We start from the raw sequence: 48166 nt of genomic DNA, 5'->3' as shown, positions 1-48166 counted from the left end.
CATAACCTGAAGGTCGCAGGTTCAAATCCTGCCCCCGCAACCAAATAAAAAAGGCGGTCCCTTACGGGGCCGCTTTTTTTATTTGATCACGTGAAGAGCCTTTAAACCTCTGATCTTCCTTGGCTTATGAGCCTCCTCATAACTTGAAGGCTGAAGACGTATAGAAAACGTGCCGGTGGCACGTTTTTAGTCTGAAGGTTGAGCGCGGGCTACCTGCCCTCAGTGGCACGGGCGGACGGATCAGGCCTTTATGCCGAACAGTTTTTCCGCATTTCGGAACGCAATTTTTTCCTTGGCTTCACGGGGCAGATCGACTGCGCGAAACCAGTCGGTGCCCTGTTTCATGTCTGCAAACGGATAATCGGTTCCAAACATCACGCGGTCCACGCTGATGTATCTCAGCAAAAGATGAAGCAGTTCATCCTGGAAAAATGCGCTGGTCGTGTACCAGAAATTGTCATTGAAATACTGCCCGATAGGCTTGTTTAGCGAGCGCTCGGTCACATCGCCCAAATCCCCGACGATACGCTCGTAGTAGAACGGAAGGCCTTCTCCCATGTGGCCGATGATCATCTGCAGTTTGGGGAATCTGTCGAACACCCCGGTCATGATCAGTCGAAGGCATTGCGTAAGCACCTCCTGATGCCAGCCATATCCTGAACCACTGAGAATGTAGTCCTGATATTCGTCATTATATCCCGGCCGCATGATACGGTAGTAAATATCGAAGACTTCCTTGGGCGGGAAACCCGGATGCAGGTATATCGGCACGCCAAGTGCCTCGGCACGGGCCAGAAGGGGCTCGAAATCGGGATGGTCGAGAAACTTTTTGCCAATGAAGCCATTGGTCATGGCGCCGACAAAGCCATCCCTGCTAACGGCGCGTTCCAGCTCGTCCGCTGATGCCGCCGGGTCCTGCAGCGGCAGGGTTGCATAGGCCCGGAACCGCCCCGGATAGGTGACCATCGGGCCCGTGGCAATCATCCTGTTGAGGCGATAGGCAAAATCGATGCCTTCCTGACCCGCGAGATCCTGCACGCCCGGCGTATGTGCGGAGAGGATCTGAACATTGATCCCCGCCTGATCCATGGCCCCGATGCGGCCTGGGCCGAGTTCGGCAAGACCGGTTTCCTTAAGGTATTCCACGTGATCATCGTTAATCGCGTTCAGCGCGATCAGTTCGTCGGTGGTATAGGTTTCTTCGGTGGCGATAAAGGGCAGGTCGTGGTCTCGCAACGCGATGATCGAAGACGTCTCTGTCGCGGCCGCGCGGGAGATAATGGCGGGGGCTGCCAATCCGGCACCAACACCAAGTGCCGCCGCGCCACCCAGAAAACTGCGTCGTCCGATTGTCAGGCTATGTTGGGATTTTTCGGTCGGTTTCATGTCAGTTTCTAATCCGCTATTGTTGTGGTGAGCCGTTCGGGTATTGCTTTCGTCATCATGTTGGCGTGAAGGGGTTATGCCCGACCGTGTGCACCCAGACATCGGATCAGCGGGGAAAAGAGATGCTCCTTCGGGGGATTGGCATAGCCCGCAAGACCGCAAGGTGGATACAGGGCGGGATAAAAGACAGCGCATCTATCCGCCGCTATCAACCACTCCGGCGCCCAGCCGCTTCTCGGGCTAAAACGGGACACCCTGTTGAGGTTCGACAGCTAGGGCAGATAGATCAGCGGTGTCAGCCATCCCTCATCCTGCATCAGCTTGATGCCTTCAAATATCGGTCCGGCGACCAGAAACCACATCGCATCGCGTGTTGTGGATAAAAACAGTGCCGGTTTGCACAGCAGGTCTTCCTCATCGCGCCAGCGAAACCAGGTCGGGCGGAAGCGCGGGACGGTATTTTGATAACGCCGGAATGCCTTGCCAAAACGTTCCGAGAGCAATGCCTCTTCGTGCGCGACAACATTACGAAACACCATCCAGCACAGGCCGGCAAACAGACAGCCAAGCACGACACTGCCGGTCTGTGCGCCGACACCGAAGGCGCCGATCATGTTGGAAACATAAAGCGGATTTCGGCAGCTGGAATAAGGCCCGGTGGTGACAAGCTCTGTTTTCTTGCGCCCGCCGATATAAAGGGAGCACCAGCCACGCCCAAAGATGCAGACGCCAATCGCAAACAGCCCGGTGGCTTCGATCATGTCGTGAAGCTCGCTCTGGCGCTCCGCCATCGCCCGGCTTCCGGCCACAAGAACCAGAAGCACGACAACGCCAATGCGAAGAACACGTTTTCGTCGGCGCTGTATGGTCCGCAGAGCCGCGCCATCGGGGAGCACCCCCGGCGTCTGGTCGGATGGGTCTTTACGGGCGGAACGGAGTTCGGCCGAACGCGACATGAAATTCACTCCTGCAAGATCAAGCTACAGAAGTCATATCGTCAGGGGTCTGGTTCTGGCGTCCGATACTGCATAGCCGGTCGTTCGGATGGCCCTCCCGGACATATGGCCACCGACCATATGCCTGGACGGGGTGCCCGCGCCCCTTTCCGGCTGCATATAAAATTTCCTGAAGAAAGTTCTTGATTTGTTCTTTTATTTATGGCATAAAAGAAAAGTCAACGGGAGAAAACCGCCCGGACCGAAACCCGCGAGGCCTTGTGCCTCGCGGGTTTTTGCGTTTGGGGCCGGATGAAAGAGGGGATCAGGATGCAGCGGCAAAGATACGGACACAGACACGGGCAGGGCAGCGGGGCATTCCGCAGGATATGGGTCGGCGGATGGCGGAGCCATTACGGCGGCACTCTGCCCCAGGACAAAAGGGACTAAGGGAACTAACCCGGTCATTTGTCATGACGGGAGAGGTGCGTCTTGTTGAGGAGGAAGCGTTAAATCTGCCGGGAGCGGCAGCAATGGCAGCAATGGCAGCAGCGGGCAGCGTTGAGCGGCGCCCCGTCGATGGTGGACCAATGGGGGCCGTACGCCCGAAGTTTGTCCGGGCTCCATCGGTTGCGGGAAGTGGTGCCATTGCCGGAGGTGACCAGAGCGGGTAGTGGGCCCGGAGATCGTCAGTTGGTGAGGATGGCAGATGCCCGAGGTGTGTCCGGGCTTTATCGGTTTCTGGAAGTCCGGTTTTGGGGGGAGGGAGCACTGCCGTCGCATCGGTCATCGGCTGGTGGTGGCCCGGATTCCGTGATCATAGTTCGGGCGGGCAAAAGGCCAGCGGTCAAGGCACGACACCGCCGTATTAGTTTCAGGCTCTGAGCCGGTGCTCGTAGCTTGATGGCCGGTTGGGGGGGGGGGGCAACACGGTTGTGAAAAAATTGCTTCAGTGGACCGGTTTTAGTCCTAAGGTTGAACATGGCCGGCAGGTTGCGCGCAGACTCCGTTTTACAACACGCCTTTTTGATCTTTACCTCAATTATGCGCCAATAGCTGTGTGTGAGTCCTTTGTGAAATATGTTTACGAATCATAAAAGCTATCATAGGTTGTAATTATAAGGGTTTTCTTATGATTCATGGGGAGGGACACTCAAATGGATTGGGAGCTTGTTGTTGGGAAACTTGATAACAATCAATATGAAAAACGCATCGAAGTTCTGAAGAATAGCGGAACCGATACGGCATCAATTGAAAAAACTGTCAAAAAAACAATAGAGAACCTAAAGAAAAACAGTTCGCGTTCTTTTGTTATTTTTGGAGAGCCGCAAAGCGGAAAAACAGAAATGATGATAGCGCTGAACGCTAAGTTGCTCGATGAAGGGTACCCAATAATTGTAAACCTACTGACTGACAGTGTGGATCTTCTTGATCAAAGTCTTAAACGATTCAGAAAGTCTGGATTAAACCCTTCCCCGAAGCCTTTTAGTGATTTGCCACATGATCCGAAACGTCTGAAAGGGCAGGAATGGGTCGTTTTCTGCAAAAAAAATGCAAGGGACCTTGAGAAGCTAATTGACTACTTACGGATGGAAAAGAGTCTAATAATAATTGATGATGAAGCTGACTATGCTTCTCCGGATGGTAATATCAATAAACCAGAATACAATAAAACAAGAATTAACGAGCTTATTTCGAACTTGATTGGGAAAGATGGCGTTTATATTGGGGTGACTGCTACTCCAGCGCGTTTGAACTTAAACAACACATTCCAGAATGTGAGTGAAGAGTGGGTCGATTTTCTTCCTCATCCATACTACGTCGGTCAAGATTTCTTCTTTCCTCACAAGGAAGAATGTTCATACAGACTACATACATTCCAAGCTGACGAAGGGCATGAAAAAACAGAAATTGAGAAAGCGATAATCCATTTTCTTTGCGGGGTAGCAGAGCTGCACCAAAAAGGAATTGAGAAGAATTTTACAATGCTAGTGCATACGAGCGGAAAGAAGCTCGAACACGCAGAAGATGTTGATTTAATTCAATCTACTATCGCATCACTATCTAATGCAAATAATCCGGGTTTTGAGCGACTGCGCAAAAAACTTTGGAAAATTGCAGGCGAGTACAGTGATGAAGGTCCAGAAAAAATTGGTTTATTTGTACTTAAGAATATTAGAAGAAATACATTAGTCGAAATAAATTCAAGAAATCCCAAACCAGGTAAAGTAGCTGAAATCGCATCTCCTACTAGTCTTTTTTCTTTTGGGGTGGGCGGAAATATTATCTCAAGGGGGGTTACGTTTGATAACTTACTTTCGATGTACTTTACCAGAACGGTAAAAGGAAAATTCTCACAAGATACATATATTCAGCGCGCAAGGATGTTTGGTCCAAGGCAGGATTACAAAGAATATTTCCAGCTTTGGATACCAGAAAGCCTAATGGGTAATTGGAGTAAGTGTTTCGCGTTTCATAAGTTAGCACTTGAGGCACTGCGTAGCGGAGCAGGAGCACCTGTATGGCTTTCAGACCATAAAACTACACCTACTTCTCCGGCTTCAATTGATCGATCAAGTGTCGACTTTGAAGGCGGTGAGATGTCTTTTGCCCTATTTGATTACAACGAAGATTTGGCGTCCTCGTTCAAGAGAAATGGGCGGGATGACAAGGAAGTTTTGCAGGGACTGAGAGAAAGTTTTAGCGACAGCGAACTGCCTAGCTATGTCTATCGATATCTAGAACAAGAACTACAAGAAGGTTCGCGAGCTATCTCATTCCACAATCCAAGTGGCTTTGGTACTGCGTCCAAAAATTACACCTCAGAAGAAAAAAAGAACATCCGTCGTACCAAAGGGATATTTGCTACGAATGAGTACGCGCGGAGTGAGTATCCGAATGCGAGACATCATTTGAAAATATTTTTCAATGATGCGGGGAAAGCGCGGATATTTTACAAAATTAAAGGTGGTTCAATCAAGTTTATGCAGAATAGAAGATGATATCCGGTACAGCTCGCGCCCACGGTGCTTTTTTTGTGATGTTGTTTGAGGAGTTTCAACGGCCTATCTCTGTGCAAAGAATATCGGAGGTTGGGAGTGGGTATTATTTGCTGGATGGCAAAGTCCCTGTATATTTGAAGCTGTCAACAAAAAGAAAAGGACCATGGTACTTCAATTTTTTTCACTCTCACCAAACAACACAACAAACCTTATTTGAGAAATATGGCGAGTGCATCACCTGTTTGATATGTGGTCAAGACGGGATCGTTGGCTTGAGTATGAGCGAATTCCGAGAGGTTTTGGACCAGAACTTTGAAGAGCAGGAAAATGTCACGGTACGGCGAAAGCTAAAGACGATGTACGAGATTAAGGGACGTGATGGTGCTTTGAATCGGCGGGTTAGTCGAGGTGCCGTGTTCGAAAAATTAAAAGATACTATCCAAGAATAAAGAAGAAAATCTTATGATTCATATACATCCATTTCCGGCTCGGATGGCCCCTGAAATAGCTCTCAAAGGGCTGGAGGGACTGCCAAGCGATTACGTGGTTCTTGACCCAATGTCTGGGTCGGGAATGGTACTTGGCACAGCAGCTAAAGTCGGCCTAAAGGCAATTGGATATGACTTGGACCCATTAGCGTGCTTGATTTCTAGGGCTAATGGGCGGTTTGTCGACTCCAACAAAGCGCATCAAGCACTAGAGAAACTGTTGTCTTTGGCGACCGATATTGATGTGAAAGATGTTTCTCTTTCTTGGATGGATGAAGATATCGAAACAAAAAAGTTCGTCGATTTCTGGTTTGGCAAAGCGCAGCAAAGACAGCTTCGGATTCTTAGTTATCTATTGGTTGAAAAGCCATTTATCAAAAGCCAGATCATTTTGGATATTCTAAAAGTTGCAGTTTCTCGGCTTATTGTGACAAAAGAACCGAAGGCGTCGTTCGCGCGGGATACTGCACATAGTCGACCACACCGCACAATTAGCGAGAACACATTTGATGTGTTCAATGCTTTGCCAAAATCATTGTCTCACGTCTTATCTGCGCTGAGCCCAACACGCATCAAGGAAAACGTCAAAAGTTATCGTGGTGACGCACGAAGAATGGGGCGAATTGCGGACCAGTCTATTGATTGTATTATTACTTCGCCGCCATATTTGAACGCAATTGACTATATGAGAGGCCATAGGCTTTCGCTTGTATGGCTGGGGCACAGTGTGAGCTCTCTGAGAAATATTCGGTCGAGGGCGGTTGGTGCTGAGTTAGTACTGGACAGCGAGCACGATGAGGAATTCAAAGTGTTCCTGTCCAAATTGCATGACGACATCGACGACAAGAAGAAGCGCATTCTGAAACGTTACTATAGAGACTTGTGCGACCTTACAAAGGATGCTTTTCGAGTGTTGAAGACTGATCGGGAAGCGACTTATGTGATGGGGAACTCACAAGTTAAAGGAAAAGAAATTAGAAACTCAGACCTTCTAATCATTGCAGCTCAAAAAGCAGGTTTTTCAGTCAAGAGTGTTCAGACGCGTGACATTCCTGAAAATAGACGCTATATGCCGATGAAGAGCTCTAACAAAACAGCGTTATCAAAGAGAATGAATCAGGAATACGTCATTAGCTTTTACAAGCCGATCGCTAATTAATTCCAGTGAGTCCTTGTTTTCCGTTGTGTCGAAATAAAAACACCCCCGGCCTCACGACCGGGGGTGTTCGTTTGTCAGAGCCCGAAGGCTCCAATCCAGATCATCATCTCAAAGGCACACAACCCTTACGCAGCCAGATCAAACCGGTCTGCGTTCATCACCTTGGTCCAGGCCGCGACGAAGTCCTTGACGAACTTCTCGTGGTTGTCGTCCTGGGCGTAGACTTCGGCATAGGCGCGCAGGATGGCGTTTGAGCCAAACACGAGGTCAACGCGGGTGGCGGTCCATTTGGTCGCCCCGGTTTTGCGATCAACGATGTTGTAAAGGTTGTCGCCAGCCGGTTTCCAGCTATAGGCCATGTCGGTCAGGTTGACGAAGAAGTCGGTCGTCAGTTTGCCGACACGGTCGGTAAAGACGCCGTGCTTGGTGCCGCCATGATTGGTGCCAAGAACGCGCATGCCACCGACCAGTGCGGTCATTTCCGGTGCGGTCAGGCCCATGAGCTGGGTCCGGTCCAGCATCATTTCTTCGGGCGAAACCACATAATCGTCTTTCAGCCAGTTGCGATAGCCATCGGCCAGCGGTTCGAGCGGCTCGAAACTTGCGGCATCGGTCATTTCGGCCGTCGCGTCACCCCGGCCCGGTGCGAACGGGACGGTGATGTTGACACCGGCATCCTTCGCGGCCTTTTCAACGGCTGCCGTACCACCGAGCACGATCAGATCGGCGAGGCTTACTTTCTTGGCAAGGCCTGCCTGAATGCCCTCCAGGGTTTTGAGAACCTTGGCAAGGCGTTCGGGCTCGTTCCCCGCCCAGTCCTTTTGCGGGGCCAGACGGATACGCGCGCCATTGGCGCCGCCGCGCATGTCCGAACCGCGATAGGTCCGGGCACTGTCCCAAGCGGTGTTGATCAGTTCGGCGCTGGTCAGGCCGCTGCTGAGTAGTTTGGACTTGAGATCGGCGATTTCGGCGTCCGAGAGCGTGTAATCAACAGACGGGATCGGGTCCTGCCAGATCAGGTCTTCCTTGGGCACGTCCGGGCCGACATAGCGGACCTTCGGGCCCATGTCGCGATGGGTCAGTTTGAACCATGCGCGGGCAAAGGTTTCGGAGAAATATTCCGGGTCCTTCATGAATTTCTGGCAGATGGCGTTATAGGTCGGGTCGACCTTCATCGCCATATCGGCATCGGTCATGATCGGTTTGCAGCGGATCGAGGGATCCTCGACATCGACCGGCATGTCTTCTTCCTTGATGTCGGTCGGTTCCCACTGCCATGCGCCAGCCGGGCTTTTCTTCAGCTCCCACTCGTGACCGAACAGCATATCGAACCAGCCCATATCCCATTTGGTCGGGTTGGTGGTCCAGGCACCTTCGATGCCCGAAACCATGGTATCGCGGCCAATGCCACGGCCATTGGTTTTCATCCAACCGATGCCCTGATATTCGACGTCGGCGGCTTCTGGTTCGGGGCTGAGATCAGACGGCGAGCCATTGCCGTGCGATTTGCCGATGGTGTGGCCACCAGCGGTGAGGGCCGCGGTTTCCTCGTCATCCATTGCCATGCGGGCGAAGGTTTCGCGGACCTGGGCGGCGGTTTTCATCGGGTCAGGCTGCCCGTTCACACCTTCCGGGTTCACATAGATCAGGCCCATCTGAACAGCGGCCAACGGGTTTTGCATGGTGTCGGGGCGGGTGATGTCCTCATAACGGCTGTCGCTTGGTGCCAGCCATTCCTTTTCCGCACCCCAATAGGTGTCCTTTTCCGGGTGCCAGACATCTTCGCGGCCAAAGGCGAAGCCATAGGTTTTGAGGCCCGCGACTTCATAGGCAATCGTGCCGGCCAGGATCATCAGATCGGCCCAGGAGATTTTATTGCCATATTTGCGCTTGATCGGCCAGAGCAGACGGCGGCCCTTGTCGGTGTTGACGTTATCAGGCCAGGAGTTGAGCGGTGCGAAACGCTGGTTGCCGGTGCCACCACCCCCACGGCCATCGGCCAGACGATACGAGCCTGCGGAATGCCATGCGACACGGGCGAACATGCCAACATAGCTGCCCCAGTCGGCGGGCCACCATTCCTGGCTTTCATTCATCAGCGCGCGAAGGTCGTTTTTAAGGCCTTCGACGTCGAGCTTTTTGAGTTCTTCGCGGTAGTTGAAATCCTTGCCCAGCGGATTGGTTTTCATGTCGTGCTGATGCAGGATGTCGAAGTTAAGAGCGTTTGGCCACCAATCCATAACCGTGGTGCCCAGTGCGGTCATACCGCCATGCATGACCGGGCATTTCCCTGCTGTCTGTTTTCCGTCCATTTCTCTCTCCCGTAATGGCTGGCTGTTCCTGTTTTCCTGATCCGGTCAGGTTTTACCCAAAGCGATATTTGCGGATTGCGGCATGATGGGGCATCCCCAATTCGCGGTCTTGTATCGGCTTCTGGTTTCTCTCTCCCGCCGGGTCGTGAGCCGGTCATATTGACCGCAGGAATATTTGAACATTCTGGTGAACATTTCGGCGTGATGCTTCCCTGTTCAAGGTAATGTCGAAACTTGTGATCGCAACAAGACGAGATTGTTAAATCATTGGGCGTCATGTCGGGCGATGCTGTCAAGCAGGCTAACGCGTTTTGAGTGTATAGGTTAAATAGTTATTTTTGAATTTTTTGATAGATTTTACCGATTTGTAGTCGGGCCGATCCGGGGGATCGAGGTCACAAAACCGCCATGGCGCATTTGCATGCTTTTCAAGCGCGCGTGATTGGCGTTAGGCTTGCGCGTACAAACATCAAAACATCATTGGGGAAGTTGTGCGACATGGACGGGTCCGATCAGGCGATGCCTGATATCGCCTATAGCCCGATGCCTGACGAAGCAGGCATCCGTGACTTCATCGCCAGATGCGACCGGCTTTATCCGCCCGATGCGGTTGCCGCCGATATTGCGCAGCAACGCAAATGGTATGGCGCCCTTTGTGATGCCTTTGCCTATCCCCATCCGCCGGGGCTTCTGAGCCGTGATGATCATATTGCCGGGGTGGCGGTACGGATTTATCGCCCGGCGAAAATCAGAACGACGCGGAAGCTTTTATACCTGCATGGCGGCGGGTTTATCGTCGGGTCGCTGGATAGCCATGATGCGATCTGTGCCGAGATTGCCGAGGCGGCCGGGGCGGAAATGATTTCGGTCGATTACCGGCTGGCCCCCGAACATCTTTGGCCCGCCGCGCATCAGGATGCGTTTGCGGTTGCGCGTGATGTGCTGTCGCGCGGGGCGGAGGTCGTGCTGATTGGCGATAGTGCCGGGGCGACATTGGCCGGCGGGCTTGCGATCCGGGCGCGCGATGAGGGGCTTGGTGCGGGGGTTGTGGGGCAGGTCCTGATTTATCCGGCCCTTGGCGGTGATCTTGGCTGGCCATCCTATGGGCAGATGGCATCCGCCCCCGGTTTAAGCACCGATGATGTGATTTATTATCGCGATGTCCTGAAGGCGCCGATGGATGATCCGGTGGCCTATCCGTTATCGGCGGAGGACCTGCGCGGGTTGCCGCCAACCTATATCACCGCGGCCTATTTTGATCCGCTGCGTGATGACGGGCGGGAATATACCGCGCGCCTTGCCCGGGCCGGGATTGATGTGACGTACCGCGAGGAACCGCAAATGATCCATGGCTGGCTGCGTGCGCGGCATATGAGCGACGGGGCGGCGACCGGATTTAAATTCCTGTGTGATGCGATAAGGCGCATGGCGGCAGAATAATTCTACGGCATAATAATGTACCGGATATTTCTGCTAATTTGTGCGCAATATGAAATGATCCGGATTTAATGGGTCCGCTAAATCGCCGGAATTATTTGGCGGTTTCTTCTGGTTGATTGTCGCGGTCTGGTATCTGTATTCATCTGTTGCGGGAAATCCGCCGGTGATGAGTGTTTTGATAATTTCCTGTTCTGGTGATAGTCTTTGTCGCCTCATCTGTTTCGAAGGTGTGTTTTGCCCGTTAGGGCACCCGTAGAACGGAGGCAGGGAATGTATCGCAAGATCATGGTACCCGTTGATCTGACGCATATCGACAAGCTGGAAAAGGCGCTTTCGACGGCGGCGGATCTGGCAAAGCATTATGATGCCAAAATCTGCTTTTTCGGGGTCGGAACCAATACTCCATCCCCGATTGCGCATACGCCAGCAGAATATGATCGCAAAATGGCGGCCTTTGCCGAAGAGCAGGCCAAGAAGACCGGTGTTGAATGTTCGGGCATGACCCGCATTTCACATGATCCGGCGATTGATCTGAGCGAAATCATTGTTGATGCGGCAACGGAGGCCAAGGCGGATGTGATCGTCATGGCGTCGCACGTGCCGGGTATTGCCGATCATATTTTTGCATCCCACGGCGGATATGTTGCATCGCACTGGGATCATTCCGTGTTTCTGGTGCGTTAATAGCAGGCAAACCGGACAGATGCGGCCAGGGGTGGCCGCAAAATTGCTTTTCAAGGGAGATTTTCATGGGATCGAATGCCGAGACGGGCATTGAAAGCCCGGATGGTGCGGCCAATCCGATCGATACCGAATATGAAATCGGACAGGATAACATCACCACACAGATCGGGCCGTTCGGCCTTGATATTCATAACCCGGTATTCCTGATTTCGGGGTTATCGATTGTTGCATTCGTGTTTTTCACACTGGCCTTTCAGGAAAGTGTCGGGCCGATGTTCAATGACCTTCGGGGCTGGCTGACATCGACCTTTGACTGGTTCTTCCTGTCGGTGGCGAATGTTTTTGTTTTGCTGTGTCTGTTTCTGATTGTCTCGCCGCTGGGTAAGGTCCGGCTGGGCGGGCAGGATGCGACACCGGATTATTCCTATAGCGGCTGGTTTGCCATGCTGTTTGCGGCCGGGATGGGCATCGGCCTTATGTTTTATGGCGTGTCCGAGCCGATTTCGCACTTTACCACATCGATGGGCGGTGCGACGGTCGGTGATGGCGGGGCGCGCACGGACTGGGCACCGCTTGGCGGGGCGATGGGCAATGCGGACGCGGCCTTTGACCTTGGCATGGCGGCGACGATTTTCCACTGGGGACTTCATCCGTGGGCGATCTATGCCACGGTTGCGCTGGCCCTGGCGCTGTTTTCGTTTAACAAGGGCCTGCCGCTTACCATGCGGTCGGTGTTTTATCCGATCTTTGGCGAGCGTGTCTGGGGCTGGACCGGGCATGTGATTGATATTCTGGCGGTGTTTGCCACCCTGTTCGGGCTTGCGACGTCGCTTGGTTTCGGTGCGGAGCAGGCCAATGCCGGGCTTGAATTCCTGTTTGGCATTCCGGTTACGGACGGATCGAAGGTTGTCCTGATTATCGCAATTACCGGGGTTGCGCTGATTTCGGTTCTGGCCGGGCTTGATGCCGGGGTCAAACGGCTTTCGGAAATCAATATGGTTCTGGCGGCATTGCTGTTGCTGTTTGTCGTGCTGGTCGGGCCGACCATGGATATCATCAAGGGCTTTTTCACAAGTCTTGTCGCCTATGTCGAATATCTGCCGGCGCTTTCGAACCCGGTCGGGCGTGAGGATACCAATTTCAGCCAGGGCTGGACCTCGTTCTATTGGGCGTGGTGGATTTCCTGGTCGCCGTTTGTCGGCATGTTCATCGCACGCGTGTCGCGTGGCCGGACGGTGCGGGAATTTATTACCTGTGTCCTGATCATTCCGTCGCTGGTGTGTGTGCTGTGGATGACGGCATTTGGCGGCACGGCAGTGCATATGGTCAATGAAGGCGTGCAGGCGATTGCCGATGCGGCGCTTCCGATCAAGCTGTTTAGCATGCTTGAAGCCCTGCCGTTGCATGCGATCACGTCCTTTATCGGGATTGTTCTGGTGATTGTCTTCTTTGTCACCTCGTCCGATTCCGGGTCGCTGGTGATCGATACCATCACCGCGGGCGGCAAGGTTGATGCGCCGGTGCCCCAGCGGGTTTTCTGGTGCACGTTCGAAGGGCTTGTTGCGATTGCGCTGCTGCTGGGCGGGGGGCTTGGCTCCCTGCAGGCGATGGCGGTTTCAACCGGGTTCCCGTTTGCCATCGTGCTTTTGCTGGCGTGTTATTCCATCATTCAGGGGTTGCGCAGCGAGCCGCGATAGGTTGCCGACAGACCAACGCAAAAGGGGCGCAGTGATCTGCGCCCCTTTTTTTACGGGTTCGTGTGATCCCTGTCCTGCCTATGGCTGGATCGGCTCGAACGTCATGATGGATTTGGCGCTGCCATCCACCAGCATCAGGTCGCCGTCCTGTACTTTCCAGCCTTTGACATCTGCCATGGCGGCGATAAAGGCGTCTTCGATCTCCATCGCGTCTTCCATGCACATCATTTTGGTGCTGCCGAGCGGGGAGACATCAAGGGCGGTATCCTTGCGGGTGTAACTGCCGAAATAGCGGTTGCAGCCGGTCGACCCGGCAATTTTTCCGTCATTGGTAAAATTGACGCTGGCCAGGATCGGGGTCATCGGGGTCAGGCTTTTGTCTTTCGCCTCAATTCGCATCAGCTGCCAGTCGCGACCGGCGATGGCCGACCAGTCGGCGGGTGATTTTTCCTCGGCCGGTTTGGTTGTGGCAGCACAACCGGCAAGCCACAGGCTGCTGGCGATGCCAAATGCCGCGAAGGTTAATGAGGTTACTTTGCGCATTCGAAATATCCTGTGTTTGGAATCTGTCCCGGTCTGACTGCCGCGTTTCGGGCAGCGTGAACCGTGGCGGGATACTCATACGACTTTGCGGCGAAATTTTAGCATATTCGAGCGCCGGTTTTATAGTGCTGTCGTAAGGGTTTGGCCGAATGGTTTTGCAGGGTTGCGGTGCACAAGACCTTTGCGTCGGGGCATTCGCGCGGCTAATGTATCCGGGCCCGCCACCATTATCTTCCCGCCACTATCTTAAGGTCACCATCATGAAGCTTGCCCTGTCTGACGCACATGCGCTTGTGTGCAATACCCTGCTGCGCTGCAACGTTGATCCCGACAATGCCGGATCGGTTGCAACCGCCCTGGTCACCGCCGAGGCCGCAGGACAGGGCGGACATGGATTGCGCCGCGTTCCGGCCTATGCCGCGCAGGCCCGTGCCGGCAAGGTTGACGGGCATGCCAAGCCGGTGGCTGATCAGCCGTTTCCGGCCGTTTTGCGGATTGATGCGCAGTTCGGCTTTGCCTATCCGGCGCTTGATCTGATGATCGAACGATTGCCGGATATTGCGCGCAGTCAGGGGATTGCGGTTGCGGCAATCCATAAATCGCACCATGCCGGCGTGATGGGACTTACGGTGGAAAAGCTGGCGGAGGCGGGACTGGCGGCGATGATGTTTGCCAATGCCCCGGCGGCAATGGCGCCGTGGGGTGGTCGCCGCCCGATGTTTGGCACCAACCCGATTGCCTTTGCCACCCCGATTGGTGATGGCGATCCGATCGTGATTGATCTGGCACTATCGAAGGTCGCACGCGGCAAGATCATGGCGGCCAAGCAGAAGGGCGTTCCGATCCCCGATGACTGGGCATTGGATGTTGACGGCAATCCGACGACGGATGCGGTCAGGGCGCTTGAGGGGACGATGGTTCCGGCGGGTGGGGTCAAGGGTGCGGCCCTTGCCATGATGGTCGAAATGCTGGCCGCCGGATTGACCGGCGCGCAGTTCGGGCATCAGTCATCGTCGCTGTTTGATGACAAGGGTGCGCCACCGGCATTGGGTCAGATGGTGATTGCCATTGATCCGGTTGCGGTTGGCGGGGCGGGGATCATTGATCATTTGCGCTATATTGCAGATGAAATCGCGCTGGAGGAAACCGTGCGGTTGCCGGGGCGGCGCGGGCAGAATGCGCGCCGGGATGCGGAAATTCAGGGGCTTGATATCGAAGATGATGTGATTGCCGCGATTGAGGCGATCAAGTAAATCGATCCGCGATCAGGCGCAATACAAGGCCCCGGCAGTTTCTTTCTGTCGGGGTTTTTCGTTTTTGGGCCCGTTCATATCCATATTTGTGAACGCGGTCACAAGTAATAATTGAATTATTACATTGTTATTTCTTGGTGGGCCGGTTTTTTATTTGGTGGATATCTTGATGTATAGACAAGTTTGATTGTTGTCGGTGAAATGAAGGCGTCGTAATCATCGAACTGTAACATCACCGTCACCATAGAGTCGCGGATTGTGCGTAGCTTCTTGACCAGCGAAACACAAGCAGGCGGACTTTAATGCTGGTCGTAGACATATCCGGACTGAATAAGAGCTTCTCGCGCGATAAGCGGGCATTGAACAATGTCAGTTTACAGGTTCGCGAGGGCGAGATGGTCGCGCTGATCGGTGCGTCCGGTTCGGGCAAATCCACCCTGATCCGTCATATTGCCGGTTTGCTGCGCGGGGATCGCGATGGCGGCAAGATCGAGGTATTTGGTGAAGTCATCCAGCAGAACGGTCGTATTGCCCGGGGTGCGCGCAAGGTGCGTGCCGATATCGGCGTTGTGTTTCAGCAATTCAATCTGGTCAGCCGCCTGACGGTTCTGACCAATGTTCTGACCGGGATGCTGGGCCGTGTGCCTGCGTGGCGCGGGTCGTTATGCCTGTTTACCAAGGCTGAGCGCATGCGGGCGATGACCGCGTTAAAACGTGTCGGTATCGATAGCCATGCGACAAAGAAGGCCCGCAATCTTTCGGGTGGGCAGCAGCAGCGTGCAGCGATTGCACGCACGATTACGCAGGGTGCGCGTCTTATCCTGGCCGACGAGCCGATTGCATCCCTTGACCCGGCGTCATCGCGCAAGGTGATGAATACGCTGGATCGGGTGAACCGCGAAGACAATGTCACCGTGATCGTATCGCTGCATCAGGTCGATTATGCCCGTGATTATTGCGCACGCACCATTGCGATGCGCGATGGCGCGGTCGTGTTTGACGGGCCATCCACCGAACTGACGCCGGAGTTCCTGCGCGAACTTTACGGCGAATATTCTTCCGAGCTTTTCGCGTCTGCCCCGGATGACGTTCCGGCAAAGAGCAGGGTCGCGGAGAAGGATCTGGCTTTCGTTTCAAGCTAGATCAGGACGATTTCTCTCTGCCTTACATCTCTTTTTATTTCACCTCTACCAACCAACCTGACGGGGGACTTCCCATGATCCGTAAAACAATTGCATCCGCAGCCCTTGCTGCCAGCATGCTGGCTTCGGGCTTTGCCCATGCCGATGTCGAATTCAAGCCGCTTGAAAAAGACCCGGAAACCATCGTGTTCGGCTTTATCTCGACTGAATCCAGTTCGAACCTGAAAGCCCAGTGGCAGCCGTTGATCGAGGATATGGAAGAAGCCCTTGGCAAGGATGTCGAAGCGTTCTTCGCGCCGGATTATGCCGGCATCATCGAAGGCATGCGTTTTGGCAAGGTTCACGTTGGCTGGTTCGGTAACAAGTCGGCCATGGAAGCCGTTGACCGTGCGGGCGGCGAAGTTTTCGTCCAGACGTCCAAAAGCGACGGCACGAACGGCTATTATTCCCACATCATCACCCAGGCCGATAACGACAAGCTCAACACGCTTGCCGACATGCTGAAATGCGATGGTTCGCTTAATTTCGGTATCGGTGATCCGAACTCGACCTCGGGCTTCCTGGTTCCGACCTATTACGTCTTTGCGCAGAACGGCGTTGATCCGAAGAACTGCTTCAAGACCGTTCGCAATGCCAACCATGAAACCAACCTGATGGCGACCGCCAATCATCAGGTTGACGTTGCGGCCAACAATTCCGAACAGCTTGCCCGCACCCAGATGGTCAAGCCGGAAATCACCGACAAGGTCAAGGTTATCTGGACCTCGCCGCTGATCCCGTCTGATCCGATGGTTTATCGCAAGGATATGTCGCGCGAACTGAAATCCGAAATCAAGGCGTTCTTCCTTGGTTACGGTCGTCTGGGCGATGTTGAAGAAGCCAACAAGGTTCTTGGCGGCATTCAGGATGGCATGGGCAAGTTCATGGAAAGCAGCAATGCGCAGCTTTACCCGATCCGTCAGCTTGAACTGTATAAAGACAAGCTGAAAATCGAGAACACCGCCGAACTGTCTGCCGACGAGAAAGCAAAACGCGTTTCTGAAATCGACAAGCAGCTCGCAGAACTCGATATCCTGGTTTCTTACGAGTAACCGGCATCCGAACGGGGAGCCCGATATCAGGGCTCCCCGTTTGTTTTTATTTCCCGGGAAAAGAACATGAACAGCAGCCTTTCGACATCTGCCGTAACCGCCGCAGAACTTCCGCCGCGCGATCTGAAACGTTCAGGCGCAAGTTTCCTTCTTTGGGCGTTCATTCTGGCCATTCTGGCCCTGTCCTGGGAGGGGGCCGACATGCGGCCCATGGCCCTGATTGAAAACAGTGGCAACATGGTCGATTTCGCGGACGGGTTTTTCCCGCCGGATTTCCTGATGTGGAAAACCTATGTCAGCGAAATGTGGATCACCATCCAGATTGCGATCTGGGGCACGGCGCTTGCGATTGTCTGTTCGATCCCGTTTGGCATTCTGTGTTCTGAAAATATTGTGCCGTTCTGGGTTTACCAGCCGGTGCGCCGCCTGATGGATTCCTTCCGCGCGATCAATGAAATGGTTTTTGCCATGCTGTTCGTTGTTGCGGTTGGTCTTGGTCCGTTTGCCGGTGTGCTTGCGCTTTGGATCCATACCACCGGCGTTCTGGCAAAGCTGTTTTCAGAAGCCGTCGAAGCGATTGATCCCGAACCGGTCGAAGGCATCCGGGCCACCGGTGCCAACGGGTTGCAGGAGGTCATCTTTGGGGTGATCCCGCAGGTTCTTCCGCTTTGGATTTCCTATTCGCTGTACCGGTTTGAAAGCAACGTGCGGTCGGCAACCGTTCTTGGCATTGTCGGTGCGGGTGGCATTGGCATGGTTTTGTGGGAATATATCCGCGCATTTTATTACGCGGAAACCGCCGCGGTCATGATCATCATCATCCTGTCAGTTAGTCTGCTTGATGTGATTTCGCAGCGTCTTCGCAAACTGGTGACCTGATCCATGACGTTCAAGATTACGCAGGCGAAACCGGCAATGAAACAATTGTCGGAGGCCCCGACGATTGATCAGAGTGCGGTCGTTGTTGATTGCGAGTTTGGTGTCTGGACCGAAATTGGCGCGCGCACCAGCATTCGCGAAAGCGTGATGGGTGATTATTCCTATGTCGTCAATGACAGCGAGATCATCTATTCCGATATCGGTAAATTCGTAAATATCGCGGCCCATACAAGGATCAATCCGGGGCAGCATCCGATGGACCGGGCATCGATGCATCATTTCCAGTACCGGTCGAGTGCCTATGAGCTTGGCGATGATGATCCGGCGTTTTTTGACTGGCGCCGCGAAAAGCGGGTGAAGCTTGATCATGATGTCTGGATCGGGCATGGCGCGATTGTTCAGGGCGGGGTTACCATCGGGATCGGGTCGGTTGTCGGTTCGGGTGCGGTGGTGACCAAGGATGTGCCGCCCTACACCATCGTCACGGGTATTCCGGCCACCCCGCTTCGCCCGCGATTTGATGCGGAAATTGTCGATGCGCTGCTTCGTATTTGCTGGTGGGACTGGGATCATGCAACATTGGCAGAACGGCTTGACGATTTTCGGCGTCTGCCGGTACGGGATTTCTGTCTGAAATACGATCTGCGATAAATCGAAAGCCAGTTCGAGGCCACATGACCGACTATCAGCGTTATGCTGTTTATTATGCACCGAAAGCCGACAGTGATCTGGCGGCTTTCGGCAATGCCTGGCTGGGGCGTGATCCCGAAACCGGACGGGAAATGGATCGCCCGGCTGCCATCGGCCTTGCCGATGGTGAGGTCGCGGCCATAACCGTTTCCCCGTCGCGATACGGGTTTCATGGCACCCTGAAACCGCCCTTCGCCTTAAAGGATGGCCAGACGCGCGTGCAGCTTGAACGTGCGATTGCCGACTATTGTGCGACGGTGCCTTCGGTGACGTGTGGCCCGCTTTTGCTGAAATCGATTGGCAGTTTTATTGCCCTGATCCCGACTGCGCCAACCGATCAGCTTGGTGCGCTGGCGTCTGGTCTTGTGCGCGGGCTTGACGGTTTTCGGCAGCCCGAAGACGAAGCCGCGATGAATAAACGCCGTGCATCTGGGTTAAGTGATCGACAGGAAGAATATCTGGTCAGATGGGGTTATCCCTATGTGATGGAAGAATTCCGTTTTCACCTGACCCTGACAGACAAGCTTGACCCGGACCGGATGATGCGGGTGCGTGATGCGGTGGCCCCGATTGTTGCACCGTTGTGCCAATCGCCGTTTGTGGTATCGGAGGTTTGCCTGTTTGGGGATCCGGGGGCGGGACGGCCGTTTGATTTGTTGGGGCGCTTTGCGCTTGGATGACGGGTGATTGCGCCGTGGGAATTAAAAAAATGCTGCAGTGTTTTGCTGCAGCATTTTTGTTTCAGACTACCCGGTTTCCGGGCGCTTTATCCGTGTGCGCCGGGCGGTGGAAAATGGCATCAATGAAGCGGCCAATACCGGTTTCAAGGTCATTGTCATTTTCAACTGCGATCACGTTGGGACCATCGACCTGATAGGCCGAGGCGCGCCGCAGGCGTTGTTCGATATCGTCGGAACTTTCGCGGCCACGGGCCACAAGGCGTTGGCGAAGGGCATCTTCGTGCGCCCGGATGCTGATGACCCGGACGTGATCGGAACCCAGAAGATTGCGGGCATCGTCAATCACGCTGCGTGATGCGTTGACGACAACGATTTTGCCGCTGGAGACGTCGTTTTGGACATGATTGGGAATGCCGTAACAAAGATTGTGCGCCCGCCAGCTCAGCAGGAAGGCACCCTGCTTTGCCATGGATGCAAAATCCTCGGCGCGGACCGGAATATGGATTTCGCCAACCGATCCGGCCGGACGGGTAATACAGCGACGGGGAAACAGGATGGTTTCATCGTCATGCAAACGCGCCCGTGCCGCATCCAATAGGGTATCCTTGCCAACCCCGCTGGGGCCGACGACAAGAATCAGTAATCCATTTTCCGAAGCGCCATGAGGGGTGTCATGGCGCGTGGTCATGACACGCGGCTTCCCAGACGCCAGACACCGCGCACAATCGGATGGTGCGGTGAATGATGCACACGGATCAGATCGCCGCGTTTGCCAACCGCAATCTCGCCCCGGTCATCAAGGCCGACCTGTCTGGCCGGGGTCAGGGTCGCGGTGCGCACCGCACGAGGAAGATCATAGGCGTCGAAATCATCAAACAGCTTCATGACACCGTGCAGCAGGCTGTGCGGGACATAGTCGCTTGAAATAATGTCGAGATAGCCGTGCTTTGCCAGATCGCCCGCGGCGACATTGCCGCTGTGCGAGCCGCCGCGTACAAGGTTTGGCCCGCCCATCATCACGCCAAGCCCGCCTTCGTGCGATGCCTTGGCAGCCGCCAGTGTCGTCGGGAATTCGGCCACGGTCATTTTATCGGCGACGGCTTCGGCGACATGTTCCTCGGTTGCGTCATCGTGGCTTGCCAGCGCCAGATTCTTTTGGTGGGCAAGTTCGACGACGTGACGGCGGTGTTTGACGGAATAAAGTTCGGAATCGCGTTTGCGGCTGGCGACGAACTTGCGCATTTCCTCGTCCGAAAGGCCGTATTTGCCCTGATAATAGGTGTAATAGGCATCCAGGCTGACGAATTGGCGTTGGCCCGGCGTGTGATCCATTACGGAAAGCATCCGCACCAGCGGGATATCCACCAGTTTGGCCAAGGCATCCACCATGCCCGGATAGGACGTTTCGCAGCGCAGATGCAGTTTGTGATCGGCACGCAGAAGGTTGTTTTCCTGTGCATGGCCAAGGGCCTCCACCGATTCAACCAGCCGGACTATGCGTTCGGAGCCTTCATTGACATCGCCGATGGAGACCGCATCAAACACCGTCGTGATGCCGGCACTGGCGACCTGATTGTCGTGCGCAATCACGGCGGCGGTGGCGGGCCAGCGGGTTTTGGGGCGCGGGGTCAGGTGCTTTTCGAGATTGTCGGTATGCAGTTCGACCAGTCCGGGCATCAGGTAATCGCCGACCATGTCTTCGGCACCGGGCAGATTGGACGGGCGGTCCGAGATGTCGGTGATCAGTCCGTCCCTGATCTGAACGGCACCCTCGATGACATCATTGGCGAGGACAATTTTGGCATTGGTAAAAATCTGTTCAGTCATTGGCCCCAACTTTAAACGAAGTCACATCAAATGATCCCGTGCAGACCGCATCGCGGGTCTCGTGATCATGGAAAATACCGGCAATGGCAGCGCCGCGTGCCTTGGCTTCTTCAATCAATGCCAGAACCGTGGCACGATTTTGGGTGTCAAGCGATGCGGTCGGTTCATCAAGCAGCATGATCGGATAATCGGCGATAAAACCGCGCGCGATATTCACGCGCTGCTGTTCGCCCCCGGAAAAGGTCAGGGGTGAAAGTTGCCACAGACGTTCGGGGATGCGCAAGCGGGTCAAAAGGTCGCGGGCCTTTTCCATCGCCGTTTCACGCGCCGTGCCCAGCGCGATCAGCGGTTCGGCAACAATTTCCAGTGTTGGTACACGCGGAATGACGCGCAGGAACTGGCTGACATAGCCCATGGTGCGTTTGCGCATATCAAGGATGGCATGCGGGCTTGCGGTGGTGATATCAAGCCAGTCACCATCGTGAAGCACGCTGATCGAGCCGCTTGAACAGGTGTAATTGGCATAGAGCATGCGCATGAAGGTACTTTTCCCCGATCCGGATTCACCGGTCAGCGCAATGCATTCACCGGCATTGAGGCGGAATTCCACCCCTTCGAATACCGGGATCGTGACGCTGCCCTGAGTATGGAGGGTAAAGCCCTTGGCGACCTTTTTGGCGTGAAGCATTTCAGACATTTCAATCGCCCTAATTTTGCAGGATGGAAGAAACAAGCAGCTGGGTATAGGCGTGCTGCGGATCGTCCAGCACCTGATCGGTCAGGCCGCTTTCGATCACTTCGCCGCGCTGCATGACCATCAGGCGATGCGACAGCAGGCGGGCGACCGCCAGATCGTGGGTGACGATGATCACCGCCAGATTAAGGTCGTGAACCAGCCCGCGCAGCAGATCGAGCAGGCGGGCCTGAACCGAGACGTCCAGACCACCCGTGGGTTCGTCCATGAAAACGAGACGCGGGCTGGTTACGAGGTTGCGGGCGATCTGCAGGCGTTGCTGCATGCCACCCGAAAAGGTTGAGGGCAGATCATCAAGGCGTTCGGTGGCAATTTCGACCTTACCAAGCCAGTTTTCGGCGGCATTCCGGATGTTGCCGTAATGACGATCACCGACGGCCATCAGCCGTTCGCCGATATTGGCCCCGGCACTGACATTCATGCGTAATCCATCGCGGGCATTCTGGTGGACAAACGCCCAGTCGGTGCGCATCAGCAATCGACGTTGCGCTTCGGACATCTGATAGACATCGCGGATGCCATCAATGCGGGTATGGTATTCAACCGTGCCCTTGGTCGGTTCCTGCTGGGCGGAAATGCTGCGCAGCAAAGTTGATTTTCCGGACCCGGATTCACCAACGATGCCAAGCACTTCGCCGGGGCGGAGCTCGAAGCTGACATTGCGGCAACCGACCCGGTCGCCATACATCATGGTCAGGTCGGAAACGCGCAGAAGCGGTTCATTTGAACGGGTCATTATTCTGCGGCCTTTCCGTTGCTGTGGCTGGTGCCAAGGGGCTGATCATGATGTTGCGGGCCACGATGGCCAGCGTCCTGCCGTTCGCTGCAATAATCGGTGTCCGAGCAGACGAACATCCGGTTGCCCTTGTCATCGAGGATGACTTCGTCAAGGTAGCTGTCGGTTGCGCCGCACATGCCGCATTCGTCCTTCCAGCTTTGCACCTCGAACGGGTGATCTTCGAAATCGAGGCTTTTGACCTTTGTGTAAGGCGGCAGGGCATAGATGCGCTTTTCACGGCCGGCGCCGAAAAGCTGCAGGGCGGCCATCATGTCCATTTTCGGATTGTCGAATTTCGGTGTCGGCGACGGATCCATGACATAGCGATCATTAACCATCACCGGATAGGCGTAAGTGGTGGCGATATGGCCGTGACGCGAAATATCTTCATAAAGCTTCACATGCATCAGGCCGTATTCCTCAAGCGCGTGCATCTTGCGCGTTTCGGTTTCGCGCGGTTCGAGGAAGCGAAGCGGTTCGGGGATCGGCACCTGATAGACAAGGATCTGGTCTTCGCGCAGTTCCTTTTCGGGAATGCGGTGGCGGGTCTGGATGATCGATGCTTTGGCGGTTTTTTCTGTGGTGGCCACATTGGCGGTCTTGGCAAAGAACTGCCGGATCGAAACGGCATTGGTGGTGTCGTCCGCGCCCTGATCAATGACCTTAAGCGTATCGTCCGGGCCGATGACGGCGGCCGTGACCTGCACCCCGCCGGTACCCCAGCCATAGGGCATCGGCATTTCGCGACCGGCAAACGGCACCTGATATCCGGGGATGGCAACGGCCTTTAGCAGCGCACGCCGGATCATGCGTTTGGTTTGTTCGTCAAGATAGGCAAAATTATAGGCCGAAGATGCTTGCGCCGGATTATTTACGGTCTGTTCCATATTGGTTACTCCGCGGCTTCGGGTTGTGATCTGGCGTTTTTGGCATCGGCTGCATCCGCCTTTGCCAGACGTTCCAGCACTTCGGCACGCATGCGCCGGACAAGTTCAAGTTCGCCCTGGAAATCGACATAGTGCGGCAGCTTGATATGTTCGACAAAGCCGGTTGCCTGCACATTGTCGCTATGTTCCATGACGAATTCCTCGTCCTGGGCCGGGCCCATGACCTGTTCGCCCATTTCGCGTGCGCGCATGGCGCGATCCACCAAGGCCATCGAAATCGACTTGCGTTCGTTCTGGCCGAAGACAAGCCCGTAGCCACGGGTGAATTGCGGCAGTTTGGTTTTGGAGCCCTTGAACTTGTTGACGGTTTCGCATTCGGTCAGTTCGATATCGCCGATATCAATGGCAAAGCCGAGTTCTTCGGGTTCGATTTCGACCGCGACGCTGCCATAGCGGATTTCACCGACAAAGGCGTGGCTGTTGGCGTAGCCGCGCTGGGTGGAATAACCGAGTGCCAGAACAAAACCCTCGTCCCCGCGGGCGAGGTTTTGCAGGCGAAGATCGCGATCCGCCGGGAATTTGACGGCTTCGCGCGTCAGATCGGCGACCGGGGCGTCATCATTGGTCGGGTTCGGTTCGTCCTGTATCAGGCCCTCGTAATTCAGAAGGTCATCCAGAACGCGCGGCATGGTTTCATCCACCGGATGATCAGCGGTGTGGGCGGTTGCCGGTTCCTCGCCATTGGCCATCAGGGTGAAATCAAGCAGGCGGTGGGTGTAATCAAATGTCGGGCCGAGAATCTGCCCGCCCGGCAAATCCTTGAAGGTTGCCGAAATGCGGCGTGCGATATCCATTTCGGCGGTTTTGACCGGCTTGGAAAAGGCAAAACGCGGCAATGTGGTGCGATAGGCGCGCATCAGAAAGATCGCCTCGATCAGGTCGCCACGACCCTGCTTGATGGCAAGGGCGGCCAGGTCGCGGTCATAAAGCGATCCTTCGGCCATGACGCGGGTGACCGAAAGCGACAATTGCTGTTCGATCTGGCTGGTTTCGATTTCGGCAACGTCCCTGTCGCCGCGGCGTTTTTCGGCCAGAAGCCGGTGGGCATTGTTGATGGCGCGTTCGCCACCTTTGACGGCTACATACATTTTATCTGATCTCGATCCGGGTGGTGCGCGGAAGGGCGGCGATTTTGTGATCCGCGGCAAAGATGACATCGACACCGCAGGGGAACAGATGATGGTTTTCCGCGCGCCATGCGTGGAAGGCGGCGGGCAGGCCGGGCACGGAAAGGCTCTGGCTGTCCTTGATGCCGGGGCCTTGCAGGATCATGTCGGCCTTGTTCGATATGTCTTCGACCTGAAGGATCAGAGTTGCTGACTGATCGGGATATTCTGCATTGCCGATGGGCAGTTTCTTGATGAAGGCGAGATCGCCATCAAGGCGGGCAACGGCAAAATCGGCGGTGGATGGTGTTTCGGTGATCGGGCTGCCGCAATGGAATTTCAGATGGGCATTGGCAGCATTTGATGCGCAATCGGGGGAGAGCCAGATTGTCGTATCCATATCGGCCATGGCCAGCAGGAACGCGGTTGCGGATTTGTTCAGCCCGGCCGGTGCCGGGACATCAAGCGGCAGATCGTAAATGCGGCCGGGATGCGCCATGGCATCCAGAAGGGTGCGGAAAACGGCATTGGAATCAAAGGCAGCATTTTCAAAACCGCGCAGCAGGTCGGCTGTCCGGGGTTGCGGGATCATTCGTCTTCTCCTCGGACAAGGGTAAAGAAATCGACTTTGGTGGCGGCGACCTTGCGGGCGTTTTCGCGTTTTGCTTCTGCCTGACGGTTGGCCAACGTTTCGATGAAATCGGACGCGGCGTCGTCGCGTTGCATGATCGCATCAAACAGGGCGGCATATTGCGCCTGTATCCGGTCGCGCCCCTTGACATAGGCATGACCGACCGTGCCATCAGACAGGGTGATCGCACAGCGTGTGACGGTCATTTCGCCAAGGTTGAAGCGTTGCCCGGCCCCACCGGCGCGGCCACGTACCATGACCATGCCGATTTGCGGTTCGCGCAGGTGGCTCCATTGCACATCGGCAAAATGGTTCTGCCATTCCTGTTCCAGAATTGCGTGGTCTGTGCGTGCCAGTACCGCCATCCAGCGTTGGCGGGCCTGTGTGGCGGGATTGATGTTTGATCCCTGGTCTGATCCGGATTGCGGGGCGGGTTGCGCCGTCATCTGTATGATCCTTCTATGCGGGTATCGACAAATTCAAAATTTGTCTAGACGTCTATACATATTCACGTTATAAGACGATTACGCGCGCTTGGCAAAGGTCTTGCGGTGAAAGTTTTGTGAATGGGGATTTCGATGGATTGGGAAGCCGGGCTATCTATCTGGAAGCAAATCGAAAAACAGCTTCTTGCCGATATTGCCAGCGGGGTCTTTGCCCCCGGTGACAAAATGCCGACCGAGATGGAACTGGTCCGCCGATTCGGCGTGAATCGGCATACGGTGCGACGCGCGATGTCGGCCCTTGTCGATGCCAATGTCGTGCGTGTCGAACAGGGGCGGGGGGCGTTTGTCCAGGAACAGATCCTCGATTATCCGCTTGGTGCCAAAACGCGGTTTTCCCAGATCGTGTCGGGGCGTCATCGTTTGCCCGACAAACGATTGATTTCATCTGAAATCCTGAAAGCCAGTGCGACCATCGCCCAGTTTCTCGATGTCAAACCGGGGACACGGGTTGTCGAACTGTTTTCCGTGTCCGAGGCGGATGGCATTCCGCTGGCGGTCGCGACAAGCTACCTTCCGGTTGCCCGGTTCGAGGGGATTGTCGAGATATTTACCCAGACAAAATCCCTGACCGAAGCTTTCAAGCATTTCGGGATTGATGATTACAGTCGCAAAACCACGCGCATCAGCGCCCAACTGCCATCATCACGGGTGGCCAGCCTGCTGAAACAGGCCAAGAACCGGCCGGTGATATCTACAGAAAGTGTCGATGTCGATGCGGCAGCCGTGCCCATCGAGTACGGGATCACCGCCTTTTCAAGCGACCGGGTTCAGTTGATTGTCGAGTAGCAGACAGGTTCAGTATTCCCGCCCCGGGCGGGCCTTGTAAACCGGGAAGCTCAGTTTGAAGCGTATGGCGCTGGCGCGCAGGGCGAAGGAGCACAGGAAGGCGATCAGGGCGACCGGGGCACGCGGAAGCGACAGGATATCGGTACCGATCACATAGATTGATGCGCCGAGAAGCGCGCAGGTGATGTAAATTTCCGGTCGCAGGATCAGCGGGATTTCGTTACACACCACATCACGGACCATGCCGCCAAATGTGGCTGTGATGGTGCCAAGGATGATCGCGACCAGCGGCGATACGCCAAGGTTAAGGCCGATGGCAGCCCCCGTCACGCCAAACATCGCAAGCCCAAGTGCATCAAGCCAGATCAGCGCGACATAACGCCGTTCAACCAGATGGGCGGTGAAATAGGTGAAGACGGCACTGCCGATACAGGTAATGACCCATGCCGGGTCCCTGATCCAGAAAACCGGCGTGGCGCCGGTGATCACGTCGCGCACCGTCCCGCCGCCGATGCCGGTAAAGGTCGCGATCAAAACGAAGCCGACAATATCCATCTGGCGTCGCGATGCTTCCAGCGCGCCGGTCACGGCAAAAACGGCAACACCGGTCAGTTCGAGCCAATAAATAATCTGGGTAATTGTCATAATGTCGCTTCAACACCGTTTCAGATATTCAGTCTTATCGGATCGATCTGACTTGCCGGATGGCATAGAATTTCAGTATCACCGATTTTTCAGTATGTTTGGTGCCATCATGCCAAACGTAAGATGGCTTTGGAAAATGTTTTCCCCGTCCGTCTTAAAAAGCCGTGAGCGCGGTCTTATATGCAGCACACGATAAGCCGCATGTATTAAAAATGACGGCATATAAATCGGGCAATCGCAAATAAGGCTGCCCGTAGGGAAGTGAGAGGATTGACTGTGAAAAGCTTTTCGCGGGTGGGTATCCGTATCCAGATCGCGCTGGCCACTGCGGTGCTTGTTGCGGCACTGGCCGGCATCATGAGCTATGTCGTTGGTCAAAGGTCGGCCGACGTTCTGACAAGGCAGATCGGCACTGGTGTCGCCGATGTTGCCCTGCAAATGGCAGACGAGCTTGATCGCACGATGTGGATCCATCGCGGTGAAGTCGCGGTTCTCAGTACCTTGCGCGCGATCCGAAACCTGAATGACATTGATCAGGCCAGCGAACTGATCAACCGGTTGCAGCATGAATTGCCGATTTTCACATGGATCGGCGTGCTGGATGCGGATGGCACCGTTGTTGCCGCTACGGGGGATATTCTGGTCGGCAAGGACATTTCGGCACGGCCGGTTTTTGAGTTTGGCCGCAAGGAGATGTTCATTGGCGATGTCCATGACGCCAAACTGCTGGCCGAGAAATTCCCGAGCCCGACCGGCGAGCCGATCCAGTTTGTTGATATCGCCGTTCCGTTGAAAAATGATGCCGGGGAATTCAATGGGGTTCTGGCAACGCATCTGAGCTGGGAATGGGCGAATACGGTAAGGCGCAATCTGTTCGCAGGCCAGGGTTTGCATCGGAGCGTTGATATCTTTGTCATCAGTGCCAATGGCACGATCCTGCTGGCGCCAGATTTTGAAAGAGCGGGTCACAAGCTTGATCTTGATCTGAAAAGTGCAAACGACACGCCGAATGCGGGCTGGCAGATCGCCCGCTGGCCCGATGGCAATGACTATCTTACGGGGGCGGCACCGGCCGATGGCCACCTTGACTATGCCGGGCTTGGCTGGACTGTGCTTGTGCGCCAGCCGGTAACCTCGGCGTTGGTGCCGGTCAACGATTTGCGTTCCGATATTCTGGCGCTGGGTCTTGGTCTTGCGGTGCTGTTTAGCATCATTGCCTGGTGGGGGGCTGGTTTCATCGTCGGCCCGCTGGTCAGGATAGCGAATGCCGCGGGGGAGCTCAAACGTGGCGAGATCGAAAACCTGCCGCAGGTTTCCGGGGCGCGCGAAATCAACACGCTGTCAAACAGCCTGAACAGTCTTGTCGCGAAGCTGACCGAAAAGGACAACGCCCTTGGCGAGATGAAGCATATTGCGCATCATGATCCGTTGACCGGGCTTGGCAACCGTCTGGCACTGGATGTTTATTTCGAACATGCCCTAGGACAGGCAAAGCGCCAGCACAGTCAGCTTGGCGTTCTTGTTCTTGATCTGGATGATTTCAAACCGGTCAATGACCGGCTGGGACATGCGGCGGGGGACGAGGTGCTGTGCGAAGTTGCCCGTCGGCTGCGTCGCTGTGTGCGCGGTGGGGATCTGGTTGCCCGCACGGGCGGGGACGAGATGGTCATTGTTTCGCATCTTGGCGAAAACGGTGTGACCGAAATACGTGCATTGGCCGAAAGAATCCTTAATGACATTCTGATGCCGTTCATTACCGGCGGAAACCGAATATCGATCAATATCAGCATCGGTATTGCCGTTTATCCCGATCATGACACCCGCCCGGAGAAGCTTCTGGAGCAGGCTGATCAGGCGCTTTATGTGGCCAAAAGCAAGGGCAAGCATCGTTATGTGATTTATGGTGAGGAAAACCGCGCGCAGAATTCCGGCTCACGCGCCTGAAATCGGGCCAGATATGACCATCCAATGGCTTGACTTGGTGGTGATTGCTAAGCATTAAGCAATCCATGACCATTTCATCAGAAACCGAACTTGAACATCTGCGCCGTATCGGACGCATCTGTGCGCGTGCGCGCGACGTGATGGGGGCCGCCGCCGTTGCCGGAATGACCACGGCCGAACTTGATGCCATTGGCCGCAAGGTCCTTGAAGATGCCGGGGCGGTTTCCGCACCCGAAAGCGAATATGATTTCCCCGGTGCGACCTGCATCAGTGTGAATGAAGAAGTCGCACACGGCATTCCGGGGGACCGGGTTCTGGCGGATGGCGACCTTGTGAATATCGATGTTTCCGCGTCGCTGGATGGCTATTTTTCCGATACGGGTGCCAGCTTTATCGTTGGTACCCCGCGCCCTGAAATCGTGAAGCTGTGCGATGACGGCAAGAAGGCAATGTGGGCCGGGATCAAGGTTGTGCGTGACAAGGCACCGATCCGTGAAATCGGTCTTCGGATCGAAAACTTTGCCCAAAAGGGCGGTTACAGCCTGATTAAAAATCTGGCCAGTCACGGGATCGGCAAATCATTGCACGAAGCACCGGAAACCATCCCGACATGGGATGATCCGCGCGAGCGCCGGACGCTTAAAAAAGGTCAGGTCATTACGATCGAGCCGTTCCTGTCGCGGGGGGCGAACTGGGCACTTGACGGGGATGATGGCTGGACGCTGTATGCCGATACCGGTGCACCGACCGTACAGTACGAACATACGCTGGTGGTGACCCAGAATGGCTATGAAATCATGACATTGGCCGGATAAACCCACCTGTTCATATTGGCAGTCTGCGCGATACGAAAAAGGCCGCCCGGAACATGCCGAGCGGCCTTTTTAGCGCGATATTGATGGCGGTTATGCGCCGTATTTTGCCTTGGCTTCGCGGCGACGCGCGTGCAGGACCGGCTCGGTATAGCCGTTTGGCTGTTCGCGGCCCTTGAACACCAGATCACAGGCGGCGGCAAAGGCAACACTGTCATAAAAGTTCGGTGCCATGTTGCGATATTCCGGGTCGCCTTCGTTCTGTTTGTCGACGACGGCCGCCATGCGTTTCATGGTTTCCATCACCTGATCCTTGGTGCAAAGCCCGTGATGGAGCCAGTTGGCGATATGCTGGCTGGAAATGCGCAATGTGGCGCGGTCTTCCATCAGGCCGACATCATTGATATCGGGCACCTTGGAACAGCCAACCCCGGCATCGATCCAGCGGACCACATAGCCAAGAATGCCTTGGGCGTTGTTATCAAGTTCTTCCTGGATTTCGCTTGGCATCGGGTTGATGTCGCCAAGACGCGGGATCGAGAGGATATCATCGAGGCTGGCGCGTTCGCGTTTGCCGACTTCGTCCTGTACGGCACGGACATCGACCTGATGGTAATGCATGGCGTGCAGGGTCGCGGCGGTTGGGGATGGAACCCATGCGCAGTTGGCCCCGGCTTTGGGATGGCCGATTTTGGCGGTCATCATTTCCGCCATGCGATCAGGTTTGGCCCACATGCCCTTGCCAATCTGGGCGATGCCCTTCATGCCGCATTCAAGGCCGACATCGACATTCCAGTTTTCATAGGCCGAAATCCAGTACTGGTCTTTCATCGCTTCCTTGCGAACGACCGGGCCTGCTTCCATGCTGGTGTGGATTTCATCACCGGTGCGGTCAAGGAACCCGGTATTGATGAAAACAACACGGTCCTGCGCGGCACGAATGCATTCCTTGAGGTTCACTGTCGTGCGGCGTTCCTCGTCCATGATGCCGACCTTAAGGGTGTTTTCCGGCAGGCCGATTTCGCGTTCGACGAAGGCAAACAGATCATTGGTCAGCGCGACTTCTTCGGGGCCGTGCATTTTCGGCTTTACGATATAGACACTGCCATGACGCGAGTTTGAGACACTGCTGTTGCCATCAATGTCTTGCTTGGCGATCAGGCTGGTGAACATCGCATCAAGGAAACCTTCGGGGACTTCGTTGCCGTTGGCATCAAGGACCGCGTCGCTTGTCATCAGATGGCCGACATTGCGCACCAGCATCAGGCTGCGACCGGGCAGAACAACATCATTGCCGTCAAAGCCCTGATAGGAACGATCCGGGTTGAGGCGGCGGGTAACGGTTTTGCCACCCTTTTCAAAGCTTTCTTCCAGCGTGCCTTTCATCAGGCCAAGCCAGTTGCGATAGACAACGACCTTGTCTTCGGCATCGACGGCGGCAACCGAATCCTCGCAATCCTGAATGGTGGTCAGGGCGGATTCCATGATCACATCGCACACACCGGCTGCGTGGGTTTTGCCAATCGGGTGCGTGGGATCAATCCGGATTTCCAGATGCAGACCATGATTGCGCAGCAAGACTTCTGAAAGCGCGCCGTCCTTTTCATTGTAGCCGATGAACTGCGATGGCTGTGCCAGCGATGTTTCGCTGCCGTCTGACAGGGTTACCGCCAAAGTCCACCAGCCCGAGCCGTCTTCGCGGACTTCGTATTTGGTGGCGTCAGCATGTTTACCATTTGCCAGCGGCACCGCCTGATCAAGGAACTTTGCCGCATAGGCAACGACAGCCGCGCCGCGCTTGGGATTAAAGCCAGCGGTCTTTTCCTTGCCATCGGCATCGTCGATGACATCGGTGCCATAGAGTGCGTCATAAAGGCTGCCCCAGCGGGCATTGGCCGCGTTGAGCGCGTAGCGCGCATTCATCACCGGCACGACGAGCTGCGGACCTGCGACGCGGGCGATTTCCGGGTCGACATTGGTGGTCGAGATATAGAAATCGTCGCCTTCGGGCAGAAGGTAGCCGATTTCCTTGAGGAATTCTTTGTAGGCCAGCGGGTCGCGTGCCTGATCCTGCCGAGACAGGTGCCATTCGTCGATCTTGGCCTGCAACTCGTCGCGCTTGGCCAGCAGCGAACGGTTCCGGGGGCCAAGCTCGTTCACGAGCTTTTCGAACGATGCCCAGAACTGATCGGAGGAGACACCGGTGCCCGGGGTGATTTCGTTGGCAACCAGATCATGCAGAACGGTTGCAATCTTAAGGCCGCCTTTGGTGATACGTTGGGTCATGTTTCCTCTCGACAGGCTTGAAGTCTTCTGCGCGGCCCGATGTGACCGATGCATGTCTTTGTCACAACATATGGGCTGGAAGCGGGCAGGGTCCACAGCCGGTTTCACTTTCGTGGGATGTTTTCCGTATTGTGGAAACGATGCCGAAAGCTTCCGAATGGTCGGTGCCGCTTTATGCCGTTACATATTGCCCAGACGCGCCGTATTAAGGTTTGTCTTTGCCCTGATCGGGGGCAGAAGCCGTTTGATCCGCTGTTTCATCCGTTGCGGGATGGCCGATATCGCCCAGCCGGTCGGCGGCATGTGACGCGCTGCCGTCTTCTTCCTCGACGATGTCATCGGTGATGGGCGACATTTCAAGTGCCATGGGCGTGGTACGCGGCACGGCAACAAACTGACCCTGTTCTTCGATCGTGATGCGGCGACCGAAACCGGCACGATAGATGGCAAAGCTTGCCACCAGCACGCCGACAATCGCAAATAGAACCGGCATCCCCCAAGGGCCAAAATGACCAATGGCAAGCGATCCGATGATCGGCCCGGTGGCAGCAGACCCACCATAAATGATCAATAGACCGCCGGATGCGGAAACGATCTGATCGGGTTCGAGATAGTCGTTCACATAGGCGACCGACAGGCCGTAAACCGGCATGATGAAGATGCCGATGATAGCGCCCCAGACAATCAGATTTCCGCGAACGACTTCCGGTGCGACCAGCGGGAAGAACCCGCAGATTGCAAGCCCGATCAGAACGGCGATCATCACATACTGGCGGGGAACCATGTCCGACAGGCGGCCAATCGGCCACTGCATGATCATGCCGCCCAGAATGACGAAGGCCATGAAAGTGGCGACGTCATTTGTTGCCAGACCAAGATCGGAGGCAAAGATCGGGCCGACACCATAAATCGCGCCGGAAAGAACGCCACTACCAGCGGCGGCGACAAAGCCGAGCGGCGAAATGGCGTATAGCTGACGGAATTTCATGCGCGCGCCACTGACCGCGGCGGGCGGGGGCTGCCGGGTGAGTGCAATCGGCACCAGAGACAGCGACAAAAGGACAGATGCCACGGTAAACAGTTCGAAACTGCCAATCGGTGACACGTTCAGCAACAGTTGTCCGATGGCAAGACCCGCCAGAGATACGGTCATGTAAGCGGCAATCATGCCGCCGCGTGATGTATTGTCGACCTGTTCGTTCAGCCAGCTTTCAATCACCAGATACAGGGCTGAAATGCACAGGCCCGTCATGGCGCGGAACAGCGACCATGTGATCGGATCAACAAACACGGCATGCAAAAGCGTAATTGCCGATCCGGTCGATGCCAGTGCGGCAAAGGTCCGGATATGCCCCACACGGTTGACAAGCCCGGCCCCCCAGATGATCCCGCCGATAAACCCGGCATAATAGGATGCCATGATGATACCGGTATAGATCGGTGCAAAGCCTTCGGACGAGGCGCGCAAAGCCAGCAATGAGGATTGCAGCGAAGCCCCGGTATTGAGCGTGAAGGCTGCAAACAATGTCGCAGACAATGCGATGATCAGTGCGACCGGCGAACGCGGCATCGGATCCTCTGGTGGTAATGGCGCTTGCAGGTGTTACCCTGCGCGATGGTCGGGAACCCTGTCAATCTTTACAAGGCGCTGATCTGAAAGGTCTTGTCGATCCTGTCGGGTGTGTGATGGATCGAACGTTACGGCACATACGATGTTCCGCAGAATTTCACGGATTGCATTAAAGCCGAAGCCCTGCCGCGAACAGTACCGGTTTTGCGCAACTGCCATGTGAAAATGGGGTAAACTTGCACCGGTGAAGGTCACCTTTGACGAATAACCGGCTTGACCTTCGCCCCTTTGATGCGCTCTATGACTTGCAATTGGATACAATTTGCCAAAATCGGCCCGCTTCGGGGCGGGTTTTTGCGTTGATCGCCACTATTGGCCCGATCCGTACCCAAGTTCGGTATTTGCAAACCGACCGGTGCCCGGGTTCTGCAAGGGGAGGAAACCTTGAACATTCTTCGTACAATCGGCGCAATCGCGACCGGTATTGTTGCCCTGTCGGCCGTAAGTGCCGCCCAGGCAGAAACCCGCGTTACTTTCAAATCGGCCAAGGCCGCGTCGTCCTATTATCAGATGGCGGCCCAGTTTGCCGAGGCAATCAAGACCGGTACGGACGGCGAGATCATCGTCACGGTCGAGGAAAGCCAGGGATCGGTTCAGAACGTGATGGAAGCATCGGTTCGCCCGGGCAATTACGTTTTCACAAGCCCGCCGGCACTTGTTGGCCTTGCACAGGCAGGCAAGGGTGCCTTTGAAGGACGTCCGACCGAAAAATTCAACGAGGTCCGGGCCCTGTTCCCGATTCCGTCGCTTACCATGCATTTCGTGATGCGTGCAGATGCCGGTGTGACCGACTTTGCCGGACTTGAAGGCAAGACCATCCTTCTGGGTAAAGGATCGTTCGGGGCGACCGAGGGTGAAAAGTACCTTGAGCTGTTTGGCCTGACTGACAAGGTTAAACTGTCCGAAGCGGAACTTTCGAACGCCGTGGCCGCGCTTAAAAACGGTCAGATTGACGGTTTTGTCACGGCCGGTTCCTGGCCCGCGCCGAACGTGATCGAGGCCGCGGCAGGCACGGATGTCAATATCCTGTCGCTTTCCGATGAGCAGCTTGCGATGACCAAGCGCGATCTGACGGTGATCCCGGCCGGGACCTATAACGGGCAGAAAGATGATATCCGCACGTCTTCCCTGTCGGTGGTTGCCTATGCCACGACCCAGATGGATGATGAAACCGCCTATCAGCTGACCAAGACCTATTGGGATCAGAAATCCGCCATGAGCTCGAACGCGTCATGGTGGAAGGGTGTGACCCAGGAGATGCTTGCCAATATCAAGGGTAAAATCCACCCCGGCGCACTTCGTTATTACGCCGAGGCCGGTTTCCCGGTGCGCGACGATCAGAATTGATCGCCGCATTGAAATAATGTGATGACAGGCCCGGCCGCCACAGCCGGGCCGTTCTTTATCGGACGTATCAGGATTACGATGTCTGCTGTTTCCCGCCCTTTCTGGATTGCGCTTGGCGCGGTATCCATCTTTTTTCATCTTTGGCTGATTTTTTCGGGGCTTGTCCCCAATCTGGTCAGTCGGCCGTTGCATATGGCTTTGGCGCTGCCTTGGGCATTGGTGTTTGTTGCCAAAACACCGTGGCAGAAAATCAGCGGACTGATCCTGACCGTGATGGGGCTTGCGGCGTGTTTGTGGGTGGCGTTCAATCACGGCATGCTAGGTGATCAATACGGGTTCCTGGTCGGGAATTTGCAGATCGCCATATCATTTGCCCTGCTGGGTATCGTGCTTGAAATGGCACGTCGGGCGATTGGTTGGCCGTTGCCGAGTGTGGCGGCGATTGCGCTGCTTTATGGTTTCTTTGGCGAATATATTCCCGGTGAATTCGGCCATGGTGGCCTTCCGATTGAAAGCATGCTGGGTACGCTAACCATTGCCGAAGGCGGTCTTTGGGGAAGCCTGACCGGGGTTTCGGTCAGCATCGTTGCGATCTTTGTCATCTTTGGCGCGATCCTGAATGGCGGCGAAGCCGGGCAGGGCTTCATGAATGTTGCCGGTGCGGCAGCCGGGCGGCTGCGCGGTGGGGCGGCTAAGGTTTCGGTGATTTCGTCGGCCCTATTTGGTTCCATTTCCGGATCGGCGTCGGCCAATGTGGCGTCCACCGGGGCGATTACCCTTCCGGCCATGACCAAGCTTGGCTATCCGAAAAAACTGGCCGCTGCGGTCGAGGCGGTGGCATCGTCGGGCGGGCAGATCATGCCGCCATTGATGGGGGCCGGGGCCTTTGTCATGGTCGAGCTGACCGGGCGGCCCTATGTCGAGATCATGGTGGCCGCGATTCTACCGGCGATCCTTTATTTTCTGGCGGTCTGGGTCGGGATCAACGCCTTTGCGCTTCGCTATGACTTGCCCGGTGTGCCGGAAAAAGACCGGCCTGATACGCGTGCGGTGATTGTGACCTCCGCCTTCTTTCTTGTGCCATTTGCGATCCTGCTTTGGGGCATGTTTGGTGGTGGCTATACGCCGCAATATGCCGCCTGCCTTGCGATGATTGCTGGTGCGGTCCTGCTGTTTTTAGATGGCAATCTGCAATTCAGCCTGAAACGGACGGGCGAAAGATTTACCGAGGTCTGCCTGAGTGCAGGGCGGCAGGTATCGATGATTGCTGCGATCATTTTGTGCGCGTCCATCGTTATCGGTGTTTTGGGTCTGACCGGGCTTGGCGTGAAAATCACGTCGCTTTTACTGTCGGGATCGGGCGGGATGCTTTGGCCTGCCTTGCTTCTGACCGCAATTGCGTGCCTGATCCTTGGCATGGAAGTGCCGACCACGGCGGCCTATGTGATCTGTGTTTCGGTGGCCGGACCCGCCCTGACCGAGCTTGGGCTTGATCCGTTGCAGGCGCATCTGTTCGTGTTCTGGTTTGCCCTGCTGTCGACGATTACCCCGCCGGTTTGTGGTGCGGTGTTTATTGCCGCGGGCATGGTCGAGGAAAACTGGCTGAAGGTGGTCGGAACGGCAATGGCGCTTGGCGTCGGGCTTTACATCGTGCCGCTGGCGATGGTGGCGAACGGATCACTTATTGATCTTGCGGCCAATCCGGTTTGGGCGTTGGTTGCCGGGCTTAAGGTTGCGGTTGGTCTGACGGCGATTTCCTATGGCTTGATATCGCCGCGCCCGGTTCTGGTCCGCATCGCATCGGGCGTTCTGGGCGGGCTTGTCATTTTTGTTGCCGGGGTTTAACCCCGGCGGCTTCCTTGTTGGTTCTGCGTCTGCCTGAAATCATCAAGCAGCTTCATGAAATCATCGACATCCGGGAAGCCTGTGAAGCTGTGCTGTGCCGGGATGCTGACCCATGGCAGTTTTTCAGATGTCATTGTTTCAATGAAGGGTGTGGCAAGGGACTTCTGATCAAACAGGGTCGGGCGGACATTGACAAAATCATCCATGCCGATGATCCGGGTAAACATCCATGTTTTGCAGTCCGGACAGAAAAAATGATCCAGTTCGGGGCCTTGTGCACCGCCTTTAACCGGTGTCCCGGACAGGACCCGAAAGCTGTCTGATTTGCACATCGCGGTCAGCGAGAAGGCGCTTGAGCTCATTTTCTGGCAACCGCGACAATGGCAGGCTGCGGTCAGGACCGGGGGTGCTGCCAGCGCGATTTCAAGTTTGCCGCAACGGCAGGACCCTTTGACGGGATAGGAAATCTTGTCCATCTATCTGGCATCCGGTTGTAATTGCGCACAAAAAAGGTCAGGCATGCAAATTAATGCTCGCCTGACCGGAATGCCAACAGGTTCTTCACTGGGGTGCGTTGACCCCAGCGGTTATTGATTTCTGTGTTAAACCCGCCCACTACGCGGACCGGCAAACAGCCAGATGATCAGGCCGAGAACCGGCAGGACGAGGATCAGGATCGTCCAGATGATTTTTGAACCGGTGCTTGCACCGCTGCCCATGACATTGATGATGGCCCAGATATCGGCAATCAGAATGATCAGTCCGAGAATTCCACCATATTCCATAACCCAACCTCATTTTTGTGTTTCAGCGGACAGGAAAGCTGTCGGCTGTTCTTGAAAACCAAACGGTTGAGATATGAAGTTGTTCCCGGGCGGTATTATAAAACTGTGCGTAGAAAATTTTTATGCGACCTGTCCGGCGGACCAGCCCGATGACCAGGCCCACTGGAAATTGAACCCGCCAAGATGGCCGGTGACGTCGACGACTTCACCGATGAAATAAAGGCCGGGGACATCGCGGCATTCCATGGTTTTTGATGACAGGGCGTTGGTGTCGACCCCGCCCAGCGTGACCTCGGCGGTGCGGTATCCTTCGGACCCTTGCGGCATGACCGACCATTGATTGACATCGGTTGCAAGCAGGCGAAGCGCCTTGTCCCCGGTTTCACCAATCGGGCGATCAAGTCCGTGGCGGGCGGTGATCATCTGGGCCAGACGGTTTGGCAGGATGCGCGAGAGCACATTATGCACGGCCTGTTTCGGGCTTTCGGCCTTGGCCGATTTCAGAAGATCAAAGGCGTCTTCTTCGGGATTCAGGTTGACCGTGATGGCGTCGCCCTCGTCCCAATAGGATGAAATCTGCAGGATCGAAGGGCCGCTGAGCCCGCGATGGGTAAACAGCAATCCTTCGCGGAACTGCTTTTTATGGCACTGGACGATTGCGTCGACCGAAATGCCCGAAAGCTGGCCCATATCGGCCCGCATGTCCGGATCGAAGGTCAGGGGCACAAGGGCAGCGCGGGTCGGAACGATGTCGATGCCAAACTGTCGGGCAATCTGATAGCCAAAGCCGGTTGCGCCGATTTTGGGAATGGAAAGGCCGCCACAGGCCACGACAAGCGACTGGCAGGTCCATTGCGCGCCGGTGCGTGTCGTGACATCGAACCCGGCATCGTCACGGCGGATGATGTTGCTGATTTCGGTGTTCAGGCGCAGCTCGACATTAGCGGCATCACATTCATCAAGCAGCATGTCGATGATCTGGAACGAGGATTCATCGCAAAACAGCTGGCCCAGTGTTTTTTCATGCCAGGCAATGTCATAACGGTTGACCAGATCGATGAAGTCAAACTGGGTGTAACGTTTGAGTGCCGAGACGCAGAAACGCTTGTTTTGCGAAATGAAATTTTCAGGGCTGGCATGCAGATTGGTGAAGTTGCAGCGACCGCCCCCGGAAATACGGATTTTTTCAGCCGGTTTTGCCGAATGATCGACAATCACGACCGAACGGCCGCGTTTGCCGGCTTCGATCGCGCACATAAGGCCGGCGGCACCGGCACCAATTACAAGGACATCAATCTTCTTCACGTCGCAGGCCAATCTGTCGCATTAAACGACCTGCCTTATACGGATAAATTGGTGTTCTGTCAGTGCCTGTCAGGCGTAACGCTGTTTTTTGGGCTCGGGTGCGGTGATATCAAGTATTCGGGCCTCGGGATAGGCATCTGCAATCTGGCGTTCGGTCGCGACCCGGTTGCGGCCGTTGGCTTTGGCGAGATAAAGCGCCTGATCGGCGCGTTCTATAAAGCGGCCAAGCGGTTCGCCAAATTGAAATGTGCTGACCCCGATTGAAACGGTAACCTTGCCCAGTTCTTCATGGCGGATGCGGCTGACCACCTTGCGGGTTTCGACATTGTGGCGGATATGTTCGGCCAGCTGGCGAGCGCAGCCAAGCCCGGTCATCGGCAGGATGACGGCAAATTCCTCCCCCCCGTAACGTGCGGCGGTGTCGCGGCCCTTGACGTTCTGTTGAAGGGTCTGGGCCATCAGTCGAATGACCTGATCGCCGGCCTGATGACCGTGGGTGTCATTGAATGTTTTGAAATGGTCGATATCGATCAGAAGCAGGCTAAGCGGTTTGCCGGTTTCCATCGACTGCATCGCGCAATCGCGCAGTTTCAGATCAAATGCCTTGCGGTTGGCGATGCCGGTCAGACAGTCGGTCATGGCCTCGCGCTTCATGTCTTCGAGATCGCGGCGCAGTTTGGATATCTCGGTCGAGGTATTATCCAGCCGGGTTTCAAGAAGTCGGTTTACGCCCTCGATATCGCGGGTCGCACCGAGCAGGGTTTTAAGCGCCTGTTCGAGATTGGTGAAATCCTTGTCCCCGATATATTCGCAGAAATGATCAAGGGCCTCGCCATAGGCGCGGGTATCAATTCCGGCGTTGCGCACGGTTTCCAGAACCGACGTCAACTGATTGCGCAGATCTGCGGTGATGCGGGTGACGATTTCGCGTTCATTTACGGTGTCAAAAAACCGCGTGAAAAGGTCGCGGCACTGCAATTCGTCGAATTCGCGATTGTTGCTGCGCAGGATATCAATCGTTTGCGTAAGATCGGGTTCTTCGCCAGACAGGTAATTGAAAAAGATCGTAAAATTGTTCGGATGCGCGATAACGCCCAATTCGGACATCATGGCAAGGGTGGCGTTTGACAGTTGCTGTGCCCGATCCGGGCTTGTGCCGTATTCGATCATCGATACCTGCGCGACTTTCCAAAAAATGTATGTTTTGGCAAGGGCAATATATCGTTACAGTCCAATAATAACGTTGATTTGGATCATGGTCGAAGCCGGGTTACAAAGACCGGGCAAACAACACCGATTCATAAAAAGAAACAGGGAAGCAGCAGGAAATGACGTCACGGTTCGAACGCATGATCGCCGGTATCCTTATGATGATGGCGGTGCTGGTTTCATCGCCGGTCCTGGCACAGGATGGCATAGGGGCCGCGCCTGCGGGTTCTGAAACTTCATCGGGTGAGACGCTTCCGCCGGTTGATTTTCGTCCGCTTGAAGCAGGCGAGCGCACGAATATGCCGCCGCTTATGGAACGCTATGTACTTGACGAGTTAAAGGCATTGCGGACCGAAATGCAGGGCATGCGCGCCGAGTTGCTGCGCGAGGTTGTTAACCGGCAGCTTGAGGCCATCGACAAGGCGATTTCCTATTCGTCGAACACGGTGACCTATTTCTTCTATTTTGTGGCCGCCGTCGGTGCGCTTCTGACCATGCTGGGCTGGCAGTCTTTGCGCGAGCTTAAATCAAGTGTGCGCAACCTTGCCGATACGGAATTGCGCCGCCTGTCCGAAGAATTTGAAACACGCCTGAGCGCGCTTGAAGACGAACTGCGTCAGAAAAGCATGGTGATCAACGATCATCAGGAAGAAATCGAACGCACCCAGACCATTCATGCCTTCTGGTTGCAGGCCAACAAGGTGACCAATCCGCGTTCCAAGATCGAGATTTACGACAAGATCCTTGAGCTGTCGCCGGGTGATCCGGAAGTCATGGCCTATAAGGCCGATGCCGCCCTTCAGCTTGGTGATCGTGACTGGGCGCTTAGCCTTTGCAACCGGCTTCTGGCCGAGGCACCGGATAATGCCAATGGCTATTATCAGCGGGCGTGTGCCAATGCCGGGCTTGGGTACAAGGAAGCCGCCCTTGCCGATCTGCAGCGTGCGGTGGCGCTGTCTGATGCCATGCGCCAACCGGCCTGGACCGAGATCGAGTTCGAGCCGCTTCGCGATCTGCCGGAATTCACCGAAATCCTTGGTACTCCGGAACAATCTCCTCCGGCGGAGTAGGAAGCTTTCCATCATCCATCATCTCCCGGAGCTGTGCTCTGGGACTATCCCTTGTCGCTTTCCCCTGAGGCTGCCCCTTGGGGCTGCCTGCCTGCGATTTTAAAATTGACGAGACGTCTCGTCTCGTTCAAGGTTGATGCTCATCAGCGGGAAGGGGCACCATGCGGCGTTCAGCGACAAAACATCGGGCGATCCTTGATGCAGCGGGTAGGCTTGTTGTTGTGCAAGGTTACCATTCGACCAGCATCGATGCGGTTGCCGCCGAAGCGGGCAGCGGCAAACAGACCATCTATCGCTGGTGGCCATCCAAGGCGGATCTGTTTGTCGAGGTCTATGACGATCTGGTCGATCGAGATGTTCTGACAAAAGCGTTCCATCGTCATGAAGCATCACTTGAAGCCGGATTGACGGCACTTCTTGAACAGCTTTTCCGTTTTTACGAGACGACACCGGCCGGTCGAATTCTGTCAGGCCTGATTGGTGAAGCCGCGCAGAATGAACCGATCCGGAATGCGCTTCGCACCGGACTTGTGATCGGCCGGGCACCAATCGTGGTCGATCTGGTGAGCGCATTCATAGCTGCCAATACCGGGCAGGGAACTGTTTCGGCGGTGGTTGTGAATGAAATGATTGTTGCACTGGTCTGGAAGCGGCTGGTGATGCACGAAGTGCTGGACAGCGATGCCGCGCACGAGATCGCATGCCTTGCCGTTGCCGCCGGTCGGGATGGAGGGGGCCGTGAAAGGTGACATCGTTTTTGACGGTTATCGACCGGGTGTGATCGGCCAGATCATTGGCCTACATATGCAATATTATACGCCGCACTGGAATTTCGGGTTGCAGTTCGAAGCTGGCCTTGCCCGTGATATGGGCGCGTTTTTTCCCCGGTTTGATGCAACACGTGATTTCTTTGTCTCGGCATATGACAGCACGGGCAATCTTGCCGGTGCCATCGCGCTTGACGGTATTGATCTTGCGACATCGGGGGCGCATTTGCGGTGGTTCATCACCTCGGATGCCATACGGGGCCGGGGGCTGGGCCGTGAGCTTATGAAACGGGTCGATACTTTTCTGCGCGAAAACGGGTATGACAAGGTCTGGCTTACGACCTTTGCCGGACTGGATGCTGCCCGCAAGCTTTATGAGGATTTCGGCTTCAGGCTAACCGACGAGGAGATGTCCGATCCCTGGTCCGGTACGGTCGGCCTGCAACGGTTCGAACGCGGCTGACAAAAGAAAAACCCCCGGCAGTCGCACTGCCGGGGGTTTGTATTTCAGTTGATTTGTGACCTTAACCGGCCAGTTCATTCCACAGCGGATGGATCGGCGCGACATCATTTTCGATTTCGCTGAACCGGGCGTCGCAGTCAAAGAAGTAGTTATCGGCAAGGTCATCATTGACCTGTGATACTTCGCCGACGATCACCGGGCCTTTGCCTTCTTCGCCATAGAAGCGATGCACAAGCGTGCGTGGCAGGGTGACACTTTGGCCGGGTTCGAGCACGACCTTGCCACCGGCCGGAAGGATGTTGAGTTTGCCATCGGTGCGGACATGCACGTCATTGACCATGTCCATTTTGCCGTCTTTGGTCAGGTTGGTCAGTTCAATCACCAGATTGCCGCCGCCGCGCACAATGATGTCTTCCATTTTGACCTTGTGGTAATGCCATGGGCATTCCTGATTTTCGCCGACAATCATGATCTTTTCGGCATAGGGGACTTCGCCCGGCTGACGCAGGATGCCATTGCGCAGGCAAAACAGGATTAGGCCGCGACGGGCAAAATCGCCTTCGCCGTAATCGGTTACGTCCCAGCCCATCTGATGGGCACGGCACCATTTCGCCAGATCAGGCTCGGCATCCCACTGCGCCGGGGAATAATGCCCCCAGAAGGGCAGCTTGAAGGAAATGGACTCGAACAGTTCCTTGGCATGCGTGATATGAGCATTGATATCGGAACGGCGCATGGACGACCTCGTAAAGCTTTTGCATGTTTGAATGGATTGGCCGCGCGAAGCGCAGGCGTTGCTGGCTTTTAGCATGTTCGGATACGGATTGCGACCCAATTTGAATGCATTCAAATGTCCGGTGTCTGATTTCGCAAACTTGCAAAATGACTGCCCTGATTTTGTCGATTTTGTTCCGTCTGATAAGGTCTTTGAAGCAAAATTTATGCGTCCAGCGGAACAACAATAATCAAGGAAACACGGGCATGTCTTCTTCTTCGGGATTTGCAAAATTCGTTGCCGCAATCGTGGTCAGTGCCGGTATTGCCGGTGCCGGCTGGCTGGTCGGTAAGGGGCTGTCGGATATGCGGTCGCTTGACCGGTTTGTCACCGTCAAGGGACTGGCAGAACGCGATGTCGTGGCGGATCGTGCGGTTTGGCCGATTACCTATGTTGCGACCGATGATGTTTTGCAAAACGCGCAGGCCAAGATCGAAAGTGATACGACCGCACTTTTGGCGTTTCTTGAAACGCATGGCATCACCAAGGACATGACCGAGTTGCAAAGCCTTCAGGTGACCGATCAGCTTGCGCAATCCTATCGTTCCGGTCCGATTGAAAGCCGTTATATCGTCAGTCAGACCATTCAGGTCCGGACCGACAATGTCGATGCCGTCGTGGGGGCAACGCAGGATATCGGCAAGCTGCTTCAGGGCGGGATTGTTCTGGGCGGGCAGGGTTATAACCCCGGCCCGAGTTTCATGTTCACCAAGCTTAACGACATCAAACCGGAAATGATTGCCGCGGCCACAGCAAATGCCCGCGATGCGGCACAGCAGTTTGCAACCGATTCCGGTGGCCGTCTGGGCGGTATTCGCCGCGCAACGCAGGGATTGTTTCAAATCCTTCCGGCCGATGGTGCGCCAAACAGCACAGAAAGCCAGCAGATCAACAAAACCGTGCGCGTTGTTACCACCATGGAATATCTGATCGAGGATTGATCGTATTTGGCCGGGCCTGTTGACCGGGCAGGTCGACTTGTCCGGTTGACTTGCCCGGTTGACTTGCCCAGTTGACTTGTACGGCAAAAATGGTTCTATGCGGCGCATGGCGCAGCTGATCCTTTTTAACAAGCCGTATGGCGTTTTGACCCAGTTTACCGACCGTGAAAACGGTCGGGCGACGTTGGCTGATTATATCGATCTGCCCGGTGTCTATGCCGCCGGGCGGCTGGATCGCGATAGCGAGGGGTTGCTGCTGCTGACCGATAACGGGCCATTGAATGCCCAGATCGCCCATCCGAAATTCAAAAAGCCGAAAACCTATTGGGTTCAGGTCGAGGGCGAGCCGACCGAGGAAGCCCTTGCCGCGCTTCGTAACGGGGTCGAGTTGAAAGACGGCGTGACCCGCCCGGCGCGTGCGCGCCTGATGGGGGAGCCCGAAAATCTTTGGCCGCGTGATCCGCCCGTGCGGTTTCGCAAATCGGTGCCGACAAGCTGGATCGAGCTTAGCATCACCGAAGGCCGCAACCGGCAGGTCCGCCGCATGACGGCGGCTGTCGGGTTTCCGACCCTGCGTCTGATCCGCTATGCTATCGGTGACTGGACGCTGGATGATCTTGCGCCCGGTGACTGGCAGGCTATTGAGGTCAAGGCCCCGGAAACGGCCCCGGTACAGGTCAAGCCGATGCCCGGGAACATGCAGGCCAACCGTCGGCCCCGCACCGAGGGTGACGGCAAAAGCACATTCCGGCCCGCACGACCGCAAAAGTCGCGCAACCATAAACAGTCACGCGGCGGTAAGCCGCGCGCACCCAAAGGATAAAGGCAATGCTCAGCTATCTGCACGGCTTTCACGCGGGCAACTTTGCCGATATTCACAAGCATGCCGCGATGCGGATGATTCTTGATTATCTGTGCAAAAAGGAAAAACCGTTTTGCGTGATTGATACCCATGCCGGGTCAGGCTGGTACGATCTTGGCAGTGCCCAGTCGGCGAAAACCGGTGAATGGAAAAATGGCATCGCCGCCGCACAGCAAAAGGGAAATGCCCCCAAACAGATGCAACCCTTCCTTGATCAGATCGCGGCATTTGATCCGATTGCCAAGGGGCGCGATTACGGCGTGTTTGAAGATGATGACCTTAAGGGGCCGTTTTATCCGGGGTCGCCGTTTATCATGCGCGAATTGTTGCGTGATCATGATGAAATGATCCTGATGGAATTGCATCCGAGCGAATATGACCTGCTGGAATACAGCGTTGAACGCGATCCGCGTATTCACCTGCACAAGCGCGATGGGTATGAGGGACTGGTTGGCATGATGCCACCGGCCATTCGGCGCGGTCTGGTCCTGATGGATCCCAGTTACGACGTGAAACAGGATTATCAGAAGGCGGCGAGTTCGATCAAACGCGCCTGGGAACGTTGGGAAAACGGCATCTTCATGCTGTGGTATCCAATCCTTGAGGCCGGATTTGATGCCGAACTGCGTGAAAACTTTGCCCGGATCAAAGCCAAGGGTGGCGTGCTTTGTGCGGAGCTTTCGACCAATCAGGGCGGGGCAAAGGGACGCATGCGCGGCACGGGACTTATGGTCATCAACCCGCCTTATGGATTTGATCAGCAGTTTGATGAAATCGGCCAGTGGCTATGCGATGCGGTCAAATTGCCCGGCCCGGCAACGCACCGGACCCATTGGCTGGTGCCGTCGCAATAAGTCCGCGGGCGAGACGGGGCAGGATTCAAATTAAAAGGCCGCGGACATCGGTGTGTCCGCGGCCTTTCTGCGTTGGGACGCAGTTTGACTTATATGCCGATGAAGGGCTGCAACAGTTTGGGCAGCAGACGGTTGAACTTCATCGGGGCATCCGTGGCAATCAGACAGATGCATTCCTCGGCGGTGTCGGCAATCGGCTGATGATCGACATCGTTGCCAAGATCGGCGACGTCACCGGCACGGAACCGGCCGATTTCATCGATATAGGACCCTTTAAGCAACAGGGTCATTTCATGACCGTGATGCCCGTGATCAGGGATCGAGACGCCCGGTGCGATTTTCATCAAACGCACGGTGCCTTTGCTTTCGATAGATTTCAGTTGGTAATGCTTCACACCCGGTGCCAGCGACTTCCACGGAATGTCTTCGAGGGAAAGGACATTATCAGGCAAAAGATCGGCCAACGGGCGCGGGACGGACGGAATGGCTGATCCGGTGATGCTTTCCCCGACGGCAACGCGCCGTGTGGACGGCATTTCGCGGAAGACGACATTTTCGTTAGCGGTTTCGCGTTCGATCATGGCCATGACATGGTCAAGCGCATGGACATCCATCGACATGACATTTGACGTTTCAAGCGCCGCACCACCAAGGGTCTCGAATTCCGCGACCTTTTCACGGCATTTCGGGCACAGTGTCATATGCGTTGCCACGAGCAGTTCCATCGCCTGCGACAGCTTGCCACTGGCGTAATCCATCAATGTCTGGTCTGTCGGGTGGTGTTTGATATTCATGCTACACCCTCCAATCCACCACGAAGTTTGGTTAAGGCCAATCGCAACCGCGATTTGACGGTGCCCAGCGGAATATCAAGCTGTTCGGCAATTTCGCTGTGCGAGAGATCTTCAAAAAACGACAATTCAACAACCACTTTCTGATCGGCGGGCAATTCTTCCATCGCGGATTTGACGAGAACGGCATGTTCATCCCGGTCGACGATTTCGTCGGCAAGCGGGCTATCATCAATAATCAGCGTCGGATCGGAATCATCCACCTCGATATGTTTGCGTTGCCGGAAACGATCAATGCGAAGGTTTCGGGCGATTGTAAAAATCCATGTACTGGCGGCGGCCTTTTGCGGATCAAACAGATGCGCCTTGCGCCAGACCTGCATCATGGCTTCCTGTGCGAGTTCTTCGGCGTTTTCGGAATTGCCGCCAAACCGGAACATGTAGGCTTTGACGCGGGGTGCAAAATGGGCAAACAGCTGTGCAAATGCCTCACGGTCCTGCGTCGCCGCAACCGCAACAATCCAGCTGGCACATCGCTTGGCCTCGGCGGGGTCAGCCGGTCCGGGCCTTGTTCTTGTCGTGCCGCTCATTTTCGTTTCTGGTCCCCTTCGGGGCCGCGTCATGATGGTGTTCATGGATCATCATACGTCGGCCGGAAAATTTTGGATCAAACGAATTTGTACGTTTTCTGCCAATTACTTACAATTATCAGCATTCGTTTTTATGCAGTGATCCGCAACTTGCTGTCATGCGTAATCATATGTAGTTCAAACAATAACACTGCAAGCAGGCGCGGCACATATGACGCTTCGATCATCGGGGAAACTCAATATAGCTGTTGTTGGTTCGGGTATTTCCGGCCTGTCGGCGGCCTGGTTGCTCAGCCAGTCCCACACTGTCACGCTTTATGAAAAGGATGACCGTCCCGGCGGGCATTCCAATACCGTGGATGCGGGGCAAACACCGGTCGATACCGGTTTCATTGTCTATAACACCCGTTGTTACCCCAATCTTTGTGCCCTGTTTGATCATCTTGGTGTGCAAACGGCTGCGACCGATATGTCCTTTGCCGCGTCGATGGACAGGGGTGGGCTGGAATATGGCGGATCTGATCTGGCA

At 55.4% G+C, this 48166-nt stretch carries 47 protein-coding genes (1 of these 47 only partly in view); 25 read left to right on the top strand and 22 right to left on the bottom strand.

The window, feature by feature from the left end; genetic code table 11:
- Positions 1 to 240: 240 nt before the first annotated feature.
- On the bottom strand, positions 241 to 1386 hold the full coding sequence (locus TH468_RS04790; RefSeq protein WP_085642389.1) for an amidohydrolase family protein: 1146 nt from the start codon (positions 1384 to 1386) through the stop codon (positions 241 to 243).
- Positions 1387 to 1658: 272 nt separating this feature from the next.
- Positions 1659 to 2342, bottom strand: coding sequence for an isoprenylcysteine carboxylmethyltransferase family protein (locus TH468_RS04785; RefSeq protein WP_085642388.1), 684 nt, complete (start codon positions 2340 to 2342; stop codon positions 1659 to 1661).
- A 1136-nt stretch (positions 2343 to 3478) separates the two neighbouring features.
- Between TH468_RS04785 and TH468_RS04775 the strand changes: the two genes are divergently transcribed.
- Genes TH468_RS04775 through TH468_RS04765 form a run of 3 tightly spaced genes read left to right on the top strand, consistent with a single transcriptional unit; the run spans position 3479 to position 6970 of the window.
- On the top strand, positions 3479 to 5323 hold the full coding sequence (locus TH468_RS04775; protein ID WP_168177067.1) for a Z1 domain-containing protein: 1845 nt from the start codon (positions 3479 to 3481) through the stop codon (positions 5321 to 5323).
- The gene (locus tag TH468_RS04770; protein ID WP_085642385.1) at positions 5320 to 5772 is read left to right on the top strand and encodes a hypothetical protein; all 453 of its coding nucleotides are present in this window, start codon (positions 5320 to 5322) and stop codon (positions 5770 to 5772) included. The genes TH468_RS04775 and TH468_RS04770 overlap by 4 nt, the downstream gene beginning before the upstream one ends.
- A gap of 13 nt (positions 5773 to 5785) precedes the next feature.
- A complete protein-coding gene (locus TH468_RS04765) occupies positions 5786 to 6970 on the top strand; it encodes a hypothetical protein (RefSeq protein ID WP_139834631.1) in 1185 nt (394 codons plus the stop codon).
- 125 nt (positions 6971 to 7095) lie between these two features.
- On the opposite strand, the gene katG is transcribed toward TH468_RS04765, so the two are convergent.
- A complete protein-coding gene (gene katG / locus TH468_RS04760) occupies positions 7096 to 9282 on the bottom strand; it encodes a catalase/peroxidase HPI (protein ID WP_085642383.1) in 2187 nt (728 codons plus the stop codon).
- 498 nt (positions 9283 to 9780) lie between these two features.
- Here katG and TH468_RS04755 point away from each other — a divergent pair, with 498 nt between their 5' ends.
- From TH468_RS04755 to TH468_RS04745, 3 genes are all read left to right on the top strand, one after another.
- A complete protein-coding gene (locus TH468_RS04755; protein WP_139834630.1) occupies positions 9781 to 10722 on the top strand; it encodes an alpha/beta hydrolase in 942 nt (313 codons plus the stop codon).
- Positions 10723 to 10992: 270 nt separating this feature from the next.
- Positions 10993 to 11406 (top strand): universal stress protein, encoded by a 414-nt coding sequence (locus tag TH468_RS04750; RefSeq protein ID WP_085642382.1) that lies wholly within the window; start codon positions 10993 to 10995, stop codon positions 11404 to 11406.
- A 65-nt stretch (positions 11407 to 11471) separates the two neighbouring features.
- Entirely contained in the window at positions 11472 to 13103 is a 1632-nt protein-coding gene (locus TH468_RS04745) for a BCCT family transporter (RefSeq protein ID WP_062959395.1), read from the top strand.
- A gap of 78 nt (positions 13104 to 13181) precedes the next feature.
- Here TH468_RS04745 and TH468_RS04740 read toward each other — a convergent pair whose 3' ends face one another.
- Positions 13182 to 13646, bottom strand: coding sequence for an META domain-containing protein (locus tag TH468_RS04740; RefSeq protein ID WP_062953153.1), 465 nt, complete (start codon positions 13644 to 13646; stop codon positions 13182 to 13184).
- A gap of 260 nt (positions 13647 to 13906) precedes the next feature.
- Between TH468_RS04740 and TH468_RS04735 the strand changes: the two genes are divergently transcribed.
- The 6 genes from TH468_RS04735 (at position 13907) to TH468_RS04710 (ending at position 19381) form a co-directional block, all read left to right on the top strand.
- On the top strand, positions 13907 to 14899 hold the full coding sequence (locus TH468_RS04735) for an Ldh family oxidoreductase (protein ID WP_085642381.1): 993 nt from the start codon (positions 13907 to 13909) through the stop codon (positions 14897 to 14899).
- A gap of 302 nt (positions 14900 to 15201) precedes the next feature.
- Positions 15202 to 16041 carry a phosphonate ABC transporter ATP-binding protein gene (phnC, locus tag TH468_RS04730; protein WP_062953154.1) on the top strand — a complete coding sequence of 280 codons (840 nt, stop codon included), beginning with the start codon at positions 15202 to 15204 and terminating at the stop codon, positions 16039 to 16041.
- A gap of 74 nt (positions 16042 to 16115) precedes the next feature.
- Complete coding sequence (gene phnD, locus TH468_RS04725; RefSeq protein ID WP_085642380.1) at positions 16116 to 17132, top strand: phosphonate ABC transporter substrate-binding protein; 1017 nt, start codon at positions 16116 to 16118, stop codon at positions 17130 to 17132.
- 66 nt (positions 17133 to 17198) lie between these two features.
- The gene (phnE, locus tag TH468_RS04720) at positions 17199 to 18011 is read left to right on the top strand and encodes a phosphonate ABC transporter, permease protein PhnE (RefSeq protein ID WP_062953156.1); all 813 of its coding nucleotides are present in this window, start codon (positions 17199 to 17201) and stop codon (positions 18009 to 18011) included.
- A gap of 3 nt (positions 18012 to 18014) precedes the next feature.
- The gene (locus tag TH468_RS04715) at positions 18015 to 18662 is read left to right on the top strand and encodes a chloramphenicol acetyltransferase (protein WP_062953157.1); all 648 of its coding nucleotides are present in this window, start codon (positions 18015 to 18017) and stop codon (positions 18660 to 18662) included.
- 23 nt (positions 18663 to 18685) lie between these two features.
- Positions 18686 to 19381 carry a DUF1045 domain-containing protein gene (locus TH468_RS04710; protein WP_085642379.1) on the top strand — a complete coding sequence of 232 codons (696 nt, stop codon included), beginning with the start codon at positions 18686 to 18688 and terminating at the stop codon, positions 19379 to 19381.
- Positions 19382 to 19442: 61 nt separating this feature from the next.
- Here the strand turns inward: TH468_RS04710 and phnN are convergent, their stop codons facing one another.
- The 8 genes from phnN to phnG are packed head-to-tail and all read right to left on the bottom strand — an operon-like array spanning position 19443 to position 25870.
- A complete protein-coding gene (phnN, locus tag TH468_RS04705; RefSeq protein WP_085642378.1) occupies positions 19443 to 20069 on the bottom strand; it encodes a phosphonate metabolism protein/1,5-bisphosphokinase (PRPP-forming) PhnN in 627 nt (208 codons plus the stop codon).
- Entirely contained in the window at positions 20066 to 21208 is a 1143-nt protein-coding gene (locus TH468_RS04700; protein ID WP_085642377.1) for an alpha-D-ribose 1-methylphosphonate 5-triphosphate diphosphatase, read from the bottom strand. The genes phnN and TH468_RS04700 overlap by 4 nt, the downstream gene beginning before the upstream one ends.
- Entirely contained in the window at positions 21201 to 21905 is a 705-nt protein-coding gene (gene phnL, locus TH468_RS04695; RefSeq protein ID WP_085642376.1) for a phosphonate C-P lyase system protein PhnL, read from the bottom strand. The genes TH468_RS04700 and phnL overlap by 8 nt, the downstream gene beginning before the upstream one ends.
- Positions 21906 to 21915: 10 nt before the next feature.
- Positions 21916 to 22698 (bottom strand): phosphonate C-P lyase system protein PhnK, encoded by a 783-nt coding sequence (phnK, locus tag TH468_RS04690; RefSeq protein WP_085642375.1) that lies wholly within the window; start codon positions 22696 to 22698, stop codon positions 21916 to 21918.
- The gene (locus TH468_RS04685) at positions 22698 to 23627 is read right to left on the bottom strand and encodes an alpha-D-ribose 1-methylphosphonate 5-phosphate C-P-lyase PhnJ (RefSeq protein WP_085642374.1); all 930 of its coding nucleotides are present in this window, start codon (positions 23625 to 23627) and stop codon (positions 22698 to 22700) included. The genes phnK and TH468_RS04685 overlap by 1 nt, the downstream gene beginning before the upstream one ends.
- A 5-nt stretch (positions 23628 to 23632) precedes the next feature.
- Positions 23633 to 24775, bottom strand: coding sequence for a carbon-phosphorus lyase complex subunit PhnI (locus TH468_RS04680; RefSeq protein ID WP_062959388.1), 1143 nt, complete (start codon positions 24773 to 24775; stop codon positions 23633 to 23635).
- A gap of 1 nt (position 24776) precedes the next feature.
- On the bottom strand, positions 24777 to 25385 hold the full coding sequence (phnH, locus tag TH468_RS04675; RefSeq protein ID WP_085642373.1) for a phosphonate C-P lyase system protein PhnH: 609 nt from the start codon (positions 25383 to 25385) through the stop codon (positions 24777 to 24779).
- Positions 25382 to 25870: a phosphonate C-P lyase system protein PhnG gene (gene phnG, locus TH468_RS04670; RefSeq protein ID WP_085642372.1), complete on the bottom strand. Its 489-nt coding sequence runs from the start codon at positions 25868 to 25870 to the stop codon at positions 25382 to 25384. Before phnG ends, phnH begins: the two co-directional genes overlap by 4 nt.
- A gap of 132 nt (positions 25871 to 26002) precedes the next feature.
- On the opposite strand from phnG, the gene phnF reads away from it, so the two are divergent.
- Entirely contained in the window at positions 26003 to 26716 is a 714-nt protein-coding gene (gene phnF, locus TH468_RS04665) for a phosphonate metabolism transcriptional regulator PhnF (protein WP_246832208.1), read from the top strand.
- 9 nt (positions 26717 to 26725) lie between these two features.
- On the opposite strand, the gene TH468_RS04660 is transcribed toward phnF, so the two are convergent.
- Entirely contained in the window at positions 26726 to 27361 is a 636-nt protein-coding gene (locus TH468_RS04660; protein ID WP_062953168.1) for a trimeric intracellular cation channel family protein, read from the bottom strand.
- Positions 27362 to 27637: 276 nt separating this feature from the next.
- On the opposite strand from TH468_RS04660, the gene TH468_RS04655 reads away from it, so the two are divergent.
- Positions 27638 to 29305, top strand: a complete 1668-nt coding sequence (locus TH468_RS04655) for a GGDEF domain-containing protein (RefSeq protein ID WP_085642370.1) — start codon at positions 27638 to 27640, stop codon at positions 29303 to 29305.
- 65 nt (positions 29306 to 29370) lie between these two features.
- Positions 29371 to 30120 carry a type I methionyl aminopeptidase gene (map, locus tag TH468_RS04650; protein ID WP_085642369.1) on the top strand — a complete coding sequence of 250 codons (750 nt, stop codon included), beginning with the start codon at positions 29371 to 29373 and terminating at the stop codon, positions 30118 to 30120.
- A gap of 90 nt (positions 30121 to 30210) precedes the next feature.
- Here the strand turns inward: map and TH468_RS04645 are convergent, their stop codons facing one another.
- A complete protein-coding gene (locus TH468_RS04645) occupies positions 30211 to 32403 on the bottom strand; it encodes a malate synthase G (RefSeq protein ID WP_085642368.1) in 2193 nt (730 codons plus the stop codon).
- Positions 32404 to 32608: 205 nt separating this feature from the next.
- Positions 32609 to 33973 (bottom strand): MFS transporter, encoded by a 1365-nt coding sequence (locus TH468_RS04640; RefSeq protein ID WP_085642367.1) that lies wholly within the window; start codon positions 33971 to 33973, stop codon positions 32609 to 32611.
- Positions 33974 to 34417: 444 nt separating this feature from the next.
- Between TH468_RS04640 and TH468_RS04635 the strand changes: the two genes are divergently transcribed.
- A complete protein-coding gene (locus TH468_RS04635; RefSeq protein WP_085642474.1) occupies positions 34418 to 35380 on the top strand; it encodes a TAXI family TRAP transporter solute-binding subunit in 963 nt (320 codons plus the stop codon).
- Positions 35381 to 35401: 21 nt separating this feature from the next.
- The gene (locus TH468_RS04630; protein ID WP_246832207.1) at positions 35402 to 37225 is read left to right on the top strand and encodes a TRAP transporter fused permease subunit; all 1824 of its coding nucleotides are present in this window, start codon (positions 35402 to 35404) and stop codon (positions 37223 to 37225) included.
- Here the strand turns inward: TH468_RS04630 and TH468_RS04625 are convergent.
- The 4 genes from TH468_RS04625 to TH468_RS04610 form a co-directional block, all read right to left on the bottom strand.
- Positions 37222 to 37701: a GFA family protein gene (locus TH468_RS04625; RefSeq protein WP_085642366.1), complete on the bottom strand. Its 480-nt coding sequence runs from the start codon at positions 37699 to 37701 to the stop codon at positions 37222 to 37224. The genes TH468_RS04630 and TH468_RS04625 overlap by 4 nt on opposite strands.
- 126 nt (positions 37702 to 37827) lie before the next feature.
- On the bottom strand, positions 37828 to 38010 hold the full coding sequence (locus TH468_RS04620) for a PLD nuclease N-terminal domain-containing protein (protein ID WP_085642365.1): 183 nt from the start codon (positions 38008 to 38010) through the stop codon (positions 37828 to 37830).
- Between the two features lie 120 nt (positions 38011 to 38130).
- A complete protein-coding gene (locus TH468_RS04615) occupies positions 38131 to 39315 on the bottom strand; it encodes an NAD(P)/FAD-dependent oxidoreductase (RefSeq protein WP_085642472.1) in 1185 nt (394 codons plus the stop codon).
- A 69-nt stretch (positions 39316 to 39384) separates the two neighbouring features.
- Entirely contained in the window at positions 39385 to 40485 is a 1101-nt protein-coding gene (locus tag TH468_RS04610; protein WP_085642364.1) for a GGDEF domain-containing protein, read from the bottom strand.
- Positions 40486 to 40643: 158 nt separating this feature from the next.
- On the opposite strand from TH468_RS04610, the gene TH468_RS04605 reads away from it, so the two are divergent.
- From TH468_RS04605 to TH468_RS04595, 3 genes are all read left to right on the top strand, one after another.
- Entirely contained in the window at positions 40644 to 41594 is a 951-nt protein-coding gene (locus TH468_RS04605; protein ID WP_085642363.1) for a tetratricopeptide repeat protein, read from the top strand.
- Between the two features lie 161 nt (positions 41595 to 41755).
- Positions 41756 to 42343, top strand: a complete 588-nt coding sequence (locus TH468_RS04600; RefSeq protein ID WP_085642362.1) for a TetR/AcrR family transcriptional regulator — start codon at positions 41756 to 41758, stop codon at positions 42341 to 42343.
- Entirely contained in the window at positions 42333 to 42824 is a 492-nt protein-coding gene (locus TH468_RS04595; RefSeq protein WP_210402207.1) for a GNAT family N-acetyltransferase, read from the top strand. The genes TH468_RS04600 and TH468_RS04595 overlap by 11 nt, the downstream gene beginning before the upstream one ends.
- A gap of 61 nt (positions 42825 to 42885) precedes the next feature.
- On the opposite strand, the gene TH468_RS04590 is transcribed toward TH468_RS04595, so the two are convergent.
- Positions 42886 to 43560 carry a D-lyxose/D-mannose family sugar isomerase gene (locus tag TH468_RS04590; RefSeq protein WP_085642360.1) on the bottom strand — a complete coding sequence of 225 codons (675 nt, stop codon included), beginning with the start codon at positions 43558 to 43560 and terminating at the stop codon, positions 42886 to 42888.
- 31 nt (positions 43561 to 43591) lie between these two features.
- Here TH468_RS04590 and TH468_RS04585 point away from each other — a divergent pair, with 31 nt between their 5' ends.
- The 4 genes from TH468_RS04585 to TH468_RS04570 all read left to right on the top strand — a co-directional run bounded on the left by TH468_RS04585 (position 43592) and on the right by TH468_RS04570 (position 46256).
- The gene (locus TH468_RS04585; protein WP_085642359.1) at positions 43592 to 43789 is read left to right on the top strand and encodes a hypothetical protein; all 198 of its coding nucleotides are present in this window, start codon (positions 43592 to 43594) and stop codon (positions 43787 to 43789) included.
- A 16-nt stretch (positions 43790 to 43805) separates the two neighbouring features.
- Positions 43806 to 44540 (top strand): SIMPL domain-containing protein, encoded by a 735-nt coding sequence (locus TH468_RS04580; RefSeq protein WP_062953182.1) that lies wholly within the window; start codon positions 43806 to 43808, stop codon positions 44538 to 44540.
- 106 nt (positions 44541 to 44646) lie between these two features.
- Positions 44647 to 45363 carry an rRNA large subunit pseudouridine synthase E gene (locus TH468_RS04575; RefSeq protein WP_085642358.1) on the top strand — a complete coding sequence of 239 codons (717 nt, stop codon included), beginning with the start codon at positions 44647 to 44649 and terminating at the stop codon, positions 45361 to 45363.
- 5 nt (positions 45364 to 45368) lie between these two features.
- Positions 45369 to 46256 carry a 23S rRNA (adenine(2030)-N(6))-methyltransferase RlmJ gene (locus tag TH468_RS04570; protein WP_085642357.1) on the top strand — a complete coding sequence of 296 codons (888 nt, stop codon included), beginning with the start codon at positions 45369 to 45371 and terminating at the stop codon, positions 46254 to 46256.
- Between the two features lie 89 nt (positions 46257 to 46345).
- Here the strand turns inward: TH468_RS04570 and TH468_RS04565 are convergent, their stop codons facing one another.
- Complete coding sequence (locus TH468_RS04565) at positions 46346 to 47050, bottom strand: ChrR family anti-sigma-E factor (RefSeq protein ID WP_085642356.1); 705 nt, start codon at positions 47048 to 47050, stop codon at positions 46346 to 46348.
- Entirely contained in the window at positions 47047 to 47637 is a 591-nt protein-coding gene (locus tag TH468_RS04560) for a sigma-70 family RNA polymerase sigma factor (protein ID WP_231858353.1), read from the bottom strand. The genes TH468_RS04565 and TH468_RS04560 overlap by 4 nt, the downstream gene beginning before the upstream one ends.
- Positions 47638 to 47848: 211 nt before the next feature.
- Between TH468_RS04560 and TH468_RS04555 the strand changes: the two genes are divergently transcribed.
- Positions 47849 to 48166 carry the beginning of an NAD(P)/FAD-dependent oxidoreductase gene (locus tag TH468_RS04555; RefSeq protein WP_085642355.1) on the top strand. Its footprint extends 1026 nt past the window's final position, so the window shows 318 of its 1344 coding nt (coding positions 1-318); the start codon lies at positions 47849 to 47851; the stop codon falls past the right edge of the window.

Origin of the sequence: Thalassospira sp. MCCC 1A03138, assembly GCF_002115785.1 — a bacterium.
Lineage (GTDB): Bacteria > Pseudomonadota > Alphaproteobacteria > Rhodospirillales > Thalassospiraceae > Thalassospira.
The sequence above is the reverse complement of the archived record's forward strand: the minus strand, read 5'-3'. Positions and strand labels throughout refer to the sequence as shown.

Coding starts and splice junctions, on each gene's coding strand:
- TH468_RS04790 (WP_085642389.1), bottom strand. CDS start 1,386: ATGAAACCGACCGAAAAATCCCAACATAGCCTGACAATCGGACGACGC.
- TH468_RS04785 (WP_085642388.1), bottom strand. CDS start 2,342: ATGTCGCGTTCGGCCGAACTCCGTTCCGCCCGTAAAGACCCATCCGAC.
- TH468_RS04775 (WP_168177067.1), top strand. CDS start 3,479: ATGGATTGGGAGCTTGTTGTTGGGAAACTTGATAACAATCAATATGAA.
- TH468_RS04770 (WP_085642385.1), top strand. CDS start 5,320: ATGATATCCGGTACAGCTCGCGCCCACGGTGCTTTTTTTGTGATGTTG.
- TH468_RS04765 (WP_139834631.1), top strand. CDS start 5,786: ATGATTCATATACATCCATTTCCGGCTCGGATGGCCCCTGAAATAGCT.
- katG (WP_085642383.1), bottom strand. CDS start 9,282: ATGGACGGAAAACAGACAGCAGGGAAATGCCCGGTCATGCATGGCGGT.
- TH468_RS04755 (WP_139834630.1), top strand. CDS start 9,781: ATGGACGGGTCCGATCAGGCGATGCCTGATATCGCCTATAGCCCGATG.
- TH468_RS04750 (WP_085642382.1), top strand. CDS start 10,993: ATGTATCGCAAGATCATGGTACCCGTTGATCTGACGCATATCGACAAG.
- TH468_RS04745 (WP_062959395.1), top strand. CDS start 11,472: ATGGGATCGAATGCCGAGACGGGCATTGAAAGCCCGGATGGTGCGGCC.
- TH468_RS04740 (WP_062953153.1), bottom strand. CDS start 13,646: ATGCGCAAAGTAACCTCATTAACCTTCGCGGCATTTGGCATCGCCAGC.
- TH468_RS04735 (WP_085642381.1), top strand. CDS start 13,907: ATGAAGCTTGCCCTGTCTGACGCACATGCGCTTGTGTGCAATACCCTG.
- phnC (WP_062953154.1), top strand. CDS start 15,202: ATGCTGGTCGTAGACATATCCGGACTGAATAAGAGCTTCTCGCGCGAT.
- phnD (WP_085642380.1), top strand. CDS start 16,116: ATGATCCGTAAAACAATTGCATCCGCAGCCCTTGCTGCCAGCATGCTG.
- phnE (WP_062953156.1), top strand. CDS start 17,199: ATGAACAGCAGCCTTTCGACATCTGCCGTAACCGCCGCAGAACTTCCG.
- TH468_RS04715 (WP_062953157.1), top strand. CDS start 18,015: ATGACGTTCAAGATTACGCAGGCGAAACCGGCAATGAAACAATTGTCG.
- TH468_RS04710 (WP_085642379.1), top strand. CDS start 18,686: ATGACCGACTATCAGCGTTATGCTGTTTATTATGCACCGAAAGCCGAC.
- phnN (WP_085642378.1), bottom strand. CDS start 20,069: ATGACCACGCGCCATGACACCCCTCATGGCGCTTCGGAAAATGGATTA.
- TH468_RS04700 (WP_085642377.1), bottom strand. CDS start 21,208: ATGACTGAACAGATTTTTACCAATGCCAAAATTGTCCTCGCCAATGAT.
- phnL (WP_085642376.1), bottom strand. CDS start 21,905: ATGTCTGAAATGCTTCACGCCAAAAAGGTCGCCAAGGGCTTTACCCTC.
- phnK (WP_085642375.1), bottom strand. CDS start 22,698: ATGACCCGTTCAAATGAACCGCTTCTGCGCGTTTCCGACCTGACCATG.
- TH468_RS04685 (WP_085642374.1), bottom strand. CDS start 23,627: ATGGAACAGACCGTAAATAATCCGGCGCAAGCATCTTCGGCCTATAAT.
- TH468_RS04680 (WP_062959388.1), bottom strand. CDS start 24,775: ATGTATGTAGCCGTCAAAGGTGGCGAACGCGCCATCAACAATGCCCAC.
- phnH (WP_085642373.1), bottom strand. CDS start 25,385: ATGATCCCGCAACCCCGGACAGCCGACCTGCTGCGCGGTTTTGAAAAT.
- phnG (WP_085642372.1), bottom strand. CDS start 25,870: ATGACGGCGCAACCCGCCCCGCAATCCGGATCAGACCAGGGATCAAAC.
- phnF (WP_246832208.1), top strand. CDS start 26,003: ATGGATTGGGAAGCCGGGCTATCTATCTGGAAGCAAATCGAAAAACAG.
- TH468_RS04660 (WP_062953168.1), bottom strand. CDS start 27,361: ATGACAATTACCCAGATTATTTATTGGCTCGAACTGACCGGTGTTGCC.
- map (WP_085642369.1), top strand. CDS start 29,371: ATGACCATTTCATCAGAAACCGAACTTGAACATCTGCGCCGTATCGGA.
- TH468_RS04645 (WP_085642368.1), bottom strand. CDS start 32,403: ATGACCCAACGTATCACCAAAGGCGGCCTTAAGATTGCAACCGTTCTG.
- TH468_RS04640 (WP_085642367.1), bottom strand. CDS start 33,973: ATGCCGCGTTCGCCGGTCGCACTGATCATCGCATTGTCTGCGACATTG.
- TH468_RS04630 (WP_246832207.1), top strand. CDS start 35,402: ATGACAGGCCCGGCCGCCACAGCCGGGCCGTTCTTTATCGGACGTATC.
- TH468_RS04625 (WP_085642366.1), bottom strand. CDS start 37,701: ATGGACAAGATTTCCTATCCCGTCAAAGGGTCCTGCCGTTGCGGCAAA.
- TH468_RS04620 (WP_085642365.1), bottom strand. CDS start 38,010: ATGGAATATGGTGGAATTCTCGGACTGATCATTCTGATTGCCGATATC.
- TH468_RS04610 (WP_085642364.1), bottom strand. CDS start 40,485: ATGATCGAATACGGCACAAGCCCGGATCGGGCACAGCAACTGTCAAAC.
- TH468_RS04605 (WP_085642363.1), top strand. CDS start 40,644: ATGACGTCACGGTTCGAACGCATGATCGCCGGTATCCTTATGATGATG.
- TH468_RS04600 (WP_085642362.1), top strand. CDS start 41,756: ATGCGGCGTTCAGCGACAAAACATCGGGCGATCCTTGATGCAGCGGGT.
- TH468_RS04590 (WP_085642360.1), bottom strand. CDS start 43,560: ATGCGCCGTTCCGATATCAATGCTCATATCACGCATGCCAAGGAACTG.
- TH468_RS04585 (WP_085642359.1), top strand. CDS start 43,592: ATGGATTGGCCGCGCGAAGCGCAGGCGTTGCTGGCTTTTAGCATGTTC.
- TH468_RS04580 (WP_062953182.1), top strand. CDS start 43,806: ATGTCTTCTTCTTCGGGATTTGCAAAATTCGTTGCCGCAATCGTGGTC.
- TH468_RS04575 (WP_085642358.1), top strand. CDS start 44,647: ATGGCGCAGCTGATCCTTTTTAACAAGCCGTATGGCGTTTTGACCCAG.
- TH468_RS04570 (WP_085642357.1), top strand. CDS start 45,369: ATGCTCAGCTATCTGCACGGCTTTCACGCGGGCAACTTTGCCGATATT.
- TH468_RS04565 (WP_085642356.1), bottom strand. CDS start 47,050: ATGAATATCAAACACCACCCGACAGACCAGACATTGATGGATTACGCC.
- TH468_RS04560 (WP_231858353.1), bottom strand. CDS start 47,637: ATGAGCGGCACGACAAGAACAAGGCCCGGACCGGCTGACCCCGCCGAG.